At 69.5% G+C, this 57110-nt stretch carries 56 protein-coding genes and 1 pseudogene (2 of these 57 only partly in view); 18 read left to right on the top strand and 39 right to left on the bottom strand.

The window, feature by feature from the left end; translation table 11 throughout:
- The 4 genes from infB to rimP all read right to left on the bottom strand — a co-directional run.
- Positions 1-1485: the 5' end (the start) of a translation initiation factor IF-2 gene (gene infB, locus JS278_RS06590; RefSeq protein ID WP_114044478.1), read on the bottom strand. Its footprint begins 1503 nt before the window's first position; the window shows 1485 of its 2988 coding nt (coding positions 1-1485); its start codon is at positions 1483-1485; its stop codon lies beyond the left edge, outside the window.
- Positions 1486-1683: 198 nt separating this feature from the next.
- The gene (locus JS278_RS06585) at positions 1684-1884 is read right to left on the bottom strand and encodes a YlxR family protein (RefSeq protein WP_425451497.1); all 201 of its coding nucleotides are present in this window, start codon (positions 1882-1884) and stop codon (positions 1684-1686) included.
- Positions 1885-1955: 71 nt separating this feature from the next.
- Positions 1956-2933, bottom strand: coding sequence for a transcription termination factor NusA (gene nusA, locus JS278_RS06580; protein ID WP_114044477.1), 978 nt, complete (start codon positions 2931-2933; stop codon positions 1956-1958).
- A gap of 1 nt (position 2934) precedes the next feature.
- Positions 2935-3450, bottom strand: a complete 516-nt coding sequence (gene rimP / locus JS278_RS06575) for a ribosome maturation factor RimP (RefSeq protein WP_114044476.1) — start codon at positions 3448-3450, stop codon at positions 2935-2937.
- An 85-nt stretch (positions 3451-3535) separates the two neighbouring features.
- On the opposite strand from rimP, the gene JS278_RS06570 reads away from it, so the two are divergent.
- The gene (locus tag JS278_RS06570; protein ID WP_114044475.1) at positions 3536-4489 is read left to right on the top strand and encodes a DUF4439 domain-containing protein; all 954 of its coding nucleotides are present in this window, start codon (positions 3536-3538) and stop codon (positions 4487-4489) included.
- Between the two features lie 17 nt (positions 4490-4506).
- Here JS278_RS06570 and JS278_RS06565 read toward each other — a convergent pair whose 3' ends face one another.
- Positions 4507-5301: a sulfite exporter TauE/SafE family protein gene (locus JS278_RS06565; protein WP_114044474.1), complete on the bottom strand. Its 795-nt coding sequence runs from the start codon at positions 5299-5301 to the stop codon at positions 4507-4509.
- 25 nt (positions 5302-5326) lie between these two features.
- On the opposite strand from JS278_RS06565, the gene JS278_RS06560 reads away from it, so the two are divergent.
- Positions 5327-5839 (top strand): CGNR zinc finger domain-containing protein, encoded by a 513-nt coding sequence (locus tag JS278_RS06560; protein ID WP_114044473.1) that lies wholly within the window; start codon positions 5327-5329, stop codon positions 5837-5839.
- A gap of 17 nt (positions 5840-5856) precedes the next feature.
- Here the strand turns inward: JS278_RS06560 and JS278_RS06555 are convergent, their stop codons facing one another.
- From JS278_RS06555 to JS278_RS06530, 6 genes are all read right to left on the bottom strand, one after another.
- Complete coding sequence (locus JS278_RS06555) at positions 5857-7602, bottom strand: proline--tRNA ligase (protein ID WP_114044472.1); 1746 nt, start codon at positions 7600-7602, stop codon at positions 5857-5859.
- 83 nt (positions 7603-7685) lie between these two features.
- Positions 7686-8183: a hypothetical protein gene (locus tag JS278_RS06550; RefSeq protein WP_114044471.1), complete on the bottom strand. Its 498-nt coding sequence runs from the start codon at positions 8181-8183 to the stop codon at positions 7686-7688.
- Between the two features lie 32 nt (positions 8184-8215).
- Complete coding sequence (locus JS278_RS06545) at positions 8216-9058, bottom strand: transglutaminase family protein (RefSeq protein WP_114044470.1); 843 nt, start codon at positions 9056-9058, stop codon at positions 8216-8218.
- 4 nt (positions 9059-9062) lie between these two features.
- Positions 9063-9965, bottom strand: coding sequence for an alpha-E domain-containing protein (locus JS278_RS06540; protein WP_114044469.1), 903 nt, complete (start codon positions 9963-9965; stop codon positions 9063-9065).
- Positions 9959-11611: a circularly permuted type 2 ATP-grasp protein gene (locus JS278_RS06535; protein WP_245935228.1), complete on the bottom strand. Its 1653-nt coding sequence runs from the start codon at positions 11609-11611 to the stop codon at positions 9959-9961. The genes JS278_RS06540 and JS278_RS06535 overlap by 7 nt, the downstream gene beginning before the upstream one ends.
- Before the next feature lie 106 nt (positions 11612-11717).
- The gene (locus JS278_RS06530) at positions 11718-12185 is read right to left on the bottom strand and encodes a PIN domain-containing protein (protein ID WP_245935227.1); all 468 of its coding nucleotides are present in this window, start codon (positions 12183-12185) and stop codon (positions 11718-11720) included.
- A 275-nt stretch (positions 12186-12460) separates the two neighbouring features.
- Between JS278_RS06530 and JS278_RS06525 the strand changes: the two genes are divergently transcribed.
- Complete coding sequence (locus JS278_RS06525) at positions 12461-14605, top strand: multicopper oxidase family protein (protein ID WP_114044468.1); 2145 nt, start codon at positions 12461-12463, stop codon at positions 14603-14605.
- On the opposite strand, the gene JS278_RS06520 is transcribed toward JS278_RS06525, so the two are convergent.
- From JS278_RS06520 to JS278_RS06505, 4 genes are read right to left on the bottom strand one after another with little or no spacing between them, the layout of a single operon-like run.
- Positions 14606-15439, bottom strand: coding sequence for a GNAT family N-acetyltransferase (locus JS278_RS06520; protein WP_114044467.1), 834 nt, complete (start codon positions 15437-15439; stop codon positions 14606-14608).
- 1 nt (position 15440) lies between these two features.
- Positions 15441-16583 carry a flavodoxin-dependent (E)-4-hydroxy-3-methylbut-2-enyl-diphosphate synthase gene (ispG, locus tag JS278_RS06515; RefSeq protein WP_114046170.1) on the bottom strand — a complete coding sequence of 381 codons (1143 nt, stop codon included), beginning with the start codon at positions 16581-16583 and terminating at the stop codon, positions 15441-15443.
- Positions 16584-16627: 44 nt separating this feature from the next.
- Complete coding sequence (locus JS278_RS06510) at positions 16628-16930, bottom strand: DUF4143 domain-containing protein (protein ID WP_245935226.1); 303 nt, start codon at positions 16928-16930, stop codon at positions 16628-16630.
- A 45-nt stretch (positions 16931-16975) separates the two neighbouring features.
- On the bottom strand, positions 16976-18259 hold the full coding sequence (locus JS278_RS06505) for a M50 family metallopeptidase (protein ID WP_114046169.1): 1284 nt from the start codon (positions 18257-18259) through the stop codon (positions 16976-16978).
- A 56-nt stretch (positions 18260-18315) separates the two neighbouring features.
- Between JS278_RS06505 and JS278_RS06500 the strand changes: the two genes are divergently transcribed.
- Positions 18316-19683, top strand: coding sequence for a serine hydrolase domain-containing protein (locus JS278_RS06500; protein WP_245935225.1), 1368 nt, complete (start codon positions 18316-18318; stop codon positions 19681-19683).
- A gap of 9 nt (positions 19684-19692) precedes the next feature.
- Here JS278_RS06500 and gdhA read toward each other — a convergent pair whose 3' ends face one another.
- The 7 genes from gdhA to rpsB form a co-directional block, all read right to left on the bottom strand.
- Complete coding sequence (gene gdhA, locus JS278_RS06495; RefSeq protein WP_114044465.1) at positions 19693-21030, bottom strand: NADP-specific glutamate dehydrogenase; 1338 nt, start codon at positions 21028-21030, stop codon at positions 19693-19695.
- Positions 21031-21152: 122 nt separating this feature from the next.
- Positions 21153-22370, bottom strand: coding sequence for a dual-specificity RNA methyltransferase RlmN (rlmN, locus tag JS278_RS06490; protein WP_114044464.1), 1218 nt, complete (start codon positions 22368-22370; stop codon positions 21153-21155).
- Positions 22371-22395: 25 nt separating this feature from the next.
- Positions 22396-23271 (bottom strand): phosphatidate cytidylyltransferase, encoded by an 876-nt coding sequence (locus JS278_RS06485; protein ID WP_114044463.1) that lies wholly within the window; start codon positions 23269-23271, stop codon positions 22396-22398.
- A gap of 24 nt (positions 23272-23295) precedes the next feature.
- Positions 23296-23817, bottom strand: coding sequence for a ribosome recycling factor (frr, locus tag JS278_RS06480; protein ID WP_220150068.1), 522 nt, complete (start codon positions 23815-23817; stop codon positions 23296-23298).
- 75 nt (positions 23818-23892) lie between these two features.
- Positions 23893-24606, bottom strand: coding sequence for a UMP kinase (gene pyrH / locus JS278_RS06475; RefSeq protein ID WP_114044461.1), 714 nt, complete (start codon positions 24604-24606; stop codon positions 23893-23895).
- A gap of 164 nt (positions 24607-24770) precedes the next feature.
- On the bottom strand, positions 24771-25583 hold the full coding sequence (gene tsf / locus JS278_RS06470) for a translation elongation factor Ts (RefSeq protein WP_114044460.1): 813 nt from the start codon (positions 25581-25583) through the stop codon (positions 24771-24773).
- Between the two features lie 40 nt (positions 25584-25623).
- On the bottom strand, positions 25624-26544 hold the full coding sequence (gene rpsB / locus JS278_RS06465; protein WP_114044459.1) for a 30S ribosomal protein S2: 921 nt from the start codon (positions 26542-26544) through the stop codon (positions 25624-25626).
- A 321-nt stretch (positions 26545-26865) separates the two neighbouring features.
- On the opposite strand from rpsB, the gene JS278_RS06460 reads away from it, so the two are divergent.
- From JS278_RS06460 to JS278_RS06435, 6 genes are all read left to right on the top strand, one after another.
- Positions 26866-30156 carry a DUF4132 domain-containing protein gene (locus tag JS278_RS06460; protein ID WP_147243166.1) on the top strand — a complete coding sequence of 1097 codons (3291 nt, stop codon included), beginning with the start codon at positions 26866-26868 and terminating at the stop codon, positions 30154-30156.
- Positions 30153-31247 carry an ATP-binding protein gene (locus JS278_RS06455; protein ID WP_114044457.1) on the top strand — a complete coding sequence of 365 codons (1095 nt, stop codon included), beginning with the start codon at positions 30153-30155 and terminating at the stop codon, positions 31245-31247. The genes JS278_RS06460 and JS278_RS06455 overlap by 4 nt, the downstream gene beginning before the upstream one ends.
- Positions 31247-33559 (top strand): DUF5682 family protein, encoded by a 2313-nt coding sequence (locus JS278_RS06450; RefSeq protein WP_114044456.1) that lies wholly within the window; start codon positions 31247-31249, stop codon positions 33557-33559. The genes JS278_RS06455 and JS278_RS06450 overlap by 1 nt, the downstream gene beginning before the upstream one ends.
- Positions 33549-34664, top strand: a complete 1116-nt coding sequence (locus tag JS278_RS06445) for a VWA domain-containing protein (protein ID WP_114046167.1) — start codon at positions 33549-33551, stop codon at positions 34662-34664. The genes JS278_RS06450 and JS278_RS06445 overlap by 11 nt, the downstream gene beginning before the upstream one ends.
- Positions 34664-36628: an SWIM zinc finger family protein gene (locus JS278_RS06440; protein WP_114044455.1), complete on the top strand. Its 1965-nt coding sequence runs from the start codon at positions 34664-34666 to the stop codon at positions 36626-36628. Before JS278_RS06445 ends, JS278_RS06440 begins: the two co-directional genes overlap by 1 nt.
- A gap of 103 nt (positions 36629-36731) precedes the next feature.
- Positions 36732-37739 carry a M23 family metallopeptidase gene (locus JS278_RS06435; protein ID WP_114044454.1) on the top strand — a complete coding sequence of 336 codons (1008 nt, stop codon included), beginning with the start codon at positions 36732-36734 and terminating at the stop codon, positions 37737-37739.
- Positions 37740-37758: 19 nt separating this feature from the next.
- Here the strand turns inward: JS278_RS06435 and JS278_RS06430 are convergent, their stop codons facing one another.
- Positions 37759-38688, bottom strand: a complete 930-nt coding sequence (locus JS278_RS06430) for a tyrosine recombinase XerC (RefSeq protein ID WP_114044453.1) — start codon at positions 38686-38688, stop codon at positions 37759-37761.
- Between the two features lie 91 nt (positions 38689-38779).
- Here JS278_RS06430 and JS278_RS06425 point away from each other — a divergent pair, with 91 nt between their 5' ends.
- The 5 genes from JS278_RS06425 (at position 38780) to JS278_RS06405 (ending at position 41503) form a co-directional block, all read left to right on the top strand.
- A complete protein-coding gene (locus JS278_RS06425) occupies positions 38780-39016 on the top strand; it encodes a type II toxin-antitoxin system Phd/YefM family antitoxin (protein WP_114046166.1) in 237 nt (78 codons plus the stop codon).
- Positions 39013-39423, top strand: coding sequence for a type II toxin-antitoxin system VapC family toxin (locus JS278_RS06420; protein ID WP_114044452.1), 411 nt, complete (start codon positions 39013-39015; stop codon positions 39421-39423). The genes JS278_RS06425 and JS278_RS06420 overlap by 4 nt, the downstream gene beginning before the upstream one ends.
- Positions 39424-39452: 29 nt before the next feature.
- Positions 39453-40490: a lactonase family protein gene (locus tag JS278_RS06415; protein ID WP_114044451.1), complete on the top strand. Its 1038-nt coding sequence runs from the start codon at positions 39453-39455 to the stop codon at positions 40488-40490.
- Between the two features lie 37 nt (positions 40491-40527).
- On the top strand, positions 40528-41130 hold the full coding sequence (def, locus tag JS278_RS06410; RefSeq protein ID WP_114044450.1) for a peptide deformylase: 603 nt from the start codon (positions 40528-40530) through the stop codon (positions 41128-41130).
- A 79-nt stretch (positions 41131-41209) separates the two neighbouring features.
- Positions 41210-41503, top strand: coding sequence for a helix-turn-helix domain-containing protein (locus JS278_RS06405; RefSeq protein ID WP_147243165.1), 294 nt, complete (start codon positions 41210-41212; stop codon positions 41501-41503).
- Positions 41504-41528: 25 nt separating this feature from the next.
- Here the strand turns inward: JS278_RS06405 and JS278_RS06400 are convergent, their stop codons facing one another.
- The 9 genes from JS278_RS06400 to JS278_RS06360 form a co-directional block, all read right to left on the bottom strand.
- A complete protein-coding gene (locus tag JS278_RS06400) occupies positions 41529-41804 on the bottom strand; it encodes a hypothetical protein (protein ID WP_114044448.1) in 276 nt (91 codons plus the stop codon).
- On the bottom strand, positions 41801-42088 hold the full coding sequence (locus JS278_RS06395; RefSeq protein ID WP_114044447.1) for a hypothetical protein: 288 nt from the start codon (positions 42086-42088) through the stop codon (positions 41801-41803). Before JS278_RS06395 ends, JS278_RS06400 begins: the two co-directional genes overlap by 4 nt.
- 6 nt (positions 42089-42094) lie before the next feature.
- A complete protein-coding gene (locus tag JS278_RS06390; protein ID WP_147243164.1) occupies positions 42095-42355 on the bottom strand; it encodes a hypothetical protein in 261 nt (86 codons plus the stop codon).
- 5 nt (positions 42356-42360) lie between these two features.
- Positions 42361-42618 carry a hypothetical protein gene (locus JS278_RS06385; RefSeq protein ID WP_114044445.1) on the bottom strand — a complete coding sequence of 86 codons (258 nt, stop codon included), beginning with the start codon at positions 42616-42618 and terminating at the stop codon, positions 42361-42363.
- 28 nt (positions 42619-42646) lie between these two features.
- Entirely contained in the window at positions 42647-43963 is a 1317-nt protein-coding gene (locus tag JS278_RS06380) for a hypothetical protein (RefSeq protein WP_114044444.1), read from the bottom strand.
- Between the two features lie 54 nt (positions 43964-44017).
- Positions 44018-45154: an ISAs1 family transposase gene (locus tag JS278_RS16365; RefSeq protein ID WP_245935063.1), complete on the bottom strand. Its 1137-nt coding sequence runs from the start codon at positions 45152-45154 to the stop codon at positions 44018-44020.
- A 94-nt stretch (positions 45155-45248) separates the two neighbouring features.
- Complete coding sequence (locus JS278_RS06370; protein ID WP_114044443.1) at positions 45249-46304, bottom strand: FtsK/SpoIIIE domain-containing protein; 1056 nt, start codon at positions 46302-46304, stop codon at positions 45249-45251.
- A 3-nt stretch (positions 46305-46307) separates the two neighbouring features.
- Positions 46308-47600 carry a hypothetical protein gene (locus tag JS278_RS06365; RefSeq protein WP_114044442.1) on the bottom strand — a complete coding sequence of 431 codons (1293 nt, stop codon included), beginning with the start codon at positions 47598-47600 and terminating at the stop codon, positions 46308-46310.
- 111 nt (positions 47601-47711) lie between these two features.
- On the bottom strand, positions 47712-48530 hold the full coding sequence (locus tag JS278_RS06360) for a TrmH family RNA methyltransferase (RefSeq protein WP_114046165.1): 819 nt from the start codon (positions 48528-48530) through the stop codon (positions 47712-47714).
- A gap of 37 nt (positions 48531-48567) precedes the next feature.
- On the opposite strand from JS278_RS06360, the gene JS278_RS06355 reads away from it, so the two are divergent.
- On the top strand, positions 48568-49572 hold the full coding sequence (locus JS278_RS06355) for a bile acid:sodium symporter family protein (RefSeq protein ID WP_114044441.1): 1005 nt from the start codon (positions 48568-48570) through the stop codon (positions 49570-49572).
- Between the two features lie 299 nt (positions 49573-49871).
- On the opposite strand, the pseudogene JS278_RS06350 reads toward JS278_RS06355, so the two are convergent.
- The 4 genes and pseudogenes from JS278_RS06350 to dxr form a co-directional block, all read right to left on the bottom strand.
- Positions 49872-50952: pseudogene (locus tag JS278_RS06350) on the bottom strand (SPFH domain-containing protein); the annotation flags it as partial.
- 108 nt (positions 50953-51060) lie between these two features.
- Positions 51061-51555 (bottom strand): NfeD family protein, encoded by a 495-nt coding sequence (locus JS278_RS06345; RefSeq protein WP_114044439.1) that lies wholly within the window; start codon positions 51553-51555, stop codon positions 51061-51063.
- A gap of 19 nt (positions 51556-51574) precedes the next feature.
- On the bottom strand, positions 51575-52369 hold the full coding sequence (locus JS278_RS06340; RefSeq protein ID WP_114044438.1) for an ABC transporter ATP-binding protein: 795 nt from the start codon (positions 52367-52369) through the stop codon (positions 51575-51577).
- Positions 52370-52412: 43 nt separating this feature from the next.
- Entirely contained in the window at positions 52413-53495 is a 1083-nt protein-coding gene (dxr, locus tag JS278_RS06335; protein ID WP_114044437.1) for a 1-deoxy-D-xylulose-5-phosphate reductoisomerase, read from the bottom strand.
- Between the two features lie 34 nt (positions 53496-53529).
- Between dxr and JS278_RS06330 the strand changes: the two genes are divergently transcribed.
- Positions 53530-54267: a hypothetical protein gene (locus JS278_RS06330; RefSeq protein ID WP_114046164.1), complete on the top strand. Its 738-nt coding sequence runs from the start codon at positions 53530-53532 to the stop codon at positions 54265-54267.
- A 4-nt stretch (positions 54268-54271) separates the two neighbouring features.
- Here JS278_RS06330 and JS278_RS06325 read toward each other — a convergent pair whose 3' ends face one another.
- From JS278_RS06325 to fabG, 3 genes are all read right to left on the bottom strand, one after another.
- Positions 54272-54940, bottom strand: a complete 669-nt coding sequence (locus JS278_RS06325) for a phosphotransferase (RefSeq protein WP_114044436.1) — start codon at positions 54938-54940, stop codon at positions 54272-54274.
- Positions 54941-54970: 30 nt separating this feature from the next.
- Positions 54971-55744 carry an enoyl-ACP reductase FabI gene (fabI, locus tag JS278_RS06320; RefSeq protein WP_114044435.1) on the bottom strand — a complete coding sequence of 258 codons (774 nt, stop codon included), beginning with the start codon at positions 55742-55744 and terminating at the stop codon, positions 54971-54973.
- A 123-nt stretch (positions 55745-55867) separates the two neighbouring features.
- On the bottom strand, positions 55868-56602 hold the full coding sequence (gene fabG / locus JS278_RS06315) for a 3-oxoacyl-ACP reductase FabG (protein ID WP_114044434.1): 735 nt from the start codon (positions 56600-56602) through the stop codon (positions 55868-55870).
- A gap of 148 nt (positions 56603-56750) precedes the next feature.
- Here fabG and JS278_RS06310 point away from each other — a divergent pair, with 148 nt between their 5' ends.
- Positions 56751-57110 carry the 5' portion of a DUF3099 domain-containing protein gene (locus JS278_RS06310; protein WP_245935224.1) on the top strand. 12 nt of this gene lie beyond the right edge of the window, so 360 of the gene's 372 nt are visible here — the first part of the coding sequence; the start codon lies at positions 56751-56753; its stop codon lies off the right edge, out of view.

Raw genomic sequence — 57110 nt, 5'->3', positions numbered from 1 at the left:
GGTGACGACCGGCGGACGCGGCGCGAGATCCTCCTCGCCGCCCTCGTTCTCGCCGAACTCGACGTCGAAGGACTCCAGCAGCTCCCGGTCCTCATCCTCGGGGGAGACGACCTGAATCTTGTAGTCCAGCTCGTTGCCCAGGATCTCCAGGGTCTCGTCAGGCACCGACTGGGTGGCCGTGACCATCTCCCCGAGATTGAACAGCACCTGGACCAGCTGTGCCGGCTCGGCGTTGATCTTCTCCGCCAGATCGGTCAGCGAGGAGCCCCGGCGCAGCCGGACGGTCTGTCCGTTGCCCTTGTGGACGCGCACGCCGCCGACCAGCGGCGCCTGCATCTCGTCGAACTCCTGCCTGCGCTGCTTGCGGGACTTGCGTCCACGGCGACCTCCTGCGCCACCGCGGCCGAAGGCACCCTGGGTACCGCGACCGCCACGACCGCCGCGACCGCCGCCGACCGGGCCGCGGGGACCGCCGCCGAAGCCGCCGCCCCCTCCTGCGAACCCGCCTCCGCGGTTCGGGCCGCCACCGCGGCCACCACGACCGCCACGACCGCCGGGCCGGCCGCCACCTGCGGTCTGACCGATCTCCTTGTTCTGATGCTTGGGCATCATGGCCGGATTGGGACGCGGCATTCCGGTGGTGCCACCGGGACGCGGCATCCGGTCGCCGCCGGGACGAGGAGCGCCCTCACGACGCTGTCCGCCGGGACGCGGCCCCCCGCCCTGCTCGGAGCGACGGCGTCCCTGACCCATACCCTGGCTGGACGCGAAGGGGTTGTTGCCCGGCCGCGGTCCGCCGGTGCGCCTGGCACCGGGCTTGCCCGGGGTGGGACGGGGGCCCGACGGCAGCCCGCCCGATGAGCCCGGCCGTGGGCCGCCCGGTCGCGGACCGGGGGTCGGCGCCTGCTTGCGCGCATGGGTGCCGGGGCCCGGCACCTTGCCGATGCCTCCGGGCTTGGGGGCGTTCGTCGACGGGCGCGGAGCTCCACCGTCGCGGCGCGTCGACTCCTTGGCCGGACGGGGGGCATCCTCCCGGGCCTCGGGCTTCTCGGTCGCAGCCCTGTTCTGGGAGTTCGGCTTCGGCCCGGGCTTCATCAGTCCGGGGCGCGGGGTCGAACTGGTGCGCGCGGCCGACGACTCGGTGGGAGCGGCGCTGAATCCACCCGGCTTCACCGAGCCGGGTGTCGGACGGGGGCCCGGCACCGGCGCCTTGCGGGGGGCGGGACGGGGCGCGCGGCTCGGTGCGGATCCCTTGGCGGGCCCCGCGGAGTCGGCGGTGTCATTGGAGGCGGTCTTGCCGCCCGGCTTGGCGGCCGAGCCGCCGTTGGAAGGCGCGAGCTGGTCGCGCACGCGCCGGACCACCGGCGCCTCGATCGTTGAGGATGCCGAACGGACGAATTCGCCCATATCGCCCAGCTTCCCCAGAAGCTGCTTGCTTGTCAGTCCGAGCTCCTTCGCGAGCTCATAGACACGGACCTTGGCCACTACTCTCCTTCGGGCCCGGCCGTGCTGGCTCGGGCCGACTAGATGCTGAGAATGCTCATTGATGCGTACTCATCGAGTGTTCATGAGCGCCTGCTCACTTTCTTGTCAGTCCCCCGGCGATGCAGGAGAACGCATAGATCGGTGAGGCCACCGGTACCTCCGGTGGACATGCGCCCGATATTCTACCGAAATCGGCGATCAAGCCCAATTCTCCGGTTCCGGCAGCCAGTCGACGCCCGGTGGCACGGCCGTGACCCGGCGACGGAAGGACCTCGCGAACCCGCCTCGCAGCGCCGCCCTCCAGCATTCCGCATCAGGGTGCAGGTGCGCGCCACGGCCCGGTGCCCGGGATCCAGGATCGAGGACCACATGATCCCCATCGAGGACGAATCTCACCATGGTGGCGGGATCGGCGGTGCGCCGGCATCCGACGCAGGTGCGCACCGGGGGCGTCGCGCGAGGCATCCGGATCAGCACTCCACGGGGCTGTCGGGGCGGATGTCGATCCGCCAGCCGGTGAGCCGGGCCGCCAGCCGGGCGTTCTGGCCCTCGCGACCGATGGCCAGTGAGAGCTGGTAGTCCGGCACGATCGCCCGGGTGGCCCGGGCGTCGGCGTCCAGCACGGTGACCTGCTTGACCTTCGCCGGGGACAGGGCGGCCCCGACGAAGGTGGCCGGATCCTCCGACCAGTCGATGATGTCGATCTTCTCCTCGTCCAGCTCGTGCATCACCGCACGCACCCGCTGCCCCATCGGGCCGATGCATGAGCCCTTGGCCGACACGTCGGGGTTGTGGGAGACCACCGCGATCTTCGAGCGGTGCCCGGCCTCTCTGGCCAGGGCCTTGATCTCGACCACGCCCTGCTCGATCTCGGGCACCTCCAGGGCGAAGAGCTTGCGGACCAGGTTCGGGTGGGTGCGCGAGACGATGACCTGGGGACCGCGCATCTCCTTGCGCACCGCGACCACGTAGACCCTCAGGCGACGGCCGTGGGTGTACTTCTCGCCGGGCACCTGCTCGGCGGGGGGCATGATGGCCTCGATCGAGCCGAGGTCGACGCGCACCGTCCGGTTGTCCCGGAAGGACTGCTGGACGACGCCGGTGACGACGTCCCCCTCGACGGCGGAGAACTGGCCGAACTTCTGCTCATCCTCGGCCTCGCGCAGGCGCTGGAAGATCACCTGCCGGGCAGTGGATGCCGCCACCCGTCCGAAGTCGCTCGGGGTGCCATCGTACCAGCCGATGACATTGCCCTCCTCGTCCTTCTCCGGCACCATCACCGCGACATTGCCCGACTTGCGGTCCAGCTCGATCCTGGCGTCCCGGACGGGGTGGTCGGTCTTGGCGTAGGCGTTGAGGAGGGCGTCCTCCAGGGTCTCGATGAGATAGTCGAGCGAGATCTCCTTGTCCCGCTCGATCATCCGCAGTGCTGCCAGGTCGATATCCATCTCAGTTCTCCTCATCGGTCACGGCGGGCTTACGGCTCATCTCGACCTGCACGACGGCGCGCCGGATCAGGTCGAGGGAGATCTCACGGGTCTGCGTGAGCGGCTTGTGGGGCTTGGATCCGGGGGCCGGCACCTCGAGAGTGACGGTGGACTCGTCGGAGGCCAGGATTCGCCCCTCGACCGGATCCTCGTCCTCGAGGGTCACCGCCACCAGCCTGCCCCGGTTGCGCCGGAAGTGCCTGGGCTCGGTCAGCGGGGTCGACACTCCGCGCGAGGAGACCTCCAGGGTGTACGGGGCGCTTCCGGTCGCGTCGGACTCGTCGAGGACACGAGAGATCTCGGAGGTCGCCTCGCCGATCTCGTCGAGGCCCGGCCCGCGGCCGTCGGCCCCATCACCGTCGACGGTGATCCGCAGCAGGCTCCTTCGGCCCGCACGCACGACGTCCAGCTTCTCGAGCTCCATGCCGAGCTGGGAGAGCAGCGGCCCGATCAGATCGGTGAGCTGATTCTCGTTCATCCCTTGCCTCGTTCTGTTGTGGTGTCGGTTGTGGGGCCAGTCTAGGAGATGAACCACGGGCCGGGCTTCCGGATACCCTGTCACCATGACTTCCCGGGCCCCGAGCAGACGCAGCATCCTCATCGCGGGCGCCGGCCTCATCGGGATCGGTGCGGCGGGCTGCTACCGGGTCTCCCCCGTCATCGACGCCGGGGCGCGCACGACCCCCGAGATCACCGTCACCCCGCGGCGGCGCGCCGCACTGAACACCGAGACGGCGCTCGCGTCGGCCGCACGGCAGGCGGCCGCGCTCGCATCCGGCTCCCGTACCGCCGTGCTCTCCGCACTGGCGCAGATGCACACCCTGCACGCGGGAGTTCTGGCCCAGGCCGATCCGCTGGCCGGCCAGAACGCCGACTCCGATCCGGTGATCACACCGACTCCGGTGGCATCGGCGTCTGCCCCACTCCCCCAGCTGCTGACCGACGAGAAGCGGGCCGCCGACCAGTACGTCCACGATGCCCTCGCAGCGGACACTCCCGGCGAGGCCCTGCTGTGGGCCTCCCTGGCGGTCTTCGCCTCGGGGGCGAGCGCGGCGGGCGCCGCGCCGGTGCGCGGCGACGGCGAACCGGTCTCGCTGCCCGTCGAGGACCCCACCAGTGCGCGCCAGGTGCTGCTGTCGAGGCTCAACGCCCTGGTGGCCGGACTCGAGTGGGGTGTGGGCCGGCTGCCCGCCACCGACTCCCTGCGCTCCATCGGCACCAGGAGGCTCGACGCCGTCGCGACCCAGCAGGCCAGGCTCCGGGCGCTCCTGCGGGAGGCATCCGCCACCCCTACCCCGGCCCTGCCCGGCTATCCGATGCCCGCCACCCCCTCGACCCCCCGGTCGACCCGCGAGCTGTGGGTCTCCCTGGAGCTGGGGGTGCTGTCCGGCCACGGCCGGGTGGTCGCGGCGGCCTCCGGAACCGAGCGCTCCACGGCGATCACCGCCATGGGCGATCAGGCAGCTCAGGTGACCGGCTACGGCTCGGGCATGCCCGCCTGGCCGGGATGGGTGTGACCGGCACCGGTCCGACGTCAGTGAAACGCGACGACGGTGTCGTAGGCCAGTTTGAAGCCCAGGCCCACCACCGCCACCAGGAAGACCCTGCGGACGAAGGCGTTGCCGTGACGCACCGCGGTGCGGGCGCCGATCCATCCTCCGGCGAGATTGGCCAGGGCCATCGGCAGCCCCACCCGCCACCAGATGACGCCGTGGGCCCAGAAGACCGCGATCGCCCCGGCATTGGTGGCGAGGTTCGCCAGTTTGGCCAGGGCCGAGGCCTCGAGGAAGCCGTAGCCGATGAGCCCCACCAGGGCGATGACGAAGAAGGTGCCGGTGCCCGGCCCGATCGCCCCGTCGTAGATGCCGATGAGTACACCTGTTCCCGCCAGCCGCAGGTACCGCGCGAGGCCGTGATGACGCACCCGGCTCACCAGCCCCATGGAGGGCCGTCGCCAGGTGAAGATCCCCACCCCGACGAGCACCACGAGCACGATCGGGATGAACCATCGCTTCGGGAGGAACTGCACCAGCCGCGCTCCGGCGCTGGACCCCAGCACGGCCCCGGCCATCACCGCCGCCGCCGAGGGCAGGTGTACCCGGATCGTCCGCAGGTAGGTCATCGAAGCGGTGAGTGTGCCGGCGATCGACGAGATCTTGTTGGTGCCGGCGACAGTGGCCACCGGGGCGTTCTGGGGCAGCCCGACCAGCAGCGCGGGCAGTTGGATGAGCCCGCCCCCGCCGACCACGGCGTCCACCCAGCCGGCGAGGAAGGCAGCCGCCATCAACAGGATCATCAGGTGCGGGGCCAGCGAGGCGTCGAGAGTCACCTCACCACTGTGATGTAATCGGTTTGTGCTTCTCAACCCTTACGGTGCCGGTCCGGTCAACCTGGCCGCCGATCTGGCCAATGATCCGCCGCACTCCCCCGTCGAGCTCGAGGAGCGCTGCACGGCTGCCGGGCTCAACGTCGATCGCCCGGTCTCCAGCGGAGATGTCGAGGGTGTGCGCGGGCTGCTCGCCGAGTGGGTCGCCGTGGTCGACTCCCCCGACGAGCCCACCCGCGCGAGACTCCTCAACGATCTGCTGGACAGGTGGTCGAGTCACCCGCGCCTGGTCCGCCATGACGACCAGGGCTGGCACCTGCACTACCGCGACGACGACGTCGTCTTCGCCGGCATGCTCGGCACCCTGGTCAGTGTGGGCACCGCCCTGCACCTGACCGGTCGCGGGATGGATCGCCTGGGCCGGTGCGCCGCGATCGACTGCGACAGGATCTTCGCCGACACCTCGCGCAACGGGCGCCAGCGGTACTGCTCCACACGCTGCAACAACAGGTCGGCGGTGCGGCGTCACCGGGCTCGGTGACGCCGCACCGCCGACTCTCAGCCGCGGACCTCGGCGAGGATCTCTGCCACGGCGTCGGCCACGGGCACCTCCCGCCTGGTACCGGAGCGGCGGTCGCGGATCTCCACGACGCCGTCCTTCAGGCTGCGGCCCACCACCACGGAGGTGGGCATGCCGAGCACCTCGGAGTCGGCGAACTTGACCCCGGGCGAGGCCTTGCGGTCGTCCAGCAGCACCTCGAGCCCGGCGTCCTGGAGGTCTCCGGCGATCCGTTCGGCCTCGTCGAGGACGTCGGCCCCCTTGCCGGTGGCCAGCACGTGGACGTCGAAAGGGGCCAGTTCGCGGGGCCATGACAGGCCCTTGTCGTCGCAGGTGTACTCGGCCACGGCGGCCACGGCGCGGGAGACCCCGATGCCGTAGGAGCCCATGGTCACGGTGACCAGTTTGCCGTTGCGGTCGAGCACCTTCAGCCCCAGCGCCTCGGCGTACTTGCGGCCGAGCTGGAAGATGTGGCCCATCTCGATGCCGCGGGCCAGGGTGAGCGGCCCCGATCCGTCGGGGGCCGGGTCGCCCTCGCGGATCTCGGCGACGTCGATGACGCCGTCCGGGGTGAAGTCACGGCCCGCCACCAGGTTGAAGACGTGGTGGTCCTTCTCGTCGGCGCCGGTGATCCAGGCGGTGCCGGTGACGACCCTCGGATCGACGAGGTAGCGCACCCCGGAGGCGTTCTTCTCGCCGAGCGCCCGCGGGCCGATGTATCCCTTCGCCAGTTCGGGGTGGGCGGCGAAGTCGTCGTCGGTGAAGGGTTCGGCGACCGCCGGGTCGAGGGCCGCCTCCAGCCGCTTCTCATCGACCTCGCGGTCGCCGGGCAGCCCGATCGCCAGCGGTTCACGGGTGCCGTCGGGGCCGGTGACCATGAAGACGACGTTCTTGAGGGTGTCGCAGCCCCGCCACGGCCGGTCCGCACGCGGCTTGATCTCGTTGGCCATCGCCACGAGTGTCTCGATGGTCGGCACGCCGGGGGTGTGGACGATCTCGGGGGCGGGCGCACCGGAGAAGTCGAGGGGCTCGGGGGCGGCGATCCGCACGGCCTCCACGTTGGCGGCGTAGCCGCCCGGGGAGCGCACAAAGGTGTCCTCGCCGTTCTCGGCGACGGCCAGGAACTCCTCGGAGCGCGAGCCGCCCATCGGGCCGGACATCGCCTTGACGATGGCGTAGTCGAAGCCGAGCCGGTCGAAGATCCTGATGTAGGCGTCACGGTGCTTGTTGTAGGAGGCGTCCAGGCCCTCGTCGTCGACGTCGAAGGAGTAGGAGTCCTTCATCACGAATTCGCGGCCGCGCAGGATGCCGGCGCGCGGCCGGGCCTCGTCCCGGTACTTGGTCTGGATCTGGTAGATGGCCAGCGGCAGGTCCTTGTAGGACGAGTACAGGTCCTTGACCAGGAGGGTGAACATCTCCTCGTGAGTGGGCCCGAGCAGCATGTCGACGCCCTTGCGGTCCTGCAGCCGGAACAGATTGTCGCCGTACTCGACCCAGCGGTTGGACTCCTTGTAGGGGTCGGCGGGCAGCAGGGCCGGGAAGAGCACCTCCTGAGCGCCCATGGCGTCCATCTCGGAGCGGACGATGCCCTCCACCTTGCGCAGCACCTTCAGCCCCAGCGGAAGCCAGGTGTAGATGCCGGGCGCAGCCCTGCGGATGTAGCCGGCTCGGACCAGCCAGCGGTGACTGGGCACCTCGGCGGCCGCGGGATCCTCCCGCAGGGTGCGCACGAACAGCTCTGACATGCGGGTCAACACGTGACTCACCTTTCCGGTCGCCCTGGCCCTCCGCCGCCCTTCGACGTGACCCGGCACGATCCGCGCAGATCCTACCGTGCCGCCACCGTGTACCCGGCGCCGGAACCGAGCACGGCCTCCTCGACGGCTTCCACGAAGGCGTCGGGGCGCTTGGGGATCCGGCGCAGATCCTCCAGGGTGGGGCGTGCGGCGACGATGACGAGCAGGCGCTTGTTCTTGACGACGGCGCGCTCCAGATCCGGGGCGAGGTCGGCCTCGATGACCGGCCCGTCCTCGAAGGCCGTGACGGTGACGCGACCGGGTGCCACATCGACGGCCGCCTCGGTGGCCTTGTCCATCTGACGTCCTCCCGACAGTTGGCCGCGCACCAGCCTGTGCCAACGATGGTCGGTGAGCCGGGCGGCCGTGACGGCCGGATCGTCGACGTTGACCAGCAGCAGCGGCTCGGTGGCGTAGCGCCGCGGAGCCCCGGCGGAAGGCATGAAGAGCCTGCGGCGGTGGGCAGGCACCGGCAGCGGGAAGGTGATGCCCCGCCAGATCAGTGGGGCGGGCGAGGACTGGGAGGTCATGGGGCCAGTCTGCCCGAACTCCGTCCCGCCTCTCAGGACAGCCTCCTCATCACCACCGAGGCCTCGTAGGTGGAGGTGCTGCCGGCTCCGGTGAACACCCCTTTGAAGGGGACGACGTCGGCATATTCGCGTCCGGTGCCGACCCTGGCATGGCTCTCCCCGGAGTCGACGAGGTTGGTGGGGTCGAAACCCGTCCACTCGCCGTCCCACCACTGCACCCAGGCATGCGTCTGGGCCTCGACGGGCTCCCCCGGCTCGGCCTCGCTGCGCGGCAGTACATACCCGGAGACGTACCGGGTGGGGATCCCCAGGCTTCGCAGGCAGCCGATGACCAGGTGGGCGATGTCCTGGCAGACTCCCGACCGGGCCCGCCAGGCCTGCTGTGCGGTGGTGTCGACGCGGGTCGATCCGGGCACATATCTCACCTGGTCGTGGATCATCTCGGAGACCAGGTGGCCGACCCGGTTGATGGTCATGGACTCGTCGACCAGTTCGCCGGTGAGCTGCCTCAGCTCGGGGCCGGGTTCGGTCACCGGGGAGGTGAGGACGTACTCGTACCAGCGGTCATGGCCGGCGTCGACCCGGGGCAGGGTCATGCCGGAGTCCACGTGGGGCAGCTTGACGATGTCGAGGGTGGTGTCGGCGGTGACGGTGAGCCGCTCGTGGGGTTCGTGAATCTCGAAGGAGGTCACCTGCGTGCCCCAGTAGTCGACGTAGGAGTACTGCCACGGCTGGGGGATCACGCTGATCGAGGTGTGCCGGATGAGCTGGGACTCGGAGTACAGCGGAGTCATCCGCACCTCGTCGAAGCTCTGGGACACCGGCCCGTCGTAGTGGACGTCGGTGCGGTGCTGGATGCGCAGTGTGGTGGTCATGGCGTCATCCCTCATGCCAGTAGGCCACGTCGGCCCCTTGGAAGTAGTGGGCGGACAGGGCGTCGGTGGCCCGGTGGCAGGTCTGGCTGAGCCGGGACATCTGCTCGCCCAGACCCTCGAGAAGGGCCTGGTCGGAGCGGTACTCGAACTCGGCGCGGGCTCGCCCGAGCAGGCGTTGGGCATCGGATTGGAAGCCGGTGCGCCGGCCCGTGTCGAGACGGGCCAGGCAGTCCTCGGCCTCAGCCAGGCAGTGCACCACTGATCGGGGGCACAGCCGGTCGCGCAGCAGGAAGTCGACGGCGGCGCCCCGACTGCGATCCCCGCCCCGGCTGATGAGGAAGGCATGGTCGGCGCCGCAGGCCCGCAGCGTGATGATCTGGACCTCGCCGTCGTCGACGGGAGCCACCGAGACCATCCGGGAGGTGACGTCGATCCTCTCGATCATCCGGCCGAGACAGTGGAAGTCCCAGCCCTCGTCGTGGCTCATCGTGGAGTCGACGATCCCGGTGACGGCATAGCAGTGGTCGAGCACGGTGCGCAGCGCCAGTTGCTGGTAGGTGCTGCGCAGCTGGCCCTGGGCGACGGCCCGCCATGCGCGGTTGATCTCCTCCCAGGTCTCCAGGGACAGCACCTCCCGGGCCCGCCGGGCGGCGGCCCGGCAGTTGGTCAGCGCCGAGACGATCGAGACCGGTGAGGCGGCGTCGTGGCCGAGCATCCGCCACGCGTCCGGGTGCCCGGTCTCGGGTGGTGCTCCGATGCTGGCGAGCAGGGCGGCCGAATCGGCGCCGCGGCCGCCGGTCTCGTCGGCGGTCGCCTCAAGGTGGACGCGAAGCAGCCTGGCCACATCCTCGGCCCGCTCCAGGTAGCGTCCGATCCAGAACATGGACTCCGCCAGTCTGCTCAACATGTCGGCTTCCCCTGCTCTGCACGGCGATCAGCCCGATCCTGGCGATCCGGCCGGCTCCGGGGCCCGGTCTGCTGCTGCTGGCCCTGCTGGGCCTCCCAGATCGATCGGTCGGGCTGGTCCATGGGGCCCGACGCCGCGAGTCGCGGCTCGGCCTGGCGCGGCGGGGCCTCGGCCTGGATACCGATGGCGGGCGGCCGGTCGGGCCTGCGGGCCCCCGGCGCCCCGAGCACCCAGGTGTCCTTCGATCCGCCGCCCTGGGAGGAGTTGACGATGAACTGGCCCTCTCTCAGAGCCACCCGGGTGAGACCGCCGGGCAGCACCCAGATGGAGTCCCCGTCGTTGATGGCGAAGGGCCGCAGGTCGACCCGTCGGGGGCGCAGCCTGTCGTCGACGAAGGTGGGGACGGTGGACAGCTGCACGAGCGGCTGGGCGATCCATCCGCGCGGGTCGGCGCACAACCTGGCGCGGGCGGCGTCCAGCTGGGCGGCGGTGCACTCGGGGCCCATGATGATGCCCTTGCCTCCGGATCCGTCGACCGGTTTGACGACGAGCTCGTCGAGGCGGTCGAGGACCTCCGCGAGCGAGTCGGGCTCCTCCAGCCGCCAGGAGTCGACATTGGGCAGCACCGGTTCCTCGCCGCAGTAGTAGCGGATGAGATCGGGCAGGTAGGTGTAGATGAGCTTGTCGTCGGCGACCCCGTTGCCGATCCCGTTGGCCACCGTCACCGCGCCGTTGGCGATCGCCGACACCAGGCCCGCGGCGCCCAGCACGGAGTCGGGGCGGAAATGCACCGGATCGATGAACTCGTCGTCGACTCTGCGGTAGATGACGTCGACCCGGTTGAGCCCGGATGTGGTGCGCACGTAGACCCGGCCCTGGCGGCACACCAGATCGGGACCCTCGACCAGTGGCACGCCCATGGTGCGGGCGAGCAGGGAGTGCTCGTAGTAGGCCGAGTTGTAGACGCCGGGGGTCAGCACCACGACATTGGGTTCCGAGACCCCGGCGGGTGCGGCCGCCTCCAGCGCGGCGCGCAGCCGGGAGGGGTAGACATCGACCGGCTCCACATTGTGCTGGCGCATGATGTCGGGCATGCCGGCGGCCATCGCGGCCCGGTTGGTGAGGACGTAGGAGACGCCCGAGGGGATCCGGACGTTGTCCTCCAGGACCCGCATGGTGCCGTCGCCGTCGCGGATGAGATCGATCCCCGCGACGTGGATCCGCACCCCGTTCGCAGGGGCGAAGCCGGCCACCTGGCGCACGAAGTTGGGCGAGGAGACCACCAGCCTGCGGGGCACGACGCCGTCGTCGAAGACCTGGCCGGAGCCGTAGACGTCGCCGAGGAACCGCTCCAGGGTGTAGACGCGCTGAGCCACGCCGGTGCTGATGGTGTCCCATTCGGAGGCCTCGATGATCCTCGGCATGATGTCGAGGGGGAAGGGCTTCTCGGTGCCGCCCAGATCGAAGGTGACACCGGAGTCGACGTAGCGGGAGGCCAGGTAGGCGGCCCGGGAGCGCACCTCCTCGACGCCGAGCCGGTCGAATCCCCCGGCCAGCCGGGCGCACTGGGGACGGACGCCGTCGCCGTCCAGCAACTCATCGTGGATGAGCGGGGAGGTCGGATACCCGTCGAGCAGTGACTCCATGGCCACATGCTGGCCGAGTCGTGTTACAGCGGCCGGTGGTCGTCGTTACAGCAGTGTTTCGCGGGAGCCGCCCTGTCCCCTCAAGCCCCGCCGCATGGCGATGGCGCTATCGGCGGTCGGGGTTGATCCAGCCGAGGCCGTCGAAACGGGCGAAGTCGCTGTCGAAGGAACAGATCCTGGTGCCGTGCTCGATGGCGAGCGCTGCCAGGTGCGCGTCGGTGACGAGGTTTCCACGCAGATCGCCTTCGATGAGGAGCCGTCCGAGGATGTCGCGGTGGCGGCCTCCCGGTGTGGGCACCCAGGCCTGGTCGGCGTCGAGCCAGTCGGTGATGAAGCTCCACGCGTCGGCCGGGGTCAGGGCCTCATCCATGAGTGGCAGGATGCGTCGCCAGATGCGGGAGACGGCGGGCTGGGACACGCCGTACATGTCGGCGGCGCACATCTGGACCATGTCCTGGCGCAGGAGCAGCAGGCCTCCACCGAACTCCTCGTGGCTTCGAGCCGTGGCAAAGCTCTCAATCGCTCTTGCCGCCCTCGCGGCATCCCACAAATAGGCCGGGGTATCAGGCCGCATAGAAATCCTCTGCACCACGCATGGCCGACGCCATGAAGTACGGATTCCTCACCGACCGGGTGACGACTAGGTCGACGCTCCGGCCGGCGATCTTCTCCAGAACGTCCATCGAGCCGAAGTGGTCCTCGAGCAGATCGTCTCTGCCACTGGGGCCCCGGCCGGCCTGAACCCATGGCGGTGTATACACGGCGCTCTGGGGATCACATTGCTACCGCCCGTTCGATGCCGAACCGGGACGCCGATCACTGCGCCGTCCTCCCGACAAGGAGTATGTGATGACTGTAGAACCCGTTCCCGAATCCGAGGCCAGGCTGCGCGCTCTCGCCGAGACCGGCAGCCTGGCACTGCCCACCGTCCCCACCGCCCCACGCAGCCTGTCGGTGACGGGCGCGGCTCCGCCCGGCCCCGCGGAGCCCTCGACACTGGGCCTGGTGAAGTTCCGCGACGAGCTGCCGCAACCACCGGTCATCGACGCCCGGCAGCTGCCGGAGGACCGGCCCCTGCCGATCTGCGCCCGGCCGGTACGGACGCAGCTGCACGCCGACCTTCCCGAGACCGTCGTCTGGGCCTACGAGGGCTCGATTCCCGGACCGACCATCGTGGTGGGATCGGGCCGCGAGGTGCGCGTCGACTGGGGCAACGATCTCGTCACCACCATGCACGCCGAGCGCGCGGCACTGCCCTACGACGTGGTGCGCGTGCCACCCCAGCCGGGCGGCGTCGGCGCCACGGTCAGGCTGGCCAACCTGCCGGGCGGTCGTATGGAGGCCCACGAGAGCCACGGGCACGATGATCCGGAGAACGCCTACCCCATGCTGCCGGGCACCGACGCCATCCGCTCGGCCACCGTCGTCCACCTGCACGGATCCCTCACCGACGGCCACAACGACGGATGGGCGCACAACGTGGCCCTTCCCGGCCGCTGGACGCGATGCAGCTATCCGAACGAGCAGGAGTCGGCGACGCTGTGGTACCACGACCATGCGATGGCGGTCACCCGCTTCAGCGTCTACGCGGGACTGGCCGGTTTCTATCTCATCCGCGACGACGTCGAGGATGCCCTGTGCCTGCTGTCGGGCGACCGGGAGCTGGTGCTGGCGATCCGCGACGTCAACCTGGAGACCGAACCCGGCGGGAGCGACTCCTTCGCCCCGACCGGGCGGGCGCTCTACAAGCAGGCGGGTATCGGCGAGGGCGATGCGGCGACGGAGATCCCCGTCACCGGCCCGTACACGCTCGTCAACGGGAAGATCTGGCCGACCAACCGCGCCCAGCCCTGCTGGCAGCGGCTGCGCCTGCTCAACGCCTCCAACGCCCGGATCCTGAGGCTGGCCCTCTACGACACCACCGAGGAGAACATCCCGGCCGGCAGCGCCCCTCTGCCGGCCCGTACCGATGGCGGCTTCGGCGACGACCCGACCGCCTTCGGCATGCACCGGCTGCCCGATGCCCTGGTGGTGATCGGCACCGATGCCGGACTGCTTCCAGCCCCGGCCACCGCTCCCGGCGGAGCGGTGAACCTGGGCCCCGGGGAGCGGATGGACGTGCTGGTGAACCTCGCGTCCCTGGCTGGTCGCACCCTCGAACTGCGCAACGAGAACGCGACGGTGCTGCGCCCCCAGCCCGGCCAGGCCGACGCCACGGCGCTGCAGATCCGGGTCGGCGACACCCCGGTCCGCGACTCGTTCACCCTGCCCGCCAAGCTCTCGCCGAACCAGCGGTGGACGCTGCGGCCCGACAACCGGATCGTGGTGGGCCCCGATCCCCACCACGACGTCATCGCCCCCGAGCAGCAGATCTGGCTCGTGGTGGCCCCGCCCGGAACCGAGGGCGGCGGCCACCCCCAGTTGTGGGAGATGGCCGACATCAGCGACCTGCCGCCGCACCAGGTGGGCGCCCACGACGTCATCCGGCTGGCCGGAGGCCCGGGTCAGAGCCCGCTGGTGCTCAGAGCCGCGGCGAAGCTCTTCGACGACACCGTGACGATCATGATCGCCGAGGGGGCATGGATCCGGTGGAACGTCATCCATCTCGGCGGGCCGGCCCATCCGATGCACATCCACATGACGTCGTTCCAGATGATCGAGCGCCGCGCCTGGGCACTGGGGCAGGGGGGCAACGTGCCGGGATTCGATCCGGCCACCGGCTCGACCCCGTCGCCGCTCCCGGTGCCCGGCCCCGGACCGGCGATCGATCCGGTGACCGGGGGCACCAAGGACACCTGGGTGGTCCAGCCCGGTGAGGTCGTCAGCGTGCTGGGGCGCTTCGGCGGGGCGACCGGCGAGTTCATGTACCACTGCCACATCCTCGACCACGAGGACCACACCATGATGCGCCCCTTCGTCGTGCTGCCCCGCGACATCCTGGCCATGCACGGCGGCCATGGAGGCGGAGGCCACGACGGGGGCCACCATGGCTGATCAGTAGAGGACGGTCGCCATCTCCCCGGCGTCGCGGAAGCCGACCTGCCGGTACATCCTCAGCGCCCGGGTGTTGAAGTCGTTGACGTACAGGGAGACGGTGCTGTGGCGGCGACGGCACAGCCTGGCCACGCCTGCCATGGCGCGCGCAGAAGCGCCGTGACCGCGCAGTGCGGGATCCAGCCACACCCCCTGGATCTGGCAGACGTCGCGCCACGCGACGCCGATGTCGGACTTCCAGCGGACCTGGCCGTCCTCGACGATCCCGAAGCACTGGCCGCGCCGGACGAGCTGCCGCATGTGCCGGCGGTAGCTGTGCGTCGGGTCGATCGGAGAGACGCCGACCTCCTCGGTGTACATGGCCACCGCGGCCCGGAAGTACGAGTCGAAGTCGGCGTCGTCGATCCTGCGGACCCGAGGGTCCGGGGTGATCGCGGGTTCTCCGTCGAGGACGAGCAGCGGCTGATGGGCGCGGATCTCGCGGGTGCGTGACCAGGGATGGCCCCACCGTCGCGACAGCTCGGCGTGCAGTCCCATCACCAGGTCCGAACGGCCCATGATCGAGGAGGAGCGCCGCCACGGGCCGACGTGGGAGGCCAGCTGGGCCACCGCTCCCGGTTCCCCGCAGGGCACCAGGTTCGCGCCGGCATGGAGCATCCCGACCAGTTCCCGGCCCTGCCAGGCACCATGGACCGGGCACCCGAGGCGAGACCGGTCAAGGCCGCCCTCGGACATCCGGGAGAGCAGGAAGACATTGGTGAGGGGATCGGCCGACGCCAGCTCCCGGGCGGCCGGCAGGTCGGTGTCGTCGAGCACCCGGATCCGGGTGCCCATCTCAGGAGACCGACACCGCGGGGCTGCCGGCCTCGCCGATCTGTGAGGCGAGGCGGTTGGCCTCCTCGACGATGGTCGGGACGATCTCGTGCTCGGGGACGGTCCGGATCACCTCGCCGTGCATGAAGATCTTGCCCTTGCCGTTACCTGCCGCCACGCCGAGATCGGCCTCGCGGCCCTCCCCCAGACCGTTGACGACGCACCCCATCACGGCGACCCGCAGCGGGGCGTCGAGACCCTCGAGGGCGTCGGTGACCTGGTTGGCCAGCGTCAGGACGTCGACCTGGCATCGTCCGCAGGAGGGGCAGGAGACGATCTCCAGGCCGCGTTCGCGCAGGTTGAGGGCCTCCAGGATCTTGATGCCGACCTTGACCTCCTCGACCGGATCGGCCGACAGCGAGACGCGGATGGTGTCGCCGATCCCCTCGGCGAGCAGATGGCCGAATGCCACCGAGGACTTGATGGTGCCCTGGAAGGCGGGGCCGGCCTCGGTGACTCCCAGGTGCAGCGGGTAGTCGCACTGCTCGGAGAGCTGCTCGTAGGCCTTGATCATCACCACCGGGTCGTGATGCTTGACCGAGATCTTGAAATCGCCGAAGCCGACGGCCTCGAAGAGGCTGGCCTCCCACAGGGCCGACTCCACGAGTGCCTCGGCGGTCGGGGAGCCGTATTTGGCGAGCAGGCGCGGGTCCAGTGATCCGGCATTGACGCCGATCCTCAGGCTCACCCGGTGCTCGGTGGCGGACTTGCAGATGTCGGCGATCTGGTCGTCGAATTTGCGGATATTGCCCGGGTTGACGCGCACCGCGCCGCACCCGGCCTCAATGGCCTCGAAGACGTACTTCGGCTGGAAGTGGATGTCGGCGATCACCGGGATCTGAGACTGCTGGGCGATGATCGGCAGCGCCGCGGCGTCCTTGTCGGTGGGGCAGGCGACCCGTACGATGTCGCATCCGGCCGCGGTGAGGGCCGCGATCTGCTGGAGAGTGGCCCCGATGTCGTGGGTCTTGGTGGTCGTCATCGACTGCACGGAGATGGGGGCGTCACCCCCGACCAGCACATCGCCGACCCGGATCTGGCGGGTCCGGCGGCGGGGCGCCAGGGTGGGGACGGGAGGTTTGGGCATACCCAGATTGACGCTCATCGAGGTCCAGCTCCTGAAGTCGACGTTATCCACCGCACAGTCTCTCACCCCGCACCAATCCGGGCATCCACCGCTTCGATGCCCAACTTCACCTCGACGCCCGGCCATCGGCCGTCCTTCGCCTCGATCACGGCGTCGATCTCGTCGCGCCCCTTCGAATCGCGATAGTGGAACACGCCACGCGCACCCGACGCCTGCGCAAAGACCCTCAGGTCGTGGACGACCTGCGACTCGAAGAGGAACCCCAGGATGTTGAGGTCCGCCAGGAGGCGCTCACTGCCCGCTCCGAGCAGACAGGCCGCCAAGGAGGGATCGGCGAGATGGCGCTTCGGCGTCTGGACCGCCACGCTTCTCGACCGCGTATTGGAACCCAGTGGATTTCTCCACCAGGTTCAGAGGATCTTCACCGGTGAGACGATGTCGGCGACGATGAGCACGACCCCCATCAGTACCATCGCGACGCCGATCGCCCAGGCCACCGGCAGCATCATGGCGGTATCGGCGGGGCCGGGGTCGCCCTTGCCCCGCAGCCGCCAGATGGCCCGCTTGATCGACTCGTAGACGGCCCCGGCGATATGGCCGCCGTCCATCGGGGGCAGCGGCACGACATTGAGCCAGAACAGGAAGAGGTTGAGGGAGCCCAGCAGGCTGCCGCCGATCGCGACCTTGTCGCCGATCCCCAGTTCGCGGTCGCCGGCCACGTCCCCGGCCATCCGGGAGGCGCCGACGATGCTCATCGGGCTGTTGAGGTCGCGGGCCTGCCCTGTGACCATGTCCGCGGCGACATTCCAGGTGAGCACCGGCAGCCTCACCAGGGCGTAGAGGGCCTGCTTCGACATGGTCCACATCTGCTCGGCGGTGTCGAGCGGCCCGGAGTGGATGATCTCAGTGTCGGGGCTGAATCCCAGGAAACCCGCCTCGACGGTCTTTCCGGGATCCAACCGGTCGGCAACCTGGTTGAGGCGGGTGTCGGCCACTGGCAGACTGACCCGCTGCCCGTTGCGCTCCACCACCAGGGCGGCCGGCCTGTCCCGGTTGGCGCGGATGAGATCGGAGAGCTGATCCCAGGAGCTGATGGCGTGGCCGTTGAAGGAGACGATGGTGTCTCCGCCGCGCAGCCCCATCTGGCGGGCGGGGGTCTCCGGATCACCGGTGCGGCATGTCTGATCGGTGCGATCGGCCGCGATCACGCACTCCTGGACGGCGGCCACGGTCGTCGTCTGCCCGGTGCGCCCGTAGATCCCGAAGACCGCCCAGAAGATGAGGAAGGCCAGCAGCAGGTTGGTGAGGATGCCCCCGCTCATGATGACCAGCCGTTGCCACACGGGCTTGTCGCTGAAGATCCTGCCGTCGTCTCCCGGGCCGATGTCCTCGGCCTCCACCTCGTGGGCCTCGTCGGCCAGCCTGGTCAGCCGATTCTGCCGGCGTCGTTCGACACGGCGCGGATACATCCCGATCAGCTTCACATAGCCGCCCAGCGGAATCCACTTGAACCCGTACTCGGTCTCGCCGCGCCGCGTCGACCAGATCCTCGGCCCGAAGCCGGCGAAGTACTCGGTGACCTTCACCCCGAATATCTTGGCGGGGATGAAGTGCCCGCACTCGTGGAGCAGGACGGACACGATGATGAGCGCGAAGAACAGCAGGGCGCCCAGGATCTCGATCAGGACAGTCACGCGCCCAAGTCTGACACGGGCTCCCACCATCGTCGCGGCGGCCATATCCTTCCCTCATGGCCCCCACAGTCGCGGATCTGACCACCGCTCTCGACGCCACCCTCACAGCCGTGGAGAGGACCGGCGCCAGGCCCCACAGCCTCCTGGTCCGACAGCACGACCGGCTCCTGGCCGACGTGCGCTGGGCGCCGTGGGGCGGCGACGAGCCGTGCCTGGCCTACTCCTGCTCGAAGACCTTCACCTCGGCGGCGGTCGGGCTGGCCGTCGCCGACGGGGCCTTCGGCTACCAGGACACCCTGGCCGAGCTGTGGCCCGAGGCCACCGACGGTGCCGGGCCGCGGGCCCGGCGCATCCGGATCCGCGACGCCCTGGCGATGGCCACCGGGCACAGCCAGCAGCAGGCCGACGAGGTCGCCACCGCGATGGCCTGGAACCGGCGTCCCACCGGTGTGGAGACGGCCCGGGCCTTCCTGGCCGCCGAGCCGGTGAGCGCCCCGGGGACGGCCTTCGCCTACAACAACCTGGCCACCTGGATGCTGTCGCGCGTCGTGGCGCGCACCACCGGCCGTGACGTCGCCGACCTGCTCGGCCCGGTACTGGATCGGATCGGCATCGGTCCGGTGCCCTGGACCCGGGATCTCGACGGGATCCCGCTGGGCTACTCCGGCATGCATCTGAGCCCCGACCAGCTCGCCCGTTTCGCCCAGCTGCTGGCCGATGACGGCGTCCACGCCGGCCGACGGCTGCTGCCCGCCGACTGGATCGCCGGACATCGCGTCAGCCACATCGACTCCGATGGCGTCACAGGCCCCGACTGGGGGATGGGATACGGCTGGCAGGTGTGGCGCTCGCGCCACGGCTACCGGATCGACGGAGCCATGGGCCAGCTCGCGCTGATCCTTCCTGAGGCCGACGCCGTGGTGGTCACCACCAACAACATCGACGGCGCCCAACCCGTGATGGACGCCATCTGGACCCACCTGTGGCCGGCCCTGGAGGCGCGGGCCACGGGTGTCAATGACGACGTCGAACCGGATCGCCGCACCCTCGAGGTGCCCGTGATCGGCGGGGATCCGGCGCCCGCGCGCACGGTGAGGGCCACCACGATCGACGGGGACCGGGTGACGATCACCCCCGCGCGCAGTGGCTGGACGCTGGACTGGCGGCGGAGCGACGGGCGGAGGGCCGCCGTCCGGGTGGGCTGCGGCGAATGGCTGCACACCCACCTGCGCCTGCCCGAGGGCGAGCTGGAGATCGCCGCCTCAGGTGGCTGGTCCGGCGCCGAGCTGACGATCGACCTGGCCGTGGTCACCACCCCGCACACCCTGCGGCTGTGCTGGAGCCCCGAGGGCCTGAGCGAGCAGTGGGACACCGAGCCGCTCAACCCGGGGGGCCTGTTCGGCCAGGCCCGCCCGGATCGTTGAGCCGCCCGATCAGACCACGCCCATCGCGATGACGGCGTCGGCCACCTTGGTGAAGCCGGCGATATTGGCACCCAGCACGTAGTTGCCGGGCTGGCCGTACTCCTCTGCGGTCTCGGAACAGCGGTCGTGGATGTCGTGCATGATCTGGTGCAGCTTCTGCTCGGTGTCCTCGAAACTCCACGAGTCGCGGGCGGCGTTCTGCTGCATCTCCAGGGCGGAGGTGGCCACACCGCCGGCGTTGGAGGCCTTCCCGGGCGCGTACTTGACCCCGGCATCCTGGAAGACGCCGATGGCCGCGGGCGTGCAGGGCATGTTGGCGCCCTCGGCGACCGCCACCGCACCGTTGGCGACCAGGGTGGCCGCGGCCTCGTCGTCCAGCTCGTTCTGGGTGGCGCAGGGCAGTGCCACGTCGACCGGCACGTCCCAGATGGAGCCGGTGTCGGAGAAGACGGCCGAGGGGCGGCGCTCCGCGTAGCAGTGGATACGTGCCCGCTCGACCTCCTTGATCTGCTTGAGCAGTTCGAGATCGATTCCCTCCTCGTCGACGATGTAGCCGCTGGAGTCGGAGCAGGCCACCACCTTGGCGCCCAGCTGCTGGGCCTTCTCGATGGCGTAGGTGGCCACATTGCCCGATCCCGACACCGTGACGCGGCGGCCCTCCAGCTGGGTGCCGATCTCCTCGAGCATCTCTTTGACGAAGTAGACCACGCCGTACCCGGTGGCCTCGGTGCGGACCAGGGACCCTCCCCAGGTGAGTCCCTTGCCCGTGAGCACCCCGGACTCGTGCCGGTTGGTGATGCGCTTGTACTGGCCGAAGAGGTAGCCGATCTCGCGTGCGCCGACGCCGATGTCACCGGCGGGCACATCCGTGTGCTCCCCCAGGTTGCGGTAGAGCTCGGTCATGAAGGACTGGCAGAACCGCATCACCTCGCCGTCGGAGGCCGAGTGCGGGTCGAAGTCCGAGCCGCCCTTGGCGCCACCGATCGGCATGCCGGTCAGCGAATTCTTGAAGATCTGCTCGAATCCGAGGAACTTGATGATGCCCAGGTAGACCGAGGGGTGGAACCGCAGGCCGCCCTTGTACGGTCCGAGCACCGAGGAGTACTCCACCCGGAAGCCGCGGTTGATGCGGACCCGGCCGGCGTCGTCGACCCACGGGACACGGAAGATGATCTGGCGCTCGGGCTCGCAGATCCTCGAGAGCACGGCACCCTCGACGTACTCGGGCTTCTTGCGGAGCACCGGGCCGAGGCTGTCGAAGACCTCCTTGACGGCCTGATGGAACTCGACCTCTCCGGGATTCCTCCTCAGGACCTGGTCGTACACCTTCTGCAGTTGAGTATCCATGGAACCTCCTGGTAGAGCGCACCCGCTCGGCGTGCGCCGCGTGGCTCTGGCATTCTCCCATCCTGAAACAGGATGGTTACATTCTGAGATGCGGATGTGCCGGCCAGCGGAGGCTCACGGGCTCAGACGCCGGCACCCTCGGCCCGGCCTCTGGCGGCGAGCTGGCCGCATGCGCCGTCGATCTCCTTGCCCCGGGTGTCCCGCACGGTCACCGGGATCTTCCAGCGCTCCAGAGTCTTCACGAAGGCGTCCTGGTCCTCGGGCCGCGACGCCGTCCACCGGGATCCCGGGGTGGGGTTGAGCGGGATGAGGTTGACGTGGGCCCAGGTCCAGTCGCCGCGACGGCGGATCTGGCGGGCCAGCACGGCGGCCCGGTCGGCCTGGTCGTTGATGTCGCGCATCAGGGCGTACTCGATGGAGACCCGTCGACCGGTGGTCCGGGCGTACTCCCATGCGGCGTCGAGCAGGGCGTCGACCTTCCAGCGCTTGTTCGCGGGGATGAGCTCGTCGCGCAGCTCGTCATCGGGTGCGTGCAGCGAGACCGCGAGGGTGGCGGGGATGCCCTCCTCCGTGAGCGCCTTGATCCTGGGGATCAGGCCCACGGTGGAGATGGTGATCCCCCGGGCGCTCATCCCGATGCCGTGGGGGGCCGGGGCGATGAAACTGCGCACCGCGGCGAGCACCGACCTGTAGTTGGCCATCGGCTCGCCCATGCCCATGAAGACGATGTTGCTCACCCGGCCCGCGCCGGGCACCGCTCCGGAGGCGAGCAGCCGGTCGGCGGCCAGCACCTGGGCGACGATCTCGGCGGTCGACATGTTGCGCTGGATGCCGCCCTGGCCGGTGGCGCAGAAGGGACAGGCCATGCCGCAGCCGGCCTGGGAGGAGATGCACAGGGTGGTGCGCGCCGAGTTGTGACGGGTGGCCGGATAGTGCATGAGCACCGATTCCACCAGGGATCCGCCGTGCAGCCGCCAGAGGGTCTTCACGGTGGTGCCGTTGTCGCAGGACTGCCGTGACACCTCGGTGAGCAGTTCCGGGAACCAGGCGTCGGCGATGGGGCCGCGGGCGGCCTTGGGAAGGTCGGTCCACTCCTGGGGATCCAGATCGTGGTGGGCGAAGACGTGCTCGGAGATCTGCTTGGCCCGGAATCCCGGCAGGCCCAGCTCCTTGACGGCGTCCACCCTCTCCTCGACGCTCAGGTCGATCCAGTGCCTGGGCGGTCTGGCGCGACTCGTGGAGCGCACCACCACCGGCATCTCCGTGCCCGGTTCGGCCAGCGGAGTGATCGGCAGCACCAGTCCCGACGGGGACGTGGCAGGGCGCGGATCGGTGGACATCGGTCTCCTCAGGGGTGGTCTGCTCCTACAGGCACACCGAGAGGACCGCCCAGGCGAAGGGGGCCGACAGGAGCATGGAGTCGAGACGGTCCATGACGCCGCCATGGCCCGGGAGGAAGTTCGACATGTCCTTGATCCCGATATCTCGTTTGATCATGGACTCCACCAGGTCCCCGCAGGTGCCGACCACCGAGAGTACCCCGCCCAGGATCAGACCCGTCCACGGCGGGGCCCCCAGGAGCCACACCGTGCAGCCCGCCCCGACCGCCATCGCCAGCACGATCGAGCCGATCATCCCCTCCCAGCTCTTCTTCGGGCTGATCCGCGGCGCCATCGGATGGCGGCCGAGGAGCACGCCGACGGCGTAACCGCCGGTGTCCGAGGCGATCACGCACAGCATCCAGGAGAGGATCCGCCGGGTCCCCAGGTCGTCGCCCATCATCAGGGGGATGAAGCATCCCATCAGCGGCAGGTAGGCGATGGTGAACAGGCTGGCGGCGGCGTCGCCGACGAAGCCCTTGGCACCACCGGGCAGCCGCCACATGAGGGCGGCGACCGCCGTCATGCCGACGGCGGCGATGAGGAAGGTGTTGGGGCCGATGCCCAGGTCGTAACTGGACGCCGCGAATGAGCCCAGCACGATGATCGCGGTGCCGACGAGGATCGGCACGATGGCCGAACGCATCCCCAGCCCCTGCATCGCCCGGTGCAGCTCCACCGCGCCGAGGATCAGCATCACCGCGATGAAGATGACGAAGCCCCAGTGCCACCAGAAGACGGTGAGGACGACGATCGCCACGAGCACGACGCCGGTGATGATCGCCGCGGGCAGGTCCCGTCCTGCCCTGGGGGTGCGTCGGTGCGCGGACGCGTCCTGGCTGTCGGGTGATGCGCTGGTCACGGCAGGTGTTCCTCGAGGAGGTCCTCAGACCTCCATCAGCTCGGCCTCCTTGGCCTTCAGGAGCGCGTCGATCTCCTCGACGTGCTTCTTGGTGGCCTGGTCGAGCTCCTTCTCAAGCCGGGTGAGCTGGTCCTCGGAGATCTCCTTGTCCTTCTCCTGCTTCTTGAGCTCGTCGTTGGCGGAGCGACGGACGTTGCGGACCGCGATACGGCCCTCCTCCGCCTTGGCCTTCGCCATCTTGGTGTACTCCTTGCGGCGCTCCTCGGTGAGGCTGGGGAGCACGCAGCGCACGACATTGCCGTCGGTGGAGGGGTTGACGCCCAGGTCGGAGTCCCGGACGGCCTTCTCGACGGCGTTGACCGAGGTCTTGTCGTAGGGGGCGATGAGGACGGTGCGGGCCTCGGGCACCTGGAAGCTGGCCAGCTGTTGGAGGGGGGTCATGGCGCCGTAGTAGTCGACCATGATCTTGTTGAACATCGCCGGGTTGGCGCGACCGGTGCGGATGGCCGCGAACTCCTCCCGAGCGTGGGAGACGGCAGACTCCATCTTCTTGCCTGCGTCCTTGATGATGTCTGCACTCACTGTCGGGTCCTTCCGAAATCTGTCTGGTATGTGTCTGGCTCAGGCGTGGACGGTGGTGCCGATCGGCTCCCCGGCCACGACGCGGGCGATATTGCCCTTCTTCTCCAGGTTGAAGAAGATCATCGTGAGCTTGTTGTCACGGGCCATCGCCACGGCGGTGGCGTCGGCCACCTTGAGATCGCGCGCCAAGAACTCATCGTAGGTCAGCTCGTCGAACTTGCGTGCCTGCGGGTTGGTCTTCGGGTCGCAGTCGTAGACGCCGTCGACCCCCTGCTTGCCCATCAGGAGGGCGTCGGCCCCGATCTCCAGGGCCCGTTGGGCGGCGACGGTGTCGGTGGAGAAGTAGGGCATCCCCGAACCGGCGCCGAAGATCACGACCCGGCCCTTCTCGAGGTGCCGCTCGGCGCGACGGGGAATGTACGGCTCGGCGACCTGACCCATGGTGATCGCGGTCTGCACCCTGGTGGCGACCCCGGCCTTCTCGCAGAAGTCCTGGAGGGCGAGGCAGTTCATCACGGTGCCGAGCATGCCCATGTAGTCGGCGCGGTCGCGATCCATGCCGCCCTGCTGGAGCTCGGCGCCGCGGAAGAAGTTGCCTCCGCCGACCACGACGGCCACCTGGACGCCGCTGGCTGCGATCTCGGCGATCTCGCGGGACTTCTCGGCGATGACGTCGGGGTCGACGCCGACCTTGCCTCCTCCGAACACCTCTCCGGACAGCTTGAGCAGGACGCGGCGGTAGGGCGTGGGCATCGTTTCTCCTGGATCGGGGCAGTTCTGTCGCCTCAGCTTAGAGCATCGGCCCGCCTCGCCGCCGGGCACCGGCCCGCGGCAACGGCGAGCGGGCCCCGTCCGATGGACGGGGCCCGCAGCGCTCAGGGCCGGTCGGCTGCCAGGAGCCGGCCGGGCGGCGTCGATCAGTCGCCGGCGGAGAACCTCACGAACCGGGAGACGGTCACGCCGGCGGCCTTGAGCAGCTGCGCGACGGTCTTCTTGTCATCGGAGACGGCCGGCTGCTCGAGCAGGCAGTTCTCCTTGTAGAAGCCGCCCAGGCGACCTTCGACGATACGGTCGATGATCTTCTCGGGCTTGCCCTCCTCCAGGGCGATCTCGCGGGCGACCCCGCGCTCGTGCTCGACGACGTCGGCGGGGACGTCCTCGCGGGAGAGCCAGCGGGGACTCATCGCGGCGATCTGGAGGCAGGTGCTGTGCACGGTCGCTGCGTCGTCGCCGGTGTACTCGACCATGACGCCGACCTGCGGCGGGAGGTCGGCCGAGCGACGGTGCAGGTAGACGTGCGCATCGCCCTCGAAGTAGGCGGCTTCGGACAGCTCGATCTTCTCGCCGATCTTCGCGGCCAGCTCGCCGAGGGTCTGGGCGACGGTCTCGCCGCCGCCGACGACGGCGGCGGACGCCGCCTCCTTGCCATCGGCCCTGGCGGCCTCGACCGCCTTGGCGATGCCATCGGCGGCCTCGATGAACTCGGCGTTCTTTGCCACGAAGTCGGTCTCGGAGCCGATCTGCACCAAGGCATTGCCCGAGGCGGCGACCAGGCCGTTGCTGGCCTCGCGGTCGGCGCGCTTGGCGGCCTTGGCCGCTCCGGAGACGCGCAGCAGGTCAACGGCCTTGTCGAAATCGCCGTCGGCCTCGGTGAGGGCCTTCTTGGCGTCCATCATCCCGGCGCCGGTGGCGTCGCGGAGCTTCTTGACATCAGCAGCAGTGATTGCCATGTGTGAATGATCCTGTCGTCGTGTGAATGGGCGGGGACGCTCAGTTGCTCTCAGCGGGCTTCTCGGCCTGCTCGGCGGTCTCCACCTCGGCGGCGGACTCCTCAGCCTGCTCGGCGGTCTCCACCTCGGCGGCGAGCTCACCGGCCTGGGCGTCGGTGGCCTCGGCCTCGTCAGGCTTCTCCGCCTTCTCGGAGCCCTCGAGAAGCTCCCGCTCCCAGTCGGGCATCGGCTCGGCGGCGGTCTTGCCCTCGGTGGCCTCGGAGCTGCTCTGCGAACGGGACATGAGGCCCTCGGCGGCGGCGTCGGCGATGATCCGGGTCAGCAGCGAGACCGAGCGGATGGCGTCGTCATTGCCCGGGATAGCGTAGTCGACCTCGTCGGGATCGCAGTTGGTGTCGAGGATCGCGACGATCGGGATGTGCAGCTTGCGGGCCTCGTCGACGGCGAGGTGCTCCTTCTTGGTGTCGACGATCCAGACCGCCTGCGGGGTCTTGGGCATGTCACGGATACCGCCCAGATCCTTGGCCAGCTTGTCCTTCTCACGGGAGAGCATGAGCAGCTCCTTCTTCGTGAGACCGGAGCCGGCGACTGTGTCGAAGTCCATCGCCTCGAGCTCCTTGAGCCGTGCGATGCGCTGCGAGATGGTCTGGAAGTTGGTGAGCATGCCGCCGAGCCAACGCTGGTTGACGAAGGGCATGCCGACCCGGCTGGCCTGCTCGGAGATGGACTCCTGGGCCTGCTTCTTGGTGCCGACGAAGAGGACCTGGCCGCCGTTGGCGACGGTCTTCTTGACGAAGGCGTAGGCCTTGTCGATGTAGGTCAGCGACTGGTGCAGGTCGATGATGTAGATGCCGTTGCGCTCGGTGAAGATGAAGCGCTTCATCTTCGGGTTCCAGCGACGGGTCTGGTGCCCGAAGTGGACGCCGCTCTCGAGCAGCTGACGGGTGGTGACGACGGCCATGGGGCTCGTCCTTTCATCAGGGCGCACGGATGCGCCTCTCGGTTGTCCGGTGACGGGGATCGCCACCGCCTGATGCGCCACCGGGAACCACCCGCCGTAGCGGGACCGGGGCCTCGGCCTCCAGAAGGAGCGGGACGCATGCGAAGTCAGCCCGGGAGGGCCCGGACTGCCCGGACAGTGTACGTCGGGCAGCGGGGCGGGCGCCAGCCCACCACCACCCGACCTCGTCCATGCGGACGTCCGCATTCTTGTCGGTGCGTGCCGGTAGCGTTCCGGCCATCGATCCCGAGACGAACGATCCTGAGACGAAGGAGTGCCCCGGTGACACAGCCGTTGCAGACCCCCGAGTGGTACGGGCTTCCCGATGCCTGGCAGCGCCAGATCCTCCCCGACCGCGACAGGCACCGCCCGGCATCGGCACCGAGGATCCGGCAGGAGGATGTCGCGGCCGCCCAGGAGGCCATATCCCCGCTGATGCCCCGGGCGCGCCGGATGGTGGCCGCCAGCCCCTCCCCCGTCCGTGACGCCGATCCCGCCAGTCCCCTCGGAGTGGCCGCCATGACTGTGGCCCTGCTCTCTGCCTCGGGAGCCGACTGGACCACCAGGAGCAAGCTGCTGAAGACCCTGCCGAAGCTGTGGCTGGCCCAGATGTCCCTGTCCTCGGCGGTGGCCTGTGCCGCCGAGCTCGCCGGGCTCTGCCTCGAGGAAGCCGGCGAGCAGATGATCGTGCGGCCGGCCTGCACCGATGACAACGATCAGGCCCGGGCCGCGAATTGGACGTGGGCGGCCGAGGCGCTGTGCACGCCGGTCGCGGCCTGCGACGACGCCACCCATGAGCAGGTCATCGAGGTGCTTGAGGACTATGCCTCCGGCGCGCCGCCGCAGCGACTCGTGGCGGCGTACCTGGCCCCCGAGCGCGATGACTGGGCGCAGGCCGCCATGGTGGGAACCGACCCTCTGCCCAAGTTGGCCCTCGCAGTGCCCCACACCGGCGACCAGCTCCTCCGGCTCCTCGACCGGATCCACAGCTACTGGGCGGGAGGGTCGGGCTTCACCCATCTGGTGACTGCCGTCGACAGGATCGGTGCTGATTCCATACCGGCTCTGAAGGCCCTTCTCGGCTCCGATCCGGATGCCGCGGCGGCCAGGAACTACTACTCGCTTCTCGCCGAGCTGCCCTCCGACGAGGCCCTGGGCCTTCTGATAGACCACATCGACGACGCGCGCGCAGGAGTCGCCGTCGTCACCGCCATCGACCGGCGACCCGGGCCGGCCCTGGAACTGCTGGCCCGCAGGGCCTCGGCGAACCGGTCGTCCGCCGAACTCCTGGTCTCCCGGGTGCGGTCTGACCGCGAACTGGCGGCGGAGGTGGCGGATCGGCTTCCGGCCGGGGCGGCGGCCCGCATCCGTGCGGTTCTGGCCGAGGAGAACCATCCCGATGCGGACCCGTCGCAGCTCCCCGCCCTCCTCGTCTCCCCGCCGTGGGCCGGGAAGCGGACCCGGGCGGCCCAGACTGTGCTCGAGGTGCTCGCGGCCCCCGATGACGCGCGCCTGGACTGGTTGCCCGGCGAGCAGGAGGAGTGGCTGGCACTCCCGAACTATCAGCGCGGCCGCAACCCTCCGCCAGCATCGAGCTGGCAGCAGCTGGCCGATGAGGTGATGGCCGGCAAGCGGGTGTGGGGACACATCCAGTTGCTGCTCATCAACGCTCCAGAAACACTGCTGCGCCCGCTGCTGGCCCGCATGACGATCCGCGATCTGTGGGACGCCCAGGACTGGATGCGGATCGTGCTGGCACGGTTCGGCGACGACGCGCTGCCGATGGTTCTGGACGCCGCACGCCGCCAGCCGAGCACCTGCGCCGGTCTCCTGATGCCGGTGGGCGGGGCCCCGGTGGCCACCGTGATGGCCGGCTGGCTGCGCCTCAAGACGGTGCGCCCCGTCGCCGAGCAGTGGTTCGCACGTCACGTCGATGACGCGGTGACCGGCCTGATCCCGATCGCCCTGGGAAAGCCCGGGAAGGCGCGCTCCGAGGCCGAGAACGCGCTGCGCCGAATCACCGTGCGGGAGGGTCGCCCGGCGGTCGAGCAGGCGGCGTCAGGTTTCGGGCCGGGGGTCGGGACCGCCCTGGACTCCGTCCTGGACGCCGACCCTCTGGAGGCGCTGCCGTCACGAATGCCGAAGCCGCCCACCTGGTTGAGTCCCAATGCGCTGCCCCCGCTGCTCACCCGCGCGGATACCGCCGTTCCGGCGACGATGGTGCCCGACGTCGTCACCGTTCTGGCGCTGTCCCGCCTCGACGAGCCCTACGCCGGCGTCGAGGTGCTCCGGGAATCCTTCGACGCGGGCAGCCTGGCGGCCTTCGCCCGCGCCCTGTTCGAGCGGTGGCGGATCGCCGGGTACCCGGCGAAACAGGGATGGGTGCTGGACGCTCAGGGACTTCTCGGCGACGACGAGACGGTGCGGATGCTCTCCCCGCTCATCCGGGCGTGGCCGAAGGAGGGCGGCTACCGGCGCGCCGTCAACGCCCTGCCCGTGCTGGCCGCGATCGGCACCGACATCGCCCTGATGCACCTGCACCGGATCTCGCGGAAGGTGCCGTCGAAGCCGCTGCGCGCCCAGGCGGTCGCACTCATCGACGAGATCGCCGAGGAACTGGGCCTGACGGCCGAGGAGCTCGCCGACAGACTGGTGCCCGATCTCGATCTGGAGGCGGACGGGTCGCGCACCCTGGACTACGGACCCAGGCGGTTCACCGTCGGCTTCGACGAGAGCCTGAGGCCCTACGTCAGTCAGGAGGGTGTGCGCCGCAAGACCCTGCCGAAGCCCGGCGTCAAGGACGACACGGAGCTCGCCAAGGCCTCCTACGACTGGTTCCGGATGATGAAGAAGGAGGTGCGCGCCATCGCCGCCGACCAGGTGAGGCGCCTGGAGGCGGCGATGGTGTCCCAGCGCAGCTGGACACCGGAGATCTTCGCGTCGGTGTTCGCCGACCACCCCTTCATGGTGCATCTGGCCCGGCGGCTGGTGTGGACCGCGCAGATCGGCGACGTCACCACCGGATTCCGCCTGGCCGAGGACCGTACCCTGGCCGACGTCGAGGACGAGGGGTACGCGCTTCCCGACGGAGCGGAGATCAGAGTGGCCCATCCGCTGCTGCTCGGCGCCGACCGGGTGGCCGAGTGGTCGCAGATCTTCGGCGACTACGAGATCCTCCAGCCCTTCGAACAGCTGGGCCGGGCGGTGAAGGCAGCCACCGCCGAGGAGCTGTCGAGCAACACCATCCGGCGTGCCGAGGCCAGAACCGTCAAGTCCACCAAGGTCCTTGGTCTGGAGAGCCGCGGCTGGTACCGAGCCGCCCCCGAGGACGCCGGAATCCAGCCATGGGTGTGCCGCCACCTTCCCGGGGACCAGACCCTGGTCATCGCCCTGGAACCCGGCATCATCATCGGCGAACCGAACTTCGAGGACTTCGCCGAGCAGAAGCTCGGTCCGGCGATCCTCACCCGCGGCGACTACTCGTGGCAGAACGAGCCCGACGGCGATCTGAGTGCCCTCGGCCCGGTCCTCGTCTCCGAGGTCCTGCGCGACCTGGAATGGTTGGTCTCATGAGCGTCGAGGATCAGCAGATCCAGCGGCCGCCCGCTGAGGCGCGTTTCGCCGCCGAGTTGGAGGCGCTGCGACGCGACGACAACGCAGCCCGGCCCCCGGGCTGGGCGCTCTCGCTGGAGGCCGCCCGTCGATTCATCTGCGGCGACGAGGCCCACGGCATCAGCGCCAAGTTCGTCGGCGACCCCGCCCTGGTGGACCGCTGCCTGGTGACCCTGGCCACCAGTCGCGGCCTGATGCTCATCGGCGAGCCCGGCACCGCCAAGTCTCTGCTGTCCGAACTCATCGCCGCCGCGATCTCCGGGGACTCGACGCTGACCATCCAGGGCGGGGCGGCCACCACCGAGGACCAGATCAAATACTCGTGGAACTACGCCATGCTGGTGGCCGACGGCCCCACCCCGCGCGCCCTGGTGCCCGCACCGATGCTCACCGGGATGGGTCGGGGCCGGATCGTCCGCTTCGAGGAGATCACCCGCTGCCCGCTGGAGGTCCAGGACTGCCTGCTGTCGCTGCTGTCGGAGCGCAGCCTGGCCATCCCGGAGCTGAACGGCCCCGATTCGATGACCTTCGCCCGGCAGGGATTCAACGTCATCGCCACCGCCAACACCCGCGACCGCGGCGTCAACGAGATGAGCGCGGCCCTGAAGCGCCGGTTCAACTTCGAGACCGTCTTCCCCATCGCCGACTTCGACACCGAGTACCGGCTGGTGGTCGACGAGGCCGCACGGCTGCTGCGCGAGTCAGGGGTGCCCGCCGCACCCCCGCGCGACGTCATGGAGGTGCTGGTGACCACCTTCCGGGAGCTGCGCACCGGCCGCACCGAATCGGGTGACGCGATGGACCGGATGTCGACGGTGATGAGCACCGCCGAGGCGGTCTCGGTGGCCCACGCCATGGGGGTGCGGGCCTGGTTCCTGCGCGGCGGCGAGCCCGAGCCGGCCGACATCGTCGCCACCATGGGCGGGGCCGCCGTCAAGGACGACGCCGAGGACCTCACCCGGCTGCGCCGCTACCTCGAGCAGCAGGTGCCGCGCAAGCGGGGCCGCGTCTGGCTGGCCCTCGGCGAGGCCCGCGACCTGCTGCCGGGCTGATGGGCGTCACCATCATCGGGGTGCGCCACCACAGCCCCGCCTGCGCCCGCCACGTCGGCGCGGTCATCGCCGCCATCCGGCCCCGCCACGTCCTCATCGAGGGCCCCGCCGACTTCAACGACCGGATCGATGAGCTGCTGCTGGGCCACCGCCCGCCCATCGCCATCTTCACCGGCTACCGGGACGGGACCCGCATGCACTCCTCCTGGAGCCCGCTGTGCGACTACTCCCCCGAATGGGTGGCTCTCCAGGAGGGTGCCCGGGTAGGGGCGCAGCTGCGCTTCATCGACCTGCCCGCCTGGCATCCGGCCCTGGCGGACCGCCAGAACCGGTACGCCGACGCCGACCAGCGCTACGAACGGGCGACCGGGAGGCTGCAGACCGCATTCGGGGCGGCGTCGGTCGATGCCCTGTGGGATCGCGTCTTCGAGGTGGCCGACCCGTCCGGCATCGGGGAGCGTCTGGCCGCATGGTTCGAGATGCTGCGCGGCGGCGCCGCCGCCGACGAGTCCGACGCCGCACGCGAGGCCCACATGGCCTCCTGGGTACGAGCGGCCCGCCACGACGGCGACGACGTCGTGGTGGTCACCGGCGGATTCCACGCACCGGCCCTGGAGCGGCTCATCGGCACCGATGACGGGCGGAGCGGATGGCCGCAGGTGCCGTCACTGCCCGAGGGCGCACAGGCGGCCTCCTACCTGGTGCCCTTCTCCTTCCGGCGTCTCGACGCCTTCTCCGGATACCAGTCGGGCATGCCCTCCCCGGGCTACTACCAGCGGTTGTGGGCCGAGGGACCGCGGGCAGCCGGGGACGGGCTGATGGCCGATGTCGCCGCCCGGCTGCGCGCCAGGCATCAGCCGACCTCCACCGCCGACCTCATCTCGGCCCGCGTGATGGCCGAGGGACTGGCCCGGCTGCGGGGCAACGCGGTGCCGGCCCGCACCGACATTCTCGACGGTCTGGCCTCCGCGCTCGTCACCGAAGCCCTCGACGTGCCGCTGCCCTGGGGCCGCCGCGGGACCATCCAGGCCGCCACCGACCCGGTGATCGTGGAGATGGTGGCGGCGCTGTCCGGGGACGCCACCGGCAGGTTGGCCGAGGCCACCCCCCTGCCTCCCCTGTGGCACGACGTCGACGCCCAGATCGCCCGGTGCGCCCTGAGCACCGGGAAGCACCGGATGTCGCTGCTGAGCCCTTCCGGGGTGGACCGCTCGCGCGTCCTGCATCGCCTCAGGGTGCTGTCGATCTCCGGCTTCCATCGCCTCGCCGGCCCTTGGACGGGCAGCGAGGAGGTGCTCGACGAGACCTGGCGGGTCGATGACGACGACATGCGCCAGTCGAGTGTCATCGAGGCCTCCGGGTTCGGCGCCACCCTGCACGACGCCGCCATGGCAGCGCTGACGCAGCGGGCCGCCGACGTCGGAACCGACCCTGTGGCGGTCGCCTCCTCGGTTCTGCTGGACGCGGCTCTGTGCGGTCTCAGTGAACTCACCGGTTCGCTGGTCGACAACCTGCGGGCCGGGATCGGCCGGGAGAACGATCTGGCCTCGCTCGGCGTCTGCCTGTCGGCGATGCTCACGCTGTGGCGCCACGACCGGGTTCTCGGATCCGCGGGCGGCGAGGGGCTCGGTGCGGCGATACGGGCCTGCGTGCCGCGCATCATGTGGCTGGTCGAGGGCCTGCGCGCGATACCGGGCCGCGACCCCGGTGACGAGCCCCCCGACCGGGACACGGTGGGCGCGCTGGTCTCCGCCCGGGACGCTGTGCTGTCAGGCCCGGCGGGCATCGACCGGGCCGCGGTGCTGGCCGTGTGCCGGCGCACCTGGCACGACCACACGGCCGGGGCGCGGCTGCGCGGGGCCGCCCTCGGCCTGTGTTGGTGTCTGGGCGATGCCCCGGCTGATGCGGGTCGCCTGGTGCGCGGGTCGGCCCGGCCCGCCGCTGTCGGGGACTGGCTCTTCGGGCTGTTCGCCCTGGCCCGCGACGAGGCGATCGACGAACCGGCGGTGATGCGCGCCGTCGACGAGGTGGTCACGGCAATGGGCCCGGAGGAGTTCCTGGTCAGCCTGCCGGGCCTGCGGGAGGCGTTCTCGGTGTTCCCACCGGCCGAGCGGCAGTCCCTGGCCGGCGTCGTCCTGGGGCTCCACGGGCATGCGGCGGCCGGTGCGTCCTCGCTGGTTCGCCGGCAGGGTGCCGCCCCGGAACTGATCGCCGAGGCCGCCGCCGTGGAGGCTCGCGCCGAGGCGCTGCTGGCGGGCGCCGGGCTGCTGGACGAGAGTGGGCCGGTGGACAGGGGCGGCGATGATGGATGAGGCCCTGGAACGCTGGCGGCTGATGCTCGGGCAACCGGCCGCCTCGCTGGGAGAACTCGACGAGACCGCGACCGGGCGCGACGCCGCCCTGGACTGGCTGTACGGCCGCGACGAGTCACTGGCCCGTAGAGGGGTCCGACGCACCGGGGGCCAGGGCGCCGGCGCGCTGACGACCTTCGACTGGCTCGATGACATCACCCGGCTGTTCCCCACCGAGACCGTCGAGCGCTTGGAACGCGACGCCGTGGAGCGTTACCGGATCGACGATCTGCTCACCGACCCGGCGGTACTGGGCCGGGTGGAGCCGAGCACCGCGATGCTCAAGGCCGTTCTGCGGACCAAACATCTGATGAACCCGCAGGTGCTGGAGACCGCCCGCCGACTGGTCCGCAAGGTCATCGTCGAGCTGATGTCCTCCCTGGCGACCCGGGTGCGCACCGCCTTCTCCGGGGCACGCACCCGCACCCCCACCCGGGTCCGCAACAGCCGCAACTTCGACCTGAGACGGACCCTGCGCGCCAACCTGCGCCACTACGACCCGGACAACCGCCGGGTGGTGATCTCCGAACCCCTGTTCGTCACCCGCGACCAACGGAGGCTGAGGCCCTGGCAGGTGATCCTGCTGGTGGACCAGTCCGGTTCGATGGCGGGATCGGTGATGCACTCGGCGGTCACCGCGGCCTGTCTGTGGGGCCTGCCAGGCATTCGCACCCACCTGGTGGCCTTCGACACCGAGGTGGTCGATCTCACCTCTGACGTCACCGACCCCGTCGAGCTGCTCATGAAGGTGCATCTGGGAGGGGGCACGGACATCGGTCGGGCGGTGCAGTACGGCTCCCAGCTGGTCGAGGCCCCGCGTCGGGCCGTGGTCGTCCTGATCACGGATCTGTACGAGGGAGGCGCGCCCGGGTTGCTGCTCCAACAGGTGTCGCAGCTGCTCGACCAGGGGACGGTCGTGCTGGTGCTCGCGGCACTCGACGACGAGGGCGCCCCCGACTTCGACCACCGGCTCGGCTCCAGGCTGGCGGATCTTGGCGCCCAGGTCGGTGCGATGACACCGGGCCGCCTCGCCGAGTTCCTGGCCGCCACGATCGGGGGCTTCTGATGCGCGACGATCTGGTGGCGCTGGACGAGGACGCGCTGTCAGCGCTGACCAACCGCGGCCTCGTCAAGCGAGCCCGCAGGCTCGCCGATGCTCCCCGAACACGATGCCGGGTCGATGCCGGCGGGGTGGTCACCGCCGACTTCGACGACGGCGCGACGGCCGTCATCGACGCCTCCGGCCTGGAGGGGGCCCGATGCACCTGCGCGGCCACCGGCATGTGCCGCCACATACTCGCCGCGGTGCTCGCCCACCGGGGACTGCCGCCATCGCCCACCTCGCCCATCGGCTCCCCGCCGCGGAGGATCTCCTGGACGCCGGCCTCGGTCGGTGACGAGGAGCTCGTCCGGCGCTATGGCACCGCCGTTCTCGAGGCGGCCCGGGCGCGGATCGCCTCCGGTCTGGTCGCGGTGGTGCTGCGCCCCGACCCCTCCTCGCCGGCGGTGGGCGCCAATGCGGCCGCGGTCGAGCTGCCCGCCACCGTCCGGTTCCTGGTTCCCGGCGATCTGGGAGCAGCGCACACCGACGTCAACCCCGAGGCCCGGGCCGAGCACATCGCCGTCGCGGCGCTGGCCTGGCGCGAGGCCGACCGGACGGACCGGTCGTCGCGGCGCGTCGAGATGTCCCTCGGCGCGGCGCTCGGAACGAACGCCCGTACCGACGAGCTCACCGGAATCGCCGACTGCATCCTGATCGACGGCGTCCGGCAGAGCGCCGCTACCCTCGCCCCGATGCTGGCCGCGGCACGATCCAGGCTGGACCGGGCAGGGCTGCGCTGGGCTGTGGCGGTGGCCGACGACCTGTCCGAACAGCTGTCCGGCTACGCCACCGGCCACTCCGGGTACTCGCGACGGCGCACCGCCGAGCTGCTGGCGGAGGGCCACGCCCGGGCGCGGGCCGCCCGAACCCTCGGTGCGGCGGCTGTCCTGGGCGCCGGGATCGCAGCGACCACCCCGATGAGGCGGGTGCGCCTGGTCGGCCTGGGCGCCAGGGTGTCGCGATCCGACGACGACGGCTTCCGCACCGAGGGGCCCGTCGCGGTGACCACCGACATCTTTCTGGGAGACGTGGACTCCGCCGTCGTGGTGGTGCTGAGAGCCCGTTCCCACCAGCCGGCCGGAGAGCCGCCGCGCAGCACGGTCGGAAACCGGACGGGCGGGGTGCTGATCGGCGACCTGGCCCGCGGCTGCCTGGTGACCGAGTCGGCCGCACGCTCCGCGGACCGGATGCTGAGTCTCACCAGCAACCGGGTGGCCAGGACCACCGTCACCACACCGCCGGCGATCTGGTCGCAGGCCCTCCCGCCGGGCCTGCTGGTGGACGACTACGCCCGGGCCCTGGACCAGCTGGCGGCGCGCGGCTTCCGGCTGGTCCGTCCACGGGTGGCCGCCGAATCGGTGCGGGTCGTCGAGATCGACGAGGTGGGGCCGATCGGCTACCGTCCGGGAGCCCAGCTGCTCACCGCTGACGTCTTCGACCGGGCCGGTCACCGGGCGACGGTGGCGGCCAGGTACCGGCCCGCCTGCCCGTCCGGCCTGGACGCGCTGGCCTCGGCACTGGCGTCGGGGCCTCGGATGATCAGCGGGGTGCTGGGCCGCAGGTCGGGCCGGCTGCTCATCGATCCGCTGGCGGTGGCCACACCCGCAGGCGTCGTGGTGCCCGATCTGGCAGAGGGTGGGGACGCCGATCCACTTCAGCTGGGCGCCCCCGATCCCGGCGATGGGCTCGATCAGACCCTCCGGGAGGTCGCCGGCCTGCTGGCCGACGCCGCCCATGCGGGCCTGCGTCACGTCGGCGGGGCTTTCCCGGGCCGTGTCGGCGGGGCCTGCGAGAGGCTTCATCGTGTCGGGCTGCATCGGCTCGCCGACGACCTCGACGGGCTGCTCAGCGGTGGCAGTGCCCGGAACCCTGCGGACGCCTGGGTGCGCGCCGAGCTGCGTCTCCTCGCCACCGTCGACGCCCGCTGAAACAGTTGTCCACAGGGACGGCCCGAAGTCGTGTTCGGGACAAATTGTCCACAGATCTGGCCGGCATCGACAGATCGGGGGTCCCGGCAGCGAGAACTGAGGTATGAGAGGTGCACTGAGAACCCCCGCCCGCCAGTGGGCCGCCACCCTGGCCTGCACGATCCTCGCCGCCCTGCTGCTGTCAGCCATCGGCTCCCGCAGCGCACCCCGCGCCTGGGCCGATGTCGGCGTCGCGCCACCGGTCACGGGAAGGGTCCTGGATGGCTTCGCCCCACCGGCCCAGCGGTGGCTGGCCGGTCACCGCGGCGTCGATCTGGCCGCTGGGATCGGCGACCCGGTGCGAGCGGCCACCGCGGGGGTGGTGGTCTTCGCCGGAGTGGTGGCCGGGACGCCGACCGTCTCGGTGCAGCTTCCCGACGGGCGACGCACCACCCACCAGCCGGTCCTGGCCGTCGTGGCCGTCGGACAGGCCGTCGCGGCGGGGCAGATCCTGGGGACCCTCACCGCCGGAAGCCACTGCGCCGTGTCCTGCCTCCACTGGGGGCTGCTGCGCGGCCGGACCTACGAGGACCCGATGAGTCTGGTGGGCTCGCAGTCCGGGAGCAGAACGCGCAGCCCGGTGCGCCTGTGGCCGGCCGGTCACAAGCCGTCCCAGCCTCCAGTCGCCCTCGATGCCGGCCCGGGAATGCCCATGGCCGTCGGGGCCGGGCAGCCAGGGACTTTCTCCCGGCCGGCTCCCGGCCCGATCTCCTCGCCCTTCGGGATGCGCTTCCACCCGGTGCGCGGCATCTACAAGCTGCATGACGGCACGGATTTCGCCGCGGCGTGCGGGACGCCGGTGCAGGCCGCGGCGACCGGACGGGTCGTCGAGTCGGGCTACAGCGCGGCCTGGGGAAACCGGGTCGTGATCGATCACGGGATGGTCTCCGGCGCCCGGGTGCGCACCACCTACAACCATCTGTCGGCCCCCGGCGCGGCTACCGGCTCCGTGGTGGCCCGCGGCCAGGTGATCGGCATCGTGGGCACCACAGGCTTCTCAACCGGATGCCATCTTCACTTCGGTCTGGAGCGCAACGGCTCGCTCGCCGATCCGATGCCCTATCTGCGCTGAACTCGTCGGAACCGGCCGGTCAGGCTCTCGGGTGGGCCTGGTTGAAGGCCTTGCGGAGCCTCTCAGTGGACACGTGGGTGTAGATCTGCGTGGTCGCCAGGGACTCGTGACCCAGGATCTCCTGGACGGTGCGCAGGTCGGCGCCACCCTCCAGCAGGTGGGTGGCCATCGCGTGGCGCAGCCCGTGGGGCCCCAGGTCGGGGGCCTCGGCGTCGGTGCGCAGGTGCTGGTGGACGACGCGGCGCACCACCCGCGGGTCGATCCGCCCTCCCCTGGCTCCCAGGAAGACGGCGTCGCCCGAGACCGCGGTGAGCCATTCGCCGCGGCGCCCGAGCCACGCGTCGAGGGCTCTCATGCCGGGGTCTCCGAGAGGTACCGTCCGCTCCTTGTTCCCCTTCCCGAGAACCCTCAAGGTGCCCCGCGCGCGGTCGACGGCGTCCAGATCGAGGCCGCACAGCTCCGCGACACGGATGCCCGAGCCGTAGAGCACCTCGAGGATCGCGGCGTCGCGGGCCCCTCCGGGGGTCTCGTCAGTCCGGGCGGCCGCCACCGCGTCATCGAGAATCTGTCGGGCCTGGTCGATGCCCAGGGTGCGCGGCAGCCTCTTGGGCACCTTCGCCGATCGCAGCACGGCGGCCGGGTCAGTGGCGGTCAGCCCTTCGGCCCGGGTCCAGCGGAAGAACACCCGGACGCTGGCCCAGTGCCGCTGCAGGGTGGCGGGGGCCATTCCGGCGCCGCGCTGGCGGGCCAGCCAGCCGCGCAGGTCGGCCAGGCCGACGTCCCCCAGGCGGGTGACGCCATGGGCGGCAAGATCGGTGAACAGTTCGGTGAGGTCTGTCCGGTAGGCGTCGACGGTGTGCGTCGAGCGCGACAGGTCGGCTCGCAGATGGGTGCAGAAGTCCTCCAGGGGCACCGCCAGGGCTGCAGGTAGATCACTCACGCCCCCCACTGTGGCGCGAGTCCAGGGCCGACGAGGGCGATGACACCCCGTGTGGTTGAGAACTCATGTCCGATGTATCACCGGTGATACGCTGGTGGCCATGGACACAGTGACGGTTCGGGACTTGAGGAACCATGGCGGCGAGGTGCTCGATCGCGTCGGCCGTGGCGAATCCATCATCGTGACCCGCAATGGCGCTCCCGCGGCCCGGTTGACTCCGCTGCGTCGACGCAGCGCTCCCCCGGCCGAACTCATCGAACGGCGCCGCCGGTTGGCCCCGGTCGATCCCGGAGCACTGCGCCGTGACATCGACGCCGTACTGGATCCGGCACTGTGAGCAGGGAGCGTGGCGTCCTCGACACGTCTACGGTCATCCGCCTGGGTGAAGTGACGGACGCGTCCCAACTGCCTGACGATTCAGTCATCACGGCGGTGACACTCGCCGAGCTCGCTGTCGGACCGCTCGTGGCGACCGATGACGAGGACCGAGCGGCTCGGCAGGCGCATCTGCAACAGGCGGAGGCTGATTTCGACGTCCTCCCGTTCGATGCCGCGGCGGCTCGTGCGTTCGGCGGTGTCGCCACCAGTCTGCGAGCGGCAGGGCGCAAGCCCACGGCTCGCGCGTACGACGCCCTCATCGCTGCGACGGCGATCGCGAACGGCCTACCGGTCTTCACCTGCAACCCGGCCGATTTTGAAGGCATCAACGGACTGGACGTCGAGCCGGTACTGATCGGGGATTGAAACACCGGGTTCCCGCTAGTCTCGGCGCTATGAACCCCCGGCAGATCCCAGTCCTCGCCTCCGGATACACCACCGAATCGGGACCGGGCGGCCTCATCACCTGGCTGGTCGGCACCGGCGACGAGTCGACGGCGGCGGAGATGACCGGTGAGCTGGAACTCGGCGACGCCTCCTGGGCGGTGCCGACGCCGACCGGACTGGCCGTCCTCGGGGAGCGCGATTCCCACCTGTGGCTGGTGAACCCGTCGGCCCTGACGGTCGGCGCCGAACTGGATCTGGGCGGTGGGTTGCCCTGCCACGCCGCCGTCGACCCGTCGGGACGACTGCTGGCGGTGACCCACTACGGGTCCGGTGAGGTGTCGGTGATCGAGCTCGATCAGTGGGGAGCCGGCCCGCAGCTGGCGGCCCGGATCCGTTTCGACGGCCACGGCCCGGTGCCCGGGCGACAGGAGTCGGCGCACCCTCACCAGGCGACCTGGCTGGACCGCTCCCACCTGGCGGTCACCGATCTGGGCGCCGATCTCATCCGGATCCTCAAGTTCGGCCCCGCCGGGCTGGAGGAGATCGGCGTGATCAGGACTCCTGCCGGCTTCGGCCCCCGCCACCTGGTGCTCACCACCCGCGGTGCCCGACAGGTGATGGTGGTCTGCGGGGAGCTGTCGGGCGACGTCCTGATATTCACCCGCCCGGCCGGCGACGATGTCTGGGCCAAGGACTGGCGACCCCGCACCCCGGTGCCCTCCTCGACACATGGCCGCTCCCAACCCTCGGCCCTGGTGCCCGCCGGGGACGGGGACCTGCTGGTGGCCAACCGGATGCTGGGCACCATCTCGGTGCTCAGCGGTCTTGACCGCCTCACCACCTGGTCGGGGAATGCGAGCGTGCGCGAGGAGTTCGACTGCGGCGGCGCCACCCCGCGCGACATCACCGTCGACGGCGACCGGATCTGGGTGGCCCAGCAGGGCGAGGGCGCGGTGGTCGGGCTGGTCCGCACACCCGAGGGCTGGCGCACCGACATCCGCCTGAACCGTCCCGGTGCGACCCATGTGCTCATCGGAGTTGCGTAGAATCATGCGCGTTTCCCAGACAGCTCAAGGAGTTTCCATGCGTGACCACACCCCTACCGAGGACCCCAGATGGGCCGACCTCCTGACCGGGGGGAAGCTGCGGCGGGTGACCCGGTGGGGTGAGCCGGTGCTGCATGCGAGGACCGAGCCCGTCACCGATTTCGACGACTCCCTTCACGAGCTCATCCGCGACATGTTCGCCACCATGGCCGCCGCCGAGGGGGTGGGTCTGGCCGCCACCCAGGTGGACCTGGGCCTGTCGCTGTTCGTCTACGACTGCCCTGACGACGACGGCCGCCCTCACAAGGGTGCGGTGTGCAATCCGGTCGTGACCCTGCCCACCGGCAGAGACCGCAACCTGGTGTCCGGCGACGAGGGGTGCCTGTCGTGGCCCGGCGCCTTCCAGCCGCTGGCCCGCCCCGACCAGGCGACCTGCACCGGCCAGGATCCGTGGGGTACCGAGTTCACCGTCACCGGCACCGGATACTTCGCCCGGTGTCTCCAGCACGAGACCGACCACTGCAACGGCACCGTCTTCGGAGACCGGCTCTCCAAGCGCTCCCGCCGCAAGCTCGATGAGCAGCACGAGGAACTCGACCACCTCTATCCCGAGGACTGGCCACTCCACCCGAAGGGCTGATGAGCGCTTCCCTATTCACGTCAGATATGACAGAATTCAGGTGATTTCTGTTCATATCTGACATGGGGAGGTGGTCTATGTGGCTCGGCAGCCGATCGGTGTCCGGTCTGCGATGACGCAGATCGGGGAGAATCTGCGGCACTGGCGCAGACTGCTTCACCTGTCTCGTAGGGAACTGGCACGCCGGGCCGACGTCTCCGAGTCCACCCTCACACGGCTCGAGACCGGTCAGGGGGCCTCGCTCGACAACCTGCTGAAGGTCGCCCGCGCACTCGGAGTGCTCGGCGAAGTCACCGAGTCGACCAGTCCGTGGGCCAGCGAGCGCGGCCAGCTTCTCGCCGGTGCCGAGCTGGATCGCAGGAGCGCACCATGAGAGGCGACCATGGCGCGTTCCCCGATCAGCTCTGGAGCCTCCTGATGAGTTCACGGCCGGACGCGACGTAGCGGGGCAGATCGCCCTCGGCGACCGTCCTGGCCCTCTCGGCGGCCGATGCGGCCAGCGAGGTTGCCCGGTCGGCGTGCTCGTCGCTGAATCCGCCGAGCTCCTCGATCGCCCTGGCGATCGGGCTCAGGCAGGCCGCCACGTCATGGCTGATGCCGTTGCCGCCGTTGACCTCTGCGATGAACCTGTGCAGGGAGTCGACAACCGCCTGGACGCTGACCTCTCCACTCACCGGCTCTCCTCCTCATCGGGCACCTCGACGGTGACATCGATCGCCGAGGCGGTCGCGGAGATCTCACCCAGCAGCCCGGCGAGCTGCTCCAACCCTTCGGCCGAGCGAGCTGCAGCGGCCACCAGCTCATCGCCGATGACGGTGCCGCTCACCTCAGCCCACGTCTCGCGCTGAAGGTCATGGCATCGGGGCCGAACCCGATCGATCAGGTAGGAGGCCTGGCCCACAGCGTCCAGGACGCGCCGACGCCGGGCCTCCAGGACGGGATCCACCTTCCGCGCCATGCGCGGCTATTTCCCGATCTCGGCGATGAACCGATCCACGTTGCTGCGCAGTGTCAACAGTGTCGCGGCCGACTGCTCCACGGCGCGCTGGGCCACCGCCACCCGCTGACGGGCATCCAGAATGGTTCTGGAACCCTTCCCGACCACGCCGAGCCTGTCCCCGTGCCGCTTGAGCGTGTCAGCACAGGCCCGGGACTGGACCTGGATGTACTCAGCATTGTTCGCCACTGTCCTCGCGGCGTACTTGAGATCCTCGATTGATGCCATCAGTCTCACAGCCTCACCTTGTCGAGCGCATCGGCGGCGACGCGCAGTTCATCCTGGGCCTTCCGGAGATCCGTCTCGGACTTCGTCATGGCGTTCATCATGAGGACATCGAAGCTGGTGGAGCTTCCCTCCAACTCACGGGAGACCAGTTGCATATTGTCCTTGTTCTTCCGGAGGAACTCGCTGAGCAGCTCCTGATGGCTCTTGATCTCCTTCTTGAGCGCTTCGATCTCGACCTGGACCTGACCAAGCGTCGACGGCATCGGTGACTCCTCTGTTCGTAATGTCTGTTCAGTTCCTGGGGCTTGAGTACGGAATTACCGTGACCGGTCCGGCCATCGAGGCGACGTCCCAGGCCAGCGCCCGGTTGTCGCGCGGAGTCCAATCCAGCAGTGGATCATTCATAAGGCTCTTGACGGTCTGGCGATCCGTGCGCATCGCGATCTTGACATCGAAGTAGGGCTCGCCGCCGTAGCCGATCTGGTTGCTGAAGGTGTCGTACTTCATCCACCAGCCGATCAGATGTGTGCCGTTCTGGGGTCCGAGCCGACAGATCTCCTGGAAGGCTTCCGGCATGTCACGGCACCGGTCCAGTCCGAACCCCAGAATGAAGGTGTCCGGTCCACTGCCCTCGTCGGACCGTTGCAGATCGAGCGAGATGTTCTCGATGAATCCGGGAATCTGGCTCCTGGGGATGATCTCCACCTGGCGTCCGAGGCTGTCCAGCCCTGAGCGGAGTTCAGCCATGGCGGCCCCCCACGACGGGTCGCCTGCCATCAGATCCAGGATCCGGAACTGCACCGATGGCGGTGAGGTGACCGCCACCGACATCACTGCGGCGACGAACTCGCCGATGCCCTCGGCCGTACCCAGAAGGGCGATGTTGCGCCCGATCTCACGGTCCAGACGCACCGCCAGAGGTTTCCCGCCAACCTCCATGAGCGCGCCCAGCAGCGCCGTCGGCCCGGAGCCGGCCAGTCCCCGCAGTACGGCGTCATCGTCACCCAGCGACCGCATCCGGTCTCCCCTGAACACAAAGGGGACCGGATACTTCGCCCCCGCCTGCCACCACCTCCGGCGCAGCGGTGTCAGCACGGCCTCGTCGGCGAAGGCGACACTGGTCTTCCGGTTCGAGGAGACCTCGCCGTAGTCAAGATTGACGATGGCCTCGCGAGCGCGCAGATGGGCGGCAGCCTCATTTCTCACACCGAGCGTGGCATGGGATTCCGCGATGGTGTTCTTCAGCGCTATCCTCACCGGCACCTGGCCGAAGAGTCCCTCGCCGGCCGAGCCCATCAGCGCCAGGTTTCCGCCGATGGTCTGCGATGCCAGCAGGACGTGAATGCCACTGGCACGGAACAGACGGACGCCTTTGCTCAAGAGGTCTGCGATCTCGGTACCGATCCAGTCCTGCTCGGAGAACATGAGTTGGAACTCATCGATCACCAGGAGGAGTCTCGGCATGACGGCATCCGGGAATGCCCAGCGGTAGGCGTTGAGGCTCTGCACCCCGCTCTCTTTGAACAGCCTCATCCGCTCCCGATAGATGTCGAAGAGTTGACGGAAGACGCTGAGCCCGAACTCCCGGTCGGCCTCCAGTCCCAGCACTCTGGCGTCAGGGCCCCGGAAAAGTCGCGTCTCCTCCCTGTGGTGTTGTTGTGTTCAGAGTGTGAGGAGCATGTTGCAAGTGGCGAGTGGGTCCCAGGCGGCCTGACGGGTGGCTTGGGCCATGTTGGTGGCCCCGGTCAGCCGGTGGATGCTGATGGCCAGGTTGCGCAGGCTGGCCATCACGTGCGGGCCCTGGCCGGTACGGATCTGGCTGCGGTCCTCGTCGAACGTGACGTCGCGGACCCAATGGAGCCGGTTCTCCACGCCCCAGTGACCCCGGATCCAGGTCGTGATCCGGGCCGGGGAGGCGGCCGGCAGCCTTGCGGAGGTGATCAGGTAGACCACCTCGACGGTCTTCTTGCCGCCCCTGGTGGAGATCCGGCGCAGCTGGGCGATCTGGGAGGCGCCGGGGAACCCCAGATCGCGGGGGGCCTGGATCACCTTCAAGCTCCGCCGTGTGCGGCGACCGTGGAGCTTCTCCACGCTCACGTGGCCGACGGGAACGTGCTTCCAGGGCTGGCCGGCCAGTCTCCTCAACAGGGTGGGCTGGTTGGACTTGACGGTGAACACGTAGTCCGCCCCGGCGGCCAGGATCGCGGTCGCGGAGGCGGTCTGGGTGTGCAGCGCGTCGGCGGTGATCACCGCCCCGGCGGCCCGAGAGCCCAGGGCGGCGATCATGGCGGGCAGGGCGGGGATCTCGTTGGACTTGGCCTGGACCTCCTCCTGGGCCACGACCGTGCCGGAGGCGTGGTCGAGGCCGGCGACCAGATGGCGGGCCCGCTGGGTGGTTGAGCGGGAGCCCCGCAGTGTCTTGCCGTCGACCGCGATGACCCGGCGCCCCTCGACGGTGGTGGTGCGGGTCCAGGCGTACAGGCACAACTCGGCGTCCAGCATCGCGGCGTCGATGCGCGCGAAGAGTTTGCGCAGGGTGGATTCGCCGGGGGCCGATCTCAGCCCGAACTCCTCCAGCGCCGCGGCGGTCAGTCTGGCGGCCCATTCGCCGGTGGCGGTGAATCCCCGGCAGCCGGCCATCGCCGCTGAGACCGCGACCAGAAGCAGTCCTGGCAAGGGGTATCGCTTGCCGCGGGGTTTGCGGGGGTCGGGGATACGGGCCAGGTGATCGGCCAGCCGGGCATCGGGTGGGGGCGTGTCAAGGGTGCGTGCAGACACTGCGCTGGGAGAGGATGGCATCGCGGGCGGGGTCCTTATGGCTGGACGGGTTGTAGGAGTACTTCCATCCAATCCATGGCGGCCTCGCCCGCCCACCAGACACGCCGAACCTGGCTCAACCCCTAGTCACAGCACACACGACCGACTTTTCCGGAGCCCTGACTCTGGCGTGCGGCAGATAGGCGCCCGTGGCCTCGTCGAGGTACTGCTGGAGAGTGATCCCCTCTTTGAAGTCCAGCATGTAGAGCTGCACCTCGTCGGGCGAGTACCGCTGGCAGAGACTGTGGACGATGACGGAGATGAGGTTCGACTTGCCTTGCCCCACCGCGCCGGTGACCAGCATGTTGTGCCGCTGGTTCACCTCATCGCCAAGCGTCACCTCGACGATCTCGCGTCCGTAACGGCCCACCGCGAATGTGATGCCGTCGCGGCTGGACCCCGACCACATGGTCGAGATGTCCTGGACCTGCCCGAACTCGATCGGGTCCATCGTGGCACCGGCGCGCGCACGGGCCACCTGATCGGCGGTCTGGATGAGCGCTCGCGGGTCAGGCGGATCCCAGGGCCCGGGCAGCGGCCGGTCGTTGACAGCAAGGGCACCATCATCCAGGGTCACCACGAGACACCGCTCCAGCAGGAATGGATTGACACCCAATGTCATCGAATGGATGAGAAAGGTGACCCCGGCCCTGGGCCCGGCCTTCATGAGGACGCTCAGGGTGTCGAGAATGCGGTCGTTGAGGGCTGAGACGTCGACGGACAGGACGATCAGCTTGTAGCCCTCCACCGGGTATCCCTGGCTCCGGCGGAAGGTCAGCAGGTCATCGGACAGTCCCTGGATGACGTCATTGACGGCCTGGACGTGATCGCGAAGGTAGGCGAGTTCCTTGAGGAACTCCTCGGGCGTGTTGACGGTCATGATGAGCTTCTCGCCGCCCGAGTTGGCCGCGGTGAAAGGGGCCGCCACGCCGCTCAGCGCCTCGTCGAGGACGATCACCTCGAGCTGCCCCGGGAAGGTGGCGGACAGGGCGTGCTGGATGATCTGCTGCGTGAGCAGGAGTGATCGGCCGTCCTCGACGGTGTCGGTGACCCAGATATTGGCCCTGCCGAGGAAGGGCAGCCCCACTCCCCCGCATGGGAAGACGTCGGCCACCCGAAGGAGATCCGACACCGATCAGCCCACCACGAGCTGCCAGGAGCGCTTGAGCTTCACGATGGCACGGAGCCGACCGGGGAGCTGCGACTCCAGCACACTGAGCTCGGTCTGGGCTGCCTTGTAGGCCCGGCGCTTGTCATTCCACACCGAGCGCCGGTAGGCCTGGATTCCGGAGATGACGATCACGAGCAGTCCCAAAGCGAACGAACCGGTGGCCGTCGACGAGTATCCGACAGCGCCGGACATGTATCCAAAGATTGCCAGAACCACGCCGATTCCAAACATCCTACAGAGATACTCGGGGCGGTTGTAGTCGACATCCTGAACAGCTTCTAGCTCGGCGATGTGTTTGAGCTTCCCAAGCATTTCCCGAGCCTGATTCTTCGAGTCCTCCGGGATTCTGGTATTACCGACATTGGTGGTTCTGTTGCTGCAGGCGGCGATGCTCCGGACAGGCGCTCCAGGAAAATAGCACAGCCCGGTGAGTGCGGCCAGCAGGTTGTCCGTGAGACGCCTCTGATCCTCCTCGATGAGGTTGGGGGTCGCCTCCAGGCCGTCGATCGAGGCACTGAACATCTCCTCGTACTCTTTCCTGCCCTGATGGAGCGATCCCTTGACCAGATACATGTGGGGCATCTCGTCCGGTGCCGCCCGGCGCAGAGCTCTCTCGATGCTCACCAAGCCGCGGTCGTAGTCCTCAAGCCCGAGATACGCGACGGCACGGACATGGTGGACGTCGGCGGTGTCCTCACCCAGCTCGTCGAGCACGAAAGCCTCGTCCGCATCCTGCTTCGCACGCCGGATCTCATCCTTGTCATCCGCGGCGGTCAGCAACGTCACCCAGGCCGCCACCACGTAGACCATCCGATCTTCCGGATGCTGCTCCCTGGCCTTCCTGGCGGCCACCGCGGCCGCGCCCTCGTCACGCTGGAAGTAGTAGTTCCAGGCCCGCGTGAGCCAGTCGACCTCATCGTCCTTCTCGGGACCGGTAACGAGGCTGAGGTCGTAGCGCCGACGCATCTCGTCGCTGAAGAAGACCCGCTCGGCCTGGCTCACGAAGCCGAGCTGGATCTGGGCCCTCTCGGTCATGCTGTTCTTGCGCATCGCCTTCGCTGTCCAGTCCCTCCTCAGCCCGCGCAGGCGCTTCTGGATCTCGGCGGTCGTCTCGTCCCTCGGAAGCGCGAGCTCCTTGTAGAGATCGGCGGCGGGCAATGGATCGTCAAGATGCGCGGTGCGCACCCCCGGTTCGGAATCGGATGGAAGCCAGGAGCCGAATCCTTCAGCCTGACCGGGGAAGGCGGTATGGGTCATCAGAGTCCTCTCGCTACGACGCGCGTCATACTATGAGGAGCCGGAATCGGCGGGCAATCTGAATGTGTCACCTCTTCGCGTGACAATGCTTCCTGCCATGCTGATGATTTGTCACCTGAACGGGGGATTGAGCGCGTAGCACGCCACCGCCGTCGCGGCGGCGACATTGAGGGAATCGACGCCGTGGGCCATCGGGATGCGGACCACGACGTCGGCCAAGGAGATCCAGTGCGAGGACAGTCCGGCCCCCTCGGTGCCCATCAGCAGCGCCACTTTCCTCGGGCTCCGCGCCAGCTCTGCGGCGAAGGCATCGAGGCTCACCGAGTCCTCGCTCAGCGCCATCGCGGCCACGGTGAAGCCGTGCTCCTTGAGGCGTTCCAGGCCCCGGCGCCAGTCGGTCATCCGGGCCCAGGGTTCGGCGAAGACGGTGCCCATCGACGTCTTGATCGCCCTGCGGTACAGCGGGTCGGCGGCCCTGGGCGCCAGCAGCACGCCGTCCCATCCCAGGCCGGCGGCGCACCGGATGATGGCCCCCACGTTGGTGTGGTCGACGATGTCCTCGCACACCACCAGGCGCCGGGCCTCCATCAGGTCGTCCTCGGTCCATCGTGTGACCCGCTCCATGGAGGCCAGCGCACCCCGGTGGACGTGGAACCCGGTCACCTGCTCGGCCAGCGCCTCGCTCACCACGAACACCGGCGCCTCGACGCCGTCCAGAAGATCGCGCAGCCCCTCGATCCAGCGCGGCGCCAGCAGGAAGGACCGGGGCCGGTAGCCGGCCTCGACGGCCCGCCGGATGATCTTGGCCCCCTCGGCGATGAACAGTCCCTCGGCGGCCTCCAGACTCCTGCGCAGATTGACGTCGCGCAAGCTGACGTAATCGGCCAGGCGGGGATCAGCGGGATCGACGATGTCTATGAATCGGGCCACCGCCACAGCCTAGAGGCACCGGTCATAGGGTGGCCGGGTGAGTGAGTCCTCCCCCGGTCAGCACAGGTTCCGCGTCAACTGGTTCCTGGTCGGCATCGTGGCCTCCGCGGTGGTTGCGAGCATGCTGCCGGCCCGCGGTTACATGGTGCCGGTGGTCGACGACGCCGTGACCGTACTGGTCTTCCTGCTGTTCTTCCTCTACGGCGCCCGCCTCAAGCCCTCGGAGACCCTCGCCGGCATCAGGCACTGGCGGCTGCACCTCACCATCCTGGTCTTCACCTTCGTGGTCTTCCCCATCATCGGCATCGCATTGAGACTGCTGGTTCCCTGGGCGCTGTCGAACATGCTGTACCTGGGTCTGCTGTGGGTGTGCCTGGTGCCCTCGACCGTCCAGTCCTCGATCAACTTCACCTCGATCGCCCACGGCAACGTTCCCGGCGCCATCGTCTCGGCGACCATCTCGAACCTGCTGGGCACATTCCTCAGCCCACTACTGGCCTTCGCGCTCGTCTCCTCCAGCTCGGGGGTGACGATCACACCGTCGTCGATCCTCGACGTCCTGCTGCAGATCCTGCTGCCCTTCATCCTGGGTCAGCTGTCGCGTCCCCTGACATCGCGGTTCGTCACCGAGCACAAGAAGCCGCTCAAGTTCGTCGACAACGGCGTCATCCTCGTGGTGGTGTACTCGGCCTTCTCCTCGGGGATGCGCGAGCGCATCTGGTCGATGACCAGCATCGGCCAGCTCGGGCTCACCATCGGCATCTGCCTAGTACTGCTGGCCCTCATGCTGTGGCTCACCTGGACGGTCCCCGGCCGGCTCGGGTTCAACCGGGCCGACCGCATCGCCATCCAGTTCTGCGGCACCAAGAAATCCCTGGCCACCGGGCTGCCGATGGCCGCCGTGCTCTTCGCCGGGCAGCCGATCGGTCTCATCGTGCTGCCGCTGATGATCTTCCATATGACCCAGCTCATCGCCTGCGGGGTGATCTCCTCGCGCTACGCGCGCCAATGGGAGGTCTCGGAAGCCTCCACGACCCGCTGAACCCGGGGCTCAGCTCTCGCCACGACGTGGGTTGAAGGGCTGGCCGTCAACCCGTGGAGGCTGCGGACGCTGAGTGGTCGCCTGCTCCTCAGGTGAGGTCGGGCGCCCCCACCCGGTCTGGTAGACCCCACCCATCGGGCCCTGTGCCTGCTGGTCCGCGGGCACATGACCACCGCTGCGCTGAGGCCCCCGATCGGCCTGGCCCGTCGGACTCGGCGATGTCGGGTCGGCCTGGCCCGTCGGATTCGGCGATGTCGGGTTGGCCTGGCCCGGCTTGGAGGTGGGTAGCGAACTCTGCTTGGACCGACCTGACAGGCCCGGGTTCTCCAGCTTCGCAGCCTCCTCGATGGCCTGCTGGACGGTGGCATCGGACTGGGCCTTCTCGTCCTCCTTCTGCTGGGCGATCTCGGCCATCACGTCGACCTTCTTCGGCGCGTCGAACTGCGAGGGATCGGAGGCCTGGTAGGTGGGCTTGCGGTTCTCGCCGTCGCCGACCATCTGCCCGAGTCCCCGCAGGGCATCGTTGAGCTCGCTCGGCACGATCCACACCTTGTTGGCGTCGCCGCGGGCCAGGGTGGGCAGCATCTGCATGTACTGGTAGGCGAGCAGCCCCTGGTCGGGCTGTCCGGCGTGGATGGCGTTGAAGACGGTGGTGATGGCCTGCGCCTCGCCCTCCGACCTCAGCATCTGGGCCTGCCGATCGGCCTGGGCGCGCAGCACCTGGGCCTCCCGGTCGCCCTGTGCTCTCAGGATCGCCGACTCGCGGTCGCCGCCGGCGGCCAGGATCTGGGACTGTCGCTGGCCCTCGGCCAGCAGGATCGCCGCCCGCTTGTCGCGCTCTGCGCGTGCCCCCTTCTCCATCGCGTCACGGATGGTGGGCGGTGGTTCGATGGCCCTCAGCTCGACACGGTTGACCTTGATGCCCCACTTGCCGGTGGCCTCATCGAGGACCGAACGCAGCTTCTGGTTGATCTCCTCACGGCTGGTCAGCGCCGCCTCCATGTCCATCCCGCCGATGATGTTTCGCAGGGTGGTCATGGTGAGCTGCTCGATGGCGGTGCGATAGGACTGCGCCTCGTAGGCAGCACGCTCCGGATCGACGATCTGGAAGTAGATCACCGAGTCGATGTTGACCATCAGATTGTCCTCGGTGATCACCCCCTGAGGCGGGAAGGGCTGCACCTGCTCGCGCATGTCCAGGTTGTACTGCACCCTGTCGATGACCGGCACCACCAGGTGCGGACCGGGATTGAGACGGCGATGGAACTTGCCGAGCCGCTCGACCAGACCGATCTTCTGCTGGTGGATGATCTTCACCGACGAGGCGAGTGCGACCACCACCAGCACGACGATGATCAGCGCGATGATGAGTTCGGGCATCTGCTTTCGCTCCTCGACGAGACAACGGGGGCCCACTGACCTCCCGACGTCTTACATCCTGCCATTCCCGCAGGCCAGAGCGGGGAAGAAGGGGCCGATCCGGAAGAATCAGAGGCCTGCCCCGCCCGACCAGCCCAGCCCCTGACTGGACGGGTAGACGATGAGAGTCGTCCCGTCGATCTGGAAGACCTCGATGCTCTCACCGGCCTCGATGGTGGTCCCGGGAGCCATGGCACGGGCCTCCCACAGCTCCCCATGCACCTTGACCTCGCCCGATCCAGAGGTGATCTGATGGGTCGCGGTGCCCTCGGAGCCCACCAGGGAATCCAGCGAGGAGCGGTATCCGGGGGCGTCGCGGACGCGCTTGAGAAGGGTGGGTCGCAGCACGGCCAGCATGATCCCCGCGACGGCCACCGCCACCAGCACCTGGACGATCCACGCGCCCGGCAGGATCGCAGCGGTCACGGCGCCGGCCAGCGCCCCGGAGGCCAGCATCAGCAGGGTGAAATCGAGGGTCAGCATCTCGGCGCAGGCCAGCACCGCGGACGCGATGAGCCAGGCCACCCATCCGTGGCGTGCGATCCAGTCCCAGAACTCGTTCATCGCCCGCCTCCTGTTGCGATCACAACACCTTGCCGGAGGCCTGGGCACTCCAGCGGCCGTTGTGCGATGTGACTTCCAAGGGTAGTCCGAATGCCTGGGACAGGATCGGCGAGGTGAGCACCCGGTCGACCGGCCCGGCCGCCACGATGTGCCCCTCGTCCAGGACCAGGGCGTGGGTGACCCCGAGCGGGATCTCCTCCAGGTGGTGGGTCACCAGGACGGTGGCGGGGGCGTCGGGATCGGTGCAGATGCCCGACAGCACGCTCACCAGCTGCTCACGCCCGGCCAGATCCAGGCCGGCGGCGGGCTCGTCGAGGAGCAGCAGTTCGGGATCGGTCATCAGCGCCCGGGCGATCTCGACGCGTTTGCGCTCCCCCTCCGACAAGGTGCCGTAGGTGCGATCCTCCAGGCCGGCCAGGCCCATTCTGGCGATGAGCTCGGCGGCGCGCTGAACGTCCATCGGATCGTAGGACTCCCGCCAGCGCCCCACCACCGCCCAGGCGGCGGAGACGACGACGTCGCGGACGGCCTCGTGAGGCGGGATGCGATGCGCCAGAGCCGAGGAGGCCACGCCGATGCGGGGTCGCAGCTCGAAGACGTCGACGGCTCCGATGATCTCGTCGAGGATCTCCACGAGTCCCTCGGTGGGGTGCATCTGGGCGGCCAGGATCTGCAGCAGGGTCGTCTTGCCGGCGCCGTTGGGCCCCACCATCACCCAGCGCTGCCCCTCGTCGACCTCCCAGTCGACATCGGTGAGGATCTGGGTGGATCCGCGTCGTACCCCGACTCCGGCCAGCTGCGCCACTGCACTCATGAAGATGAACCTACCAACTATCGCCGGCCGACCACCGGAGGACCTACACCGCGGCGATCACGCCATCGGCCCGGCGTCTCGCCCATTGTTCGGCCTGCCCCAGCGACTCCAGAGTCAGCTCGGACGGGGGCTCGTGGGCGTCCACCACCTTCTGGACGGTCTCGACGATGCCGAGGAACTGCAGCCTTCCAGCGTGGAAGGCCTCCACGGCCTGCTCATTGGCCGCGTTGTAGACCGCCGGATAGGTGCCGCCGGACCGCCCCACCTGCCTGGCCAGGGCCACGGCCGGGAAGACGGCGTCATCCAGCGGCTCGAAGGCCCAGGACGACGCCCGACTCCAGTCGAGGGCGGGGACGGCCTCGGGGATGCGGTCGGGCCAGCCCAGGCCCAGCGCGATGGGCAGCCGCATGTCCGGGGGCGAGGCCTGGACGATGGTGGATCCGTCGACGAATTCCACCATGGAGTGCACGATCGACTGCGGATGCACCACGACAGCGATGTCGTCGTAGTCGACGTCGAAGAGCAGGTGGGCCTCGATCACCTCCAGACCCTTGTTGACCATCGTGGCTGAGTTCGTGGTGACCACCGGACCCATCGCCCAGGTGGGATGGGCCAGTGCCTGGGCAGGCGTGACGTCGGCCAGCTCGGCGCGGGTGCGACCGCGGAAGGGGCCGCCCGAGGCCGTCACCACCAGGCGCCGCACCTCCTCGTGGCTGCCCGAGCGCAGCGCCTGGGCGATGGCCGAGTGTTCCGAATCCACTGGCACGATCTGCCCCGGGGAGGCGGCGGCCCTCACCAGTTCGCCGCCGACGATGAGTGACTCCTTGTTCGCCAGGGCCAGGATCCGGCCCGCCTTCAGAGCAGCCAGGGTCGGGCCCAGTCCCACCGATCCCGTGATGCCGTTGAGCACGACATCAGCCTCGACGTCACGGACAAGTTGGGCGGCCTCCTCAGCCCCCAGCGCGGTGTGCTCGACACGGAATCGCACGGCCTGCTCGGCGACCGTCTCCCGGTCGGACCCGGCCGCCAGACCCACCACCTCGAACCGGTCGGGATTGCGGGCGATGACGTCCAGTGCCTGAGTACCGATGGATCCGGTCGAGCCGAGCAGGATGATGCGACGCATGGATCTCAGCCTAGGGGCTCGTATCCTTCTGGGCGTGCTAGAGACCTGCCTGCGTCTGACATGTCTGCTCAACGACCTGTCGGCCGGACGCATCACCGCACCCGAGGCCGAACGAGTCCTCGGTCCGCTGCACCACGTCCATGATGCCGACGAGGCCCTGGGGCTCGGCGAACCCGACCCGATCGCCTCGGTGCCGATCCGCCGACCACTGGCCAGGGTCGCCCACAGCGCCTCCCCCGAGACCCTGTGGGGGCTCTACCCGGTGGCCCCGGGACGCCTGGCCGGGCTCCGCGGCCCGGCGGCGGTCAATCAGGAGGCCATGGTCGCCGGCGCCGCGGTGGTGTGCCACAGCTCGACCCCGGACGGAATCCCGGTCGGCACGGCCTGGATCCCCACCCCGGTCGGCCCGGCCGTCCAGTGGCAGATCCGCCGCGGCGCACCCCCGCTCCCCCCGCCGACCGCGCCGGAGGCCGGGCAGCAGCTCCGCGCCGTCATGGCCCGGGTCGCCGCGGATCTCGGGCGTCTCGACACTGTCGCCGGCCGCCGGCCCGAGGCCCTCGCCCCCACACTGGGGAGAGGGCACCGTCACTCGGACCAGGTACTTCTCGATCTCGCCTGGACCATGTTCGCCGCGGCCGACGCCGGCCTGGAGTCGGCCTCCCAGATGCTCACCGCGCATGGCTCGCAGGTCCGCGAGACCTCACTTCGACGCCTGCGGGACGCCGCCCTGGGCGCTCTCGCCGCCGCCTCGTCCTGGCCGCGGAACAGCTGACCGCTCAGCGACGCAGGTGGCGCTGCGTCCACCGATGGTCGGCCTCGTTCTCGGCGGCCGCCAGCAGACCTGACCGGCTGTCCTCGGCGGCGTCGTGCTGGTGGGTCATGACGGCCACGATGACCTCGTCGAGGCTCCGGCCCCAGCCGTAGGCCTCAGCGACGATGCCGATCCGATGACGCACGAGTCCCGGATCGGCGCGAGGCCCGATGCCCGTGAAACTCCAGCACAGCCGGGCCAGATCGTCGATCCGGGCGCCCGGGGCAGCCAGATCCCAGTCGACGAATGCCGCCGGCACCAGGCGCCCGCTGACCCGCCGGTAGATGGTGTTGCTGGGATCCAGGTCGTTGTGACAGACGGTCTCGGCATCACCGGCCAGATCGGTGTCCGCCATGAGATCGTGGAACTGGCGCACCAGCGCGGCGACTTCGGCCAGAGGGCCGTCCTCGGCCGCCTCGTGCCTCAGCAAGGTGGTGGTGGCCGCCGTGCCGTCCATGTAGGACATCACGGAGCCCTCCGCGTTCCGGGCGATGAGGGTCGGTGCGTGCGACCAACCGCTGCGCTTCAGGTGGCGCAGCACCCGCGCCGCGAAATCGGGGGTCGGGCCGCGCTGGACGACCCGACCAAGGCGACGGGCGCTGCTGCCATGCCCGCCGAGCAACTCCCCGGACATGCACCGACTCTACCCGGGGCGCCGGTGGAATCAGGCGCCGGTGGAGTGAAGCCCGCCGTCGACGTGGATCATCTCGCCGGTGGTGGCCGGGAACCAGTCCGACAGCAGCGCGACGATGCCCTTCGCGGCGGCGCCGGCGTCCTTGGTGTCCCAGCCGAGCGGGGCCCGCTCCCCCCACAGGTCGTTGAAGGCGTCGGCACCGGGGATGGAGGTCTTGGCCATGGTGTCCAGGGGGCCGGCGGAGACGAGGTTGCAGCGCACCTGGTCTTTGCCCAGGTAGCGGGCCAGGTACCGGTTGGCCGATTCGAGACCGGACTTCGCGACACCCATCCAGTCGTAGAAGGGCCATGAGACGGTGGCGTCGAAGGTGAGGCCTACGACCGCGGCCGTGTCGCCGAAGAGCGGCTGGACGGCCTTCGCCAGGGACACGTAGGAGTAGGTGGAGGTGTGGAGGGCGACGTCGACGTCCTTCCACTCGGTGTTGAGGAACTCACCGCCCAGCGCAGTCTTCGGGTTGGCGAAGGCGATGGCGTGGACGACCCCGTCGAGCCGCTCGACGCCCAGTCCGCGCAGTGTGGCGGGCAGGGCGGCCAGGGCCTGGTCGTCGGTGGCGTCGAGCTCGATGACCTCGGGAACCGGGTCGAGCTTGCGCACCGCCCGCTGAGTGACGCGGATGGCGCGGGGGATGTTGGAGACGATGACGCGGGCGCCCTGCTGCTGGGCGATCTCGGCCACCTTGAAGGCGATCGAGGTGTGCATCGTCACGCCGGTGACGAGGATGGTCTTACCGTCGAGAAGTCCCATTTCAGTTCCTTTCAGAAGTCTGGCGAGATGAACCAGGACCCGAGCGACCCCACAGACCCGACCGGGTTCGGGGAGGCAGCGAGCCCCGGCGAGCGAGGAGGGGTCGCCCCCTCCTTTGAAAGGCTAGTGCCCCATGCCGAGGCCGCCGTCGACCGGGATGACGGCGCCGGTGATGTAGGAGGTGGCGTCGTCGGCGAGGAAGCTGACCGCATTGACGACGTCGCCCACCTCCCCGAGCCTGCGGGCGGGGATGCGCGACTCGTAGTCGGCGATCGTCTTGGCGGGCAGCACCGCGGTCATCTCTGTGTTGATGAATCCGGGGGCGACGACGTTGCAGGTGATGCCCCGGGAACCGAGTTCCCGCGAGACGCTGCGGGCGATGCCGACCAGACCGGCCTTGGATGCGGCGTAGTTCACCTGGCCCGCCGATCCCATCAACCCGACGACCGAGGACATCACGACGATGCGGCCGAAACGCGCCCGGGTCATGGCACGGGCGGCACGCCGGATCACCCGGTAGGTACCGGTGAGGTTGGTGTCGATGACGGAGGTGAAGTCCTCCTCCTTCATCCGCGCCATCAGCGTGTCCTTGGTGATGCCGGCATTGGCGATGAGCACCTCGACCGGGCCGAACTCGTCCTCGACCCGTGTGAAGGCGGCGTCGACGGAGGCGGCGTCGGTGACGTCGCAGGCGATCGGCAGCACCCCTTCGGGTGCGGTGCCCGCCCTGCTGGTGGCCGCGACCCGGTAGCCGTCGGCCGCCAGGCGGGCGGCGATGGCCGCCCCGATTCCCCGTGATCCTCCGGTGACCAGGGCCACCCGGCCCGTTCCGGCTGTGCTGGCAGGCTCGTGAGTCATGCTCTGAACCTAGCCTGATCGCCCGCACGTCGGCCAGACTTCGGGATCCCTCGACGTCGGCGAGGACGCCACTGCGCTGTCGGCACAATGTTGCCGATGCTTGTCTGTGAGGTCCCCACGACTGCCGTGCGCGACCTACCCTGTGACCGTGTCCACACCTGCCCGGGCCGCCGGACCGCACCGGCACCGTCGGCGGGGGCGCGACGGCCAGGTCATCACCGGCGCCAGGCCGCCGGCCTCCGACGATCTGGAGGTGCGCCAACGGCACTATCTGGTGTCGATGGCGATCCGCACGCTGTGCTTCATCGGGCTGGTGATCACCCCGAGCCCGTGGCGGTGGCTGTTCATCCCGGGGGCGGCCTTCCTCCCGGCGATCGCCGTGGTGCTGGGCAACGTCGACGACCGACGCTCGCCGGCTCCGGCGACGGAGCATGAGACGCGCCGGGAGATCGGCCCGTCGCTCACGATCCCCGGTGAGCTCGAGGAGGACGAGGACGAGCCGGGCGGG

This window comes from Acidipropionibacterium virtanenii, assembly GCF_003325455.1.
GTDB classification, from domain to species: domain Bacteria; phylum Actinomycetota; class Actinomycetes; order Propionibacteriales; family Propionibacteriaceae; genus Acidipropionibacterium; species Acidipropionibacterium virtanenii.
Note: the sequence above shows the minus strand (reverse complement) of the source record. Positions and strands in the feature narration are given on the sequence as shown.

Coding starts and splice junctions, on each gene's coding strand:
- JS278_RS06585 (WP_425451497.1), bottom strand. CDS start 1,884: ATGGTGAGATTCGTCCTCGATGGGGATCATGTGGTCCTCGATCCTGGA.
- nusA (WP_114044477.1), bottom strand. CDS start 2,933: ATGGATATCGACCTGGCAGCACTGCGGATGATCGAGCGGGACAAGGAG.
- rimP (WP_114044476.1), bottom strand. CDS start 3,450: ATGAACGAGAATCAGCTCACCGATCTGATCGGGCCGCTGCTCTCCCAG.
- JS278_RS06570 (WP_114044475.1), top strand. CDS start 3,536: ATGACTTCCCGGGCCCCGAGCAGACGCAGCATCCTCATCGCGGGCGCC.
- JS278_RS06555 (WP_114044472.1), bottom strand. CDS start 7,602: ATGTCAGAGCTGTTCGTGCGCACCCTGCGGGAGGATCCCGCGGCCGCC.
- JS278_RS06550 (WP_114044471.1), bottom strand. CDS start 8,183: ATGACCTCCCAGTCCTCGCCCGCCCCACTGATCTGGCGGGGCATCACC.
- JS278_RS06545 (WP_114044470.1), bottom strand. CDS start 9,058: ATGACCACCACACTGCGCATCCAGCACCGCACCGACGTCCACTACGAC.
- JS278_RS06540 (WP_114044469.1), bottom strand. CDS start 9,965: ATGTTGAGCAGACTGGCGGAGTCCATGTTCTGGATCGGACGCTACCTG.
- JS278_RS06535 (WP_245935228.1), bottom strand. CDS start 11,611: ATGGAGTCACTGCTCGACGGGTATCCGACCTCCCCGCTCATCCACGAT.
- JS278_RS06530 (WP_245935227.1), bottom strand. CDS start 12,185: ATGCGGCCTGATACCCCGGCCTATTTGTGGGATGCCGCGAGGGCGGCA.
- JS278_RS06525 (WP_114044468.1), top strand. CDS start 12,461: ATGACTGTAGAACCCGTTCCCGAATCCGAGGCCAGGCTGCGCGCTCTC.
- JS278_RS06520 (WP_114044467.1), bottom strand. CDS start 15,439: ATGGGCACCCGGATCCGGGTGCTCGACGACACCGACCTGCCGGCCGCC.
- ispG (WP_114046170.1), bottom strand. CDS start 16,583: ATGAGCGTCAATCTGGGTATGCCCAAACCTCCCGTCCCCACCCTGGCG.
- JS278_RS06500 (WP_245935225.1), top strand. CDS start 18,316: ATGGCCCCCACAGTCGCGGATCTGACCACCGCTCTCGACGCCACCCTC.
- gdhA (WP_114044465.1), bottom strand. CDS start 21,030: ATGGATACTCAACTGCAGAAGGTGTACGACCAGGTCCTGAGGAGGAAT.
- rlmN (WP_114044464.1), bottom strand. CDS start 22,370: ATGTCCACCGATCCGCGCCCTGCCACGTCCCCGTCGGGACTGGTGCTG.
- frr (WP_220150068.1), bottom strand. CDS start 23,817: ATGGAGTCTGCCGTCTCCCACGCTCGGGAGGAGTTCGCGGCCATCCGC.
- pyrH (WP_114044461.1), bottom strand. CDS start 24,606: ATGCCCACGCCCTACCGCCGCGTCCTGCTCAAGCTGTCCGGAGAGGTG.
- tsf (WP_114044460.1), bottom strand. CDS start 25,583: ATGGCAATCACTGCTGCTGATGTCAAGAAGCTCCGCGACGCCACCGGC.
- rpsB (WP_114044459.1), bottom strand. CDS start 26,544: ATGGCCGTCGTCACCACCCGTCAGCTGCTCGAGAGCGGCGTCCACTTC.
- JS278_RS06455 (WP_114044457.1), top strand. CDS start 30,153: ATGAGCGTCGAGGATCAGCAGATCCAGCGGCCGCCCGCTGAGGCGCGT.
- JS278_RS06450 (WP_114044456.1), top strand. CDS start 31,247: ATGGGCGTCACCATCATCGGGGTGCGCCACCACAGCCCCGCCTGCGCC.
- JS278_RS06445 (WP_114046167.1), top strand. CDS start 33,549: ATGATGGATGAGGCCCTGGAACGCTGGCGGCTGATGCTCGGGCAACCG.
- JS278_RS06440 (WP_114044455.1), top strand. CDS start 34,664: ATGCGCGACGATCTGGTGGCGCTGGACGAGGACGCGCTGTCAGCGCTG.
- JS278_RS06435 (WP_114044454.1), top strand. CDS start 36,732: ATGAGAGGTGCACTGAGAACCCCCGCCCGCCAGTGGGCCGCCACCCTG.
- JS278_RS06425 (WP_114046166.1), top strand. CDS start 38,780: ATGGACACAGTGACGGTTCGGGACTTGAGGAACCATGGCGGCGAGGTG.
- JS278_RS06415 (WP_114044451.1), top strand. CDS start 39,453: ATGAACCCCCGGCAGATCCCAGTCCTCGCCTCCGGATACACCACCGAA.
- def (WP_114044450.1), top strand. CDS start 40,528: ATGCGTGACCACACCCCTACCGAGGACCCCAGATGGGCCGACCTCCTG.
- JS278_RS06395 (WP_114044447.1), bottom strand. CDS start 42,088: ATGGCGCGGAAGGTGGATCCCGTCCTGGAGGCCCGGCGTCGGCGCGTC.
- JS278_RS06390 (WP_147243164.1), bottom strand. CDS start 42,355: ATGGCATCAATCGAGGATCTCAAGTACGCCGCGAGGACAGTGGCGAAC.
- JS278_RS06385 (WP_114044445.1), bottom strand. CDS start 42,618: ATGCCGTCGACGCTTGGTCAGGTCCAGGTCGAGATCGAAGCGCTCAAG.
- JS278_RS16365 (WP_245935063.1), bottom strand. CDS start 45,154: ATGCCATCCTCTCCCAGCGCAGTGTCTGCACGCACCCTTGACACGCCC.
- JS278_RS06365 (WP_114044442.1), bottom strand. CDS start 47,600: ATGACCCATACCGCCTTCCCCGGTCAGGCTGAAGGATTCGGCTCCTGG.
- JS278_RS06345 (WP_114044439.1), bottom strand. CDS start 51,555: ATGAACGAGTTCTGGGACTGGATCGCACGCCACGGATGGGTGGCCTGG.
- JS278_RS06340 (WP_114044438.1), bottom strand. CDS start 52,369: ATGAGTGCAGTGGCGCAGCTGGCCGGAGTCGGGGTACGACGCGGATCC.
- dxr (WP_114044437.1), bottom strand. CDS start 53,495: ATGCGTCGCATCATCCTGCTCGGCTCGACCGGATCCATCGGTACTCAG.
- JS278_RS06325 (WP_114044436.1), bottom strand. CDS start 54,940: ATGTCCGGGGAGTTGCTCGGCGGGCATGGCAGCAGCGCCCGTCGCCTT.
- fabI (WP_114044435.1), bottom strand. CDS start 55,744: ATGGGACTTCTCGACGGTAAGACCATCCTCGTCACCGGCGTGACGATG.
- fabG (WP_114044434.1), bottom strand. CDS start 56,602: ATGACTCACGAGCCTGCCAGCACAGCCGGAACGGGCCGGGTGGCCCTG.